The organism is Catenovulum agarivorans YM01 (assembly GCF_000281085.1).
GTDB lineage: Bacteria > Pseudomonadota > Gammaproteobacteria > Enterobacterales > Alteromonadaceae > Catenovulum > Catenovulum agarivorans.
In genome coordinates, this window is sequence record NZ_JH767536.1 from 1 (window position 1) to 57,671 (window position 57,671).

The window sequence follows — 57,671 nt, forward strand, 5'->3', positions numbered from 1 at the left end:
TGTGAGTTATTCTACTCACTTAATGAGGTGTCCAAAACTATTGGATCAGATCATAGATTAGCTAATGCCATCACCAAAGAAACTATGAATGAGGCATATCGACTTGGTAATGGAGAAAAATAATTGAATTATTTCGCATTTCTTGCGCTTTTGATTTTTGTATACACTAGCTTTTTCTTTTGCTTAAAGTATCCGTACACTTTAGAAAAGTTGTTTAGAAGCAAAGATAAAAGACTCGACAAAATTTTGTCTAAAATTTGGTATATCAACATTAATGGTCGAGCTGTAGCTATATATAAACTGATGAAAATCGGTCGAAATAGAGCCTATATTAAAAATGTTAACGACGATTTGTTGAACCGCTACCTGTATTGGAAAAAGCGTTGGTTTTGGAGCCTAGTCCCCATAGTTATGCTGATAGTTATCTCACAGATAAAACAAGGTTATGAAATAGTCTATCATCCACAACAATTTGAAGAAAAAGTTGAGAACTCGTGGTTCATTAAGCTTTTTAAATAGCAAGAACTTGAAACTTTGGTTAAGCTACATAGTCACAAATTTTGCCTCTTAACGAGCCGTTACAAATATCAGGGACAATTATGTTTAAATATTTATTAGTTCTAATCTTTATCGGTGTTTTAGCTTCTTGCAGTTCAACCGGTAAATCACCTATTTCGAAAGGCTTGGTTGAATCAACATCTACAGACCCTGAGTATGGTTACACTGAAAATAAACCAATTGAGCTGGGTGGTTTTCTACTAGGAACCAAATATGAAGGTGCACATATAGAATATTTTCAAAGCCTTATGGGCCCTAATGGTGAAACAGTTAAGGTTAAGCGCTTAGGTAGCTGCTGCGCATTTGAAGACCCATCAATGCCATTCGGTGGTGGTTTACTTGACCGTTACGAGCTGTCATACAAGGGCCAATCTAAACCTGTTATTATTTACGTAAACCTATACAAGTTTAACAAGCCAGTTGCTCCACAAGGATTCATTCTGCTGTAGAACATTCACAATAAAACATGTAAGAGAACAGGCTCTAATACTCCACACGCATACCAAGCGTTAAATAGCGCCCTTCGTCTCTTACATCTTGCGGAAATTTAATATTGTCACCAACGCGAGTGAAATTGCGTAATGGCTCGGCTAATAAATTACTAATGTGACTAAAAATAGATAAACGGTCGCTAAAATTATAACTAACCGCTAAGTCTAACCGACCGCGAGAATCTGTTTTATTAACCAATACCGCATCTATATCTTGTTGATAGCTAGCCCAGTTTGTCCAACCTGAACGATAGTTATACGAAACTCTTGCACTTACATCAGCATAGTCGTACAAAATAGCCATGTTATACGTCCAATTAGACAGTGCCCATATATAATCATTTTTAAAGTTGCCAATTGGCGCTCTGTCGGTTTGTCCTTCTTGGTAAGTTAAATTTGCACTTACTCCAAATCCGTTAAAGGGTTTATCTAGCCAATCAAAAAACGATTGCACATTAATCTCGCCACCCACAAGTTTGCTACTGCCAATATTCTCAGGCCGATAAATTGTTATTGGCCCATAGGCATAATCGTCGACAGTGCTTGTACTGCTCACTGGCATATCGTACAAACTACGCTTAAACAGTGCCGCGGCAATGTATCCTTTATCCGAAAAATAGTACTCTAAACTCATATCATAATTGTCGGATTGCCCGGGTTTCAACTTAGAATTACCACCACTGCCGTTATAGCTTTTTACTGTGCCATCTGACGTTTTTACATTTAATTCATTACCCGGATTGTATTGAACAAAATCACTACGAGTTAATGATTTACTAAAGGCAAGGCGCAACAGCACTTCATCAGTTACCGATAGGTTTAAGTTGATACTCGGCAATATATTTAAGTAGCTATTACGTTCATTTCGAGCGGTAATTGAAGTTTCGCCGTTATCTGCAATTACTGAGTTACCATTGATATCTAATCTTGTGTTAACTAAACGAATGCCAAAAATTCCATCTAAGTTCATAGATGATATTTGATTGTACGTTTTGGCTTGCAAGTATAACGCTTGAGTTTGTTCGCTCCCTTCTAGCCAATTAGCTGGATTGGGTAGTACGTCTGGACTTTGCCAATTTTCAGCTGCCGATTCAGCCCACTGCCATTGCTCCCCTTGCTGCGATAATGCAATTAACCCGTCCTGCGCGTACTCAGCTAACTCAAGATGATTAGCTTTTATGCTTTGGCGTGTTGGCGCTATATATTGGCTAAAACTTGAATTATCCTGCCGGTATGGATTTGGCGTTAAAGTAAAATCAACAAACGAAACATCCGATAAAGGCCGATGTAAATCGAGCAAATAAGCATAGCGGGTGCCACGTTCAATGCTCATATCCCTATCTGTTATTCTAAAACCTGATTGTAATGTATGGATAAAATCAAAATTTGTACTGTACTCTGCATCGAGTCGCCACTGCACAGCTTGGCTTTTGGCGTTAAAGTCTAACTCAAAATATCCACGCAATTGATAGTTATTGATATCGCTCGCGTCAAAGTCATTTATATAAATACTCGCGCCTTGTTGGGTTGAAAAACGAACGCCTGCACTTGCGGGTTGAGTAAAAGCCGAGTCTAAACTCCAGTGCTGATCACTATATTCGCTATCTGTATATGCTAAATCCGTCTTTATAACTAATTTATTCCCTCGCCAACTTGCGCCAACCGCATGTTGATATGTGTCTGTTTTACCACGAGAGGTGGAACGATAAGCATAAGGCGGGCGCCCTGATTGCTTATGCAAACTTACCACTTGCAGCGAATTATTAGTGTCGAACTCAATCTCACTAAAAATCGGCGCAGAAAAAGTAGAATCGGTTGCAGTTAAGTTATACATAAAGTGGTCAACATACTTTTCGCTGTCGAACCCTTGATAAATGCTATCAAAATAAAACTCAGTGGTTTCATTTGGTTGCCACTGCAAACTGACATTGACCGACGGACGTTTTCTGTAACCACCGTTGTTATACAAACCAACCGAATTGGGAATGATGCCCTGCCCGTCTATTTGGCTGAAGCTTGTCGCGTTGTATTTTACCCCGTTGTAATATTCAGCTGTCGATTGCGAGATATTGCCAAGAAAACCAAAGCGTCCATATTGAGTTTGCCAACTGTTGCTATATAACAAATGTCCACTCGGAGATGCTGTATCGATTTGGTCGTTATAGGTGGCTGACAATGCACCGGTAATTTTTTCACCGGAAAAATCTAACGGCTTGTGTGTGCGTATGTTAACTACACCCGTTAACCCTGGTTCAATAATGTCGGCTGATGCTGCTTTATGTACTTCGATTTCAGAAATAGATTGTGAGGAGAAATCTTGCAGGCGCGCTGTTCTCAACTCAGCGGTAAAAAATTCGCGTCCATTATAGGTAGTGGTGAAGTTAGGCAAACCGCGAACTAAAATGCGGTTCACTTCATCATTGTATCTTTCAACTTGAATGCCGGCTAAATGCGACACTGTATCGGCAGAAGTGATATCTGCCAATTTGCCAATTTCTTCCGAGGCAATGGCTTCAATAATTGTATTAGACGAGCGTTTTATATCTTGCGCTCGGTATAAACTTGCGCGCAAACCACCTACTTTTATAACCTCCACAGCTTGAACAAGCTCAGTGGATGATTGCATCAGCTCAGCAGGTGTTGTGATAACTTCAGCAGAAGCATTTACAACTTGGGTTTGCTCAGCAACGATAACTAGGTGGCCGTCTTTTTCCGCTACGGCTAAGCCAGTATCGTGTAATAAATGCTTTAGTGCATCTTTGACAGAAAAATAACCGTGCAAAGCGTTAGCTTCAACTTTTTGCGCCATTTCATATGAATAAACCAAAACTACGTTAGCTTGTTGCGCTAGCTGGTTAAGTGCATTCGCAGCATCTTTCCTAGCAATATTAAAATAGTGAACTTGTTGTTTTTGTTGGTTAACAACTATCTCAATACTATGTGCAGCTTCACAGAACAGCAAACTAAATAACAATGCACAATATTTAGGATTAGACATAGATTATGGGTAGTTTCAACAAAAATGACGACTAAAAATTATTCCGTATTGTAACAGTTGCAAGTCTAAAAAACATTTTGATTACAAGCTGAAAAGGGTTTATTAAACCGACAGATGTAAGACCACTTACCCCTTGTTTAGATAATAACCCTAGTTATAATCGATCGCGGCAAATGTAGGATTTTCAGGTCACACAACACCTTACAACCGTCTAAGGTGAGCCTGATATACCCAAGCTACTTGAAGATGCGAGATTTCAGCAAGAGATAAAAAGCATTTAGACCAGGCATTGATTGAAGATAATGGTAATCCCTTTTCAAAATCAATAACGCAGTATAAATGTTTTTTGGCCTTGCCCTTCGGGAGCTTCACAGCGTTTCTATTACTGCGTTATGTTAATTTGAAAGGTGCCCACATTCCTTCATTAACATGCCTTGTACTAAAAACGCTGTGATAGCTCTGAAACACGCATCCTCAAGTAGCTTGGGTATTTTGCCTTCAATTTAAATATGTTCAAAAGGAATCGTTATGAACTTAAATAAAAAGCTTACTCACACCCTGCACGCAAGTGCTGTTTTATCACTACTCACAGCAACCTCTAGTTTCGCTTTAGCCCCACCCGAGCCTGTTTATACCGAGTCAGAAAATTACTCGTTAACAGCAAGCTCAGATGGAAGCTCAAAAGCCAGTGGTACTAGTTATGGCAATGTGCGTGATGGCGACACATCAAGTTACTGGTCACCATCTGGCAGTACTGGGCGAATTTCCATTAAAAACCTAGATACCAATATCAACAAAATCCGTATTGTTGAAGCAACAGGTGCCGAAGGTGCTATTGAAAATTGGTCACTGGTTAATAATGACACTGGCGAAGTTCTAGCCACAGGTACAGGTATTCAAGGCGACATACTCTTTGCCGAAACAACTTTAGATAAAATAAACTTTGTTATTGAATCAGCTTCTGCTGAGGTCAAAATTGCTGAGTTCGAGACCTATTTTTTTCAAGAACACATTCCTATGGTCATCCCAGAATTAATGGGTCCGTGGGTAGAAAGAATTGAAACAGTCAGTAGCATCAGTTGGCGTCCTTATTACATTACCCCAAGTGTGCAAAACATCTATCGAGATACAGACACAGATCCGAATGGCCGACAGCTGATTGCCACTGACGATACCGATACACTGTTTAGGCCATTTACCAAACAAGACGGCTCTGGCCAATCGTTAAACCGCTATTTTACCGACTCCTTTAATACACCAGGCACATACTATTATTGGGTTGAAGTGATTAGCAGCACTGGCAATGTTTATCAACAAATATCAGAGCCGGTGACTATTGCTGCGTCAGCTCAAGTCGCATTGTCCACCTTTGCGCAAACTAATAATCAAGTAAAACTGGTATGGCAGAACGATAATATTGATGCCGTTAGTCAATATGTTTATCACGGAACAGATGCAAGCATGCAACCATCCAATCTAATTGCTGCGGATATTGCACCAAATATTAATACTTTCACTTCGGAGTCATTAGCAGACGGCACACATTATTTTTCTGTTGAAACAATTGCCATCGGTGGCAAAGCTTATAAGTAGCCGATAATGCCGATCCACCTTTATTCTGGACCAACTAACCTAAGTGTTGAAGAAAGCAATCAGTACAACACTCAAGGGTATTGTGGATTAGACGGTGTTATTGAAAGCGAGCATACAGGCTATGCAGGTTTGGGTTATAGCAACACAGTTAACAGCCAAGGTTCGAGTATTCAATACGCGATTAATTCGAGTGTTGCCGGTGAATATCAGCTCACAGCCAGATACGCCAATGGTGCTGCCAGTCGCCCTGCAAATATTCTGGTTAATGGCAATGTTGCTACAACAGTCGATTTTCCGGCAACCGCGTCGTGGAGCAGCTATAGCAATAGCCAAACTAAATTTGTTCGGCTAAGCGCTGGGTTAAATTTTATTACCCTTCAAGCGCAAAACGATCAAGGTTTAGCCAATATCGACAACCTTAGCTTTCAAGCACTACAAGCTATTTCGCCTGCCGTCTTTGTAATTGGTCAACCTGCTGCTGTACCTGTTTACCCAACTGTCGGTGATTGTGATGGTGAAATAGGTGAAGGTGCGTTGCAAATTGATGCACCACAAACTCAGCAACCAGTGTTACCAGCTGCTAACCAAGCTTCTGGTTTTGCAAGTCAAAACGGTGGCACATCGGGTGGTAGCCAAGGCGAGAATATTTTTGCAAATTCAGGTGAAGAAATTCATCAAGCTTTATGTGGTAGAGCTTCAAATGATACTCCACTAACTATTTACGTCGAAGGCGTGATTAATCATGCAAACACAGCAGAAGTTACTGGCAGTTGTACTACCAGTGCCAGCGCAATTGAACTAACGGACGTTAGCAACATTAGTTTAATTGGCGTAGGAGGTGGCGCGCTGTTCGACCAAATTGGTTTGCACATTAAAAATGCGTCAAACATCATAGTGCGCAATATTAAGATCAAAAATGTTAAAAAGTTCGGCGAGCCAGTTTCGAATGCGGGTGACGCTATTGGAATAGAAGATAATGTCAGTAACGTTTGGGTCGATCATGTCACTTTAAAAGCCAGTGGCAGCGAAGCCGACGGATTTGATTCGCTATTTGATATCAAAAACAATGTGCAGTACGTGACCTTGTCTTATAGTGTTTTAAGAAATTCAGGTCACGCCATGTTGGCGGGTTCAAGTAACAGCGATGTAAACAATGGCCCTATCACCTACCACAACAATGTATTTGAAAATATCGACTCGCGTGTTCCACTTGTCCGTGGTGCGACAGCGCATATCTACAATAACTATTTTAATAATATCGGTATGTCCGGTATCAATGCTCGACTTGGTGCACAAGTGAGAATTGAAAAAAATTATTTTAGTAACAGTAAAGATCCAATTGGTACTTTCTATACAAATGATATGGGCTTTTGGCAGTTAATTGAAAATGCCTTTGAGAATGTTCAATGGGGAGCTGACGCAGATAAGTACCACCCAGCCGGTGCAAATCTTAGCTCCACCACCACAGTAGAAATTCCTTATAGTTACGGCACTTATGAGGCCCACTGCATGTACCACCCATTGTTGACGGCAGCTGGCGCAGATACAGGTTTAGCAACCTTGAACCTGTACGATTGTTACGGCGTGAATTAATTATTTACAAATTATAAAGTCAATCGGGTCTATCCACTGGACAGACCCGATATTCACTAGCACCACAGGTTAATATCAACCTAAACTACCGGCTAACCACCTATCTAAATAATTAGCAAACTGTTGGCGGTCTGCCTGGCTTAAAGCCGCTGGGCCACCAGTTTGAATTCCGCTGGAGCGAAGCGTGTCCATAAAGTCACGAATATTTAGCCGTGATTTTATATTCTCTTTGGTAAAAAGCTCCCCTCTAGGGCTTAAAGCTAGTGCGCCTTTGCTAATAACTTCATCGGCAAGTGGGATATCAGCAGTGATCACAAGATCACCTACTTCAGCACGTTGAACAATCTCATTGTCTGCGATATCAAAACCCTTCTCTACTTGAATGGTTTTAATAAATCTCGACGGGGGTGTTTTAATGTATTGATTAGCCACTAAAGTAACGGTTTTTTGTGTACGGTTCGCCGCACGAAACAACACCTCTTTAATGACCACGGGGCACGCATCAGCATCAACCCAAATACTCGCCATAAACAACCTATCTGCTTTCATTAATTAATTGACGCAATTAAGCATGATCCACCAGCAAGATGCAAGTTGGCAATTCACCATTCAGCTTCTAGACTTAACTAATCTGCAAGTTTTGGGGTTATTTTGAGGTTAGCAATGGCACGATATTGGCTAAAGTGCGTAGTGTTAGTTGTGCTTTTATTGCACCCTAGCGTACACGCACTTGATGATATCCATTATCAACTCAACACTGAAATTCGTCCCGGTGAAAAACCTTTTTTACTAACAGCATTAGAGAAAGCGTTAGAATATACACAAGCAGATTATGGTAATTTTCAGCTCACGCCAATGTATACCACTGAAAACTTTCCCAAATCGAGACTGATTCGTTTAGTCCAGCAAGAAAAATTAAGCGTAATTTGGGGTGTCCCTAATAAAGCTTATGAAAAAGAGCTGCAGGCCATTTATATCCCATTGTATAAAGGCACCCAAGGTTATCGAATATTCCTAATACGTCAAAACGAACAGGCGCGTTTCAACAAAATAACTAATTTGTCTCAATTAAAGTCACTGATTGCTGGTCAAGGCTATGGCTGGAGTGATGTAACTATACTTGAGCATAATAACTTTAAGGTTTTACAAGGCAATTCAGATAATTTGGTCAGAATGTTGGAATCGAGACGCTTCGATTATTATCCCCGAGGTTTGCATGAACCGTGGAAAGAACTAAAACCTAATCGCCAAATTAAAGTAGAGTCGACCATAGCACTGCACTATCCATTACCCATTTATTTTTTTGTAAGTAAAGAAAACCGCAGGTTACAGCAACGACTGAATATTGGGTTAGACGCCTTATTTGATAATGGTGAATATGATCGTTTATTTTACAACCACCCTAGATATAAGGTGCTGTTAAAAAAAGCGAATTTAGCAAACCGCAAAATTTATCAATTAGATAACCCAACGTTATCCGCTGAAAGTAAAGCAATATTGCACAAGAAGAAATATTGGCTGGATACCAGCATAGAATATTAAAGGTATGGAGTTATAGAAACTATAAAAGTGGCTGAGTGGACGGGACTCGAACCCGCGCCCCCCGGTGTGACAGGCCGCTAAGTCTGAAACAGCCTAACCAACTGAACTACCACTGGGTAATAAAAGTAAAAAATGGTTTTAGGGTATTGGATAGAAATACAAACTAGAATGGGGACATAGAAACTATGAAAGTGGCGGAGTGGACGGGACTCGAACCCGCGACCCCCGGCGTGACAGGCCGGTATTCTAACCAACTGAACTACCACTCCGCAGTGGTATGATTTTTTGAAACTTCGCGAATTGAACAAGCATAATGAAGATGGCGGAGTGGACGGGACTCGAACCCGCGACCCCCGGCGTGACAGGCCGGTATTCTAACCAACTGAACTACCACTCCGCAGTATTATCAAATAAATCTAAGAAGAAAGTTGGCGGAGTGGACGGGACTCGAACCCGCGACCCCCGGCGTGACAGGCCGGTATTCTAACCAACTGAACTACCACTCCGCAGTATTATCAAATAAATCTAAGAAGAAAGTTGGCGGAGTGGACGGGACTCGAACCCGCGACCCCCGGCGTGACAGGCCGGTATTCTAACCAACTGAACTACCACTCCGCATTATCTTATCTTTCAAAGATTTACTCCCCTAACACAAGTTGCCCTGCGTCAGAAGCGGGCGCAATAATAAGGACTCAGCACCCATGAGTCAACAGCTTTTTTATAAAAAATTATAATTAAGTTTCATCTGGTAGGGTTAAGTCTATTATATCGTCAGGTTCTGATGATATTTTGTCCACAGCGTGCTGTTCGGGCAATTCCATCTCATTGGATGCCTTTTTATCACGTTGCCAAAATTTCCAATTAACTTTAAATTTGCCTTTAGATTTTCTCGCTGGTGTTTTATTACCTTTGCGAAATACAAACCAATAAATTGAAAATGCGATTAGCAATACAACTAAATTACCCAGTACCACAAACAAAATTAGCATGCTTGGCGACAAACCTTCTGGCTCTTTTGCTTTTTCAGCTTCTTCCGGTAGGCTTTCTGTCGCTTGTTCTAATGGAATTAATGCACTTTCATCTATTTCAACTGGCAGTGGCGCAACATTAAAGGTAAATTCAGGCACATCTATCATCATGTCGCGGCCATTTATGTTTTTACCAAAAGCAAACACTTTAATCTTGTATACACCGTCGGCGTAATTGAACAATGGAAAACTTTGTTTGCCATCAGCCGTTTCTGTCATGGCAAATTTTTCTGCTTCACCATTTGGATAAAAAATTTCACCACTAAAAGCAAAAGTGGAAAAATCAATTAACGTGCTTGCAGGCTCAATATGAAAAATATGTTTTTGGTCGGCTTCTATCGCTTTGTCGGCTGATAATATAAATGGCACTGGCTCAACAATAATAGGGTCAAGCACTAGTTCACGATTAAACAAAGCTAAATCGATAAACAAACTCGGTTGCCATTCTCCCGAAGTGATATTGAGTTTAAACTCTCCAGTAAATGTGCCATCTTTGCGCCTTTCATCAAACCCTTGACCATCGTCTTTAAAAGTCGCGACTTTTTCAGCATCCGCACCAAAATTATCATAGTTGGAATTATTGGTACTGGTAAAAGTAACATCTAACTTAACCACATCACTAAAATCTGCATAATCTATCGGCTTGCCGCCATTTAATAAGTGCGCGGTCAATTTAATGGTTTCACCTGAAAAAATTACTTGCGGCAAAGGCTCTGCTTTAAGTTTGACGTCTGACAGCACCATTATTTTACTGCCCGACTCTATCTTACCAACGGCTTGCCAAGGGCCCACCATAGGGTCTTTCAAGCGGATCATGTCAAAGTTGCTGTCGTCGAACCACTGCCCTTGCTCGGGGGTTATCATAGGTGCGTAAATTTTTGAACCATCAGGTCGAATGAGAATAACAGGCGGAGAACCTTTTTTACGAAACAACACCATAACAATTTCTTTGGTGTGTGCATCTATACGAAAGCGATTATCAATAAGCTGTATGCCACTTAGATGTTTTGGCAAATTTAAATTTTTAACTGCATCTAAAGCAACATTCCCAGGTGTTGGTATATCAATAGAAACCATAGCTTGCTCGTTACTGCTGACGTTAAACGCAAGCAGTAATGTCACAAATAAGATAAACCCAGAATGTCGCTTCAATTTTTTGTCCTCTATCCTCGCCAGATTGTTGATCCGGCACTTTTTTCAACAATATCAAGCCTTTCTTCGTGTGCAGTTATTTCATCGGCTGATGCGGCAATAACCTTTAATTTTTTTCGGTTAGCTGGCAAACGAATAATTTGATTAGATGGGCCAGATTCATTTGCATCTGATGATAAGTTCAGCGCAGTTTGCCCACCTGTCATTAATAAATAAACGTCGGCAAGAATTTCAGAATCCAGTAAAGCGCCATGCAGAGTACGGTGCGAATTGTCTATACCGTATCTATCACACAAAACGTCTAAGTTATTGCGTTTACCCGGAAAAATTTCCTTAGCCATAACTAAGGTATCTGTGATTTTACAAATATCAGCGGTTTTGACATTTTTACCGCATTTTTCGAATTCGTGATCCATAAAACCGACGTCGAACGGTGCGTTATGAATAACCAGCTCTGCGCCATCAATAAATTCTAAAAATTCGTCGACTACCTGCTCAAAAGGTGGTTTATCGGCCAAAAAGTCATCGGTAATACCATGAACTTCAATCGCTTCAGGATCAACTAAGCGGTCTGGTTTGATATAAACATGAAAATGGTTGCCGGTTAATCGGCGGTTGATAATTTCTACACAACCAATTTCAATAATTCTGTGTCCTATATACACAGGGCCGCCGCCCATGTTCATACCCGTTGTTTCCGTATCTAAAACGATTTGACGTGCCATTTTTTTACCTAAAATACCTAACTTACTAGTTCTGCTTTTAATATTAACTGATAGCGAACTATACCCCAAATGCATTTTCAACTAGTTTGGGTATAATCCACTACAACAAATAAAAGTATCTTTATTATAGATTATGAAAAAAATTCAATTATTTACCGATGGTTCTTGTTTAGGTAACCCTGGGCCGGGCGGATTTGGTGCTGTATTGCGCTATGGCAAACACGAAAAACATTTAAGCCAAGGCTTTAAACTAACCACTAATAACCGCATGGAGTTATTAGCTGCAATCGCTGGTTTAGAAGCATTAAACGAGCGCTGTGATGTGTCTCTTACAACTGACAGCCAGTATGTTAAAAACGGCATAAATCAATGGATTAAAAATTGGAAGAAAAAAGGTTGGATAACCTCAGATAAAAAACCAGTGAAAAATGTCGACCTGTGGAAACGATTAGACGCAGCCTGTGAAAAACATAAGGTTGAATGGCACTGGGTTAAAGGCCATGCTGGTCATGCTGAAAACGAATTGTGTGACGACTTAGCCCGTAACGCTGCACAAAGTGCTAACTTATTAGAAGATACAGGTTATCAAAGTTAAACCTGACTCTTAGGGTGAACCCCATTACGAATACGCACATTGCCCACTGTCGCTAAATTGGGTTTTACTTTCCATTTAGGTTTAATTGGTGTCACTGGTAATTCGCGTTTACGCGCAACTAACAAATAAACGGCACCAAATCTTTGTAAATATTGATGGGTTATCGCAGGTAACCACCTATTATGAAAGTGCCGAGGTTGATGACCCAAAGGCCCATAGATAAATCTTTGGTCGTTTACCACTTCACAACCTAATAAGTTTAGCCAGTCACCTATTCTATTGGTACTAAAAAATCGTGCTTGTTTGAGTGCACTGTGTTTACGCCCTGGCAAAATTTTAAATAATCCAGCTAGGCTCATAGGGTTAAAGCCAGTGATAAATAAATAGCCGTTAGCGACCAATACCCTATGCGCTTCACGTAATATTTGATGTGGATCATGGGTGTAATCCAAGGTATGCGACAGTAAAACCGCATCAACAGAGTTTTCTTTAAATGGCAAATGATGGATATCGGCAACAACGCCTTGTCTATCACCTAAAGTTGCAACATTCACTTGATGTTTAATTGGGCAAGCTAAACTATCTATTTCCGCGCTTAAACTGCCGACTTTTAATAAGTGATAGCCAAACACAGTTGGCCACCATTGGTTTAAATGCCGCTCAACTTGTTTTTTGACAAAACCGCCCTGTGGAATATCATTCCAACTAGTAGGAATATCCAGTAACAAATCTTGTAGTGCTGGTTTCATCAAAATATAAGTACCTTAAACACGTTTAAGCTGAAGTTATTATGTTATTAGTAGAACCGATTAAAGCCCTATCCGACAATTATATTTGGCATGTGCATAACCAGGAATACAGCCTTGTGGTTGATCCGGGTGACGCTACACCTGTAATGCAAGCCCTTGGTAATCAAAGCTTAGTCGCAATTTTAATAACCCACCATCATTGGGATCATACTAATGGTGTTGCACGGTTAAAACAACAGTATCCAGATATTACTATCTATGGCCCGAGCAGTTGCCCGTTTGATTTGATTGATGTAAGACTAAATGAAGGTGATACAGTTAAATTTCAACAGCTTGGTATCGAATTTAATGTAATTGAAATACCAGGACATACACTTGACCATATCGCCTATTTTAATGACGATTATGTTTTTTGTGGTGACACCTTGTTCAGTATAGGTTGTGGGCGCATGTTTGAAGGTACAGCAGCTATGTTTAATGGCAGTTTAAACAAACTCAAACAATTAAATGACGAGACTAAAGTCTGTTGTACCCACGAATACACTCAAAGCAACATCACATTTGCTCGGCACATTGACCCAAATAACCAACAGCTCGGCGAATATCAAAACCAAGTCACAAAAAAGCGTATTAATAACCAAGCCAGTTTGCCTTCAACTATCGGCCTAGAAAAACAGTTAAATCCGTTTCTCAATACCGACAAAACTTGGCTACAACAAAGGCTTAGCCAACTCACAAAGCAATCAATAAATGATCCAACTAGTGCTTTTGCTGCGCTTAGAAAGTTAAAAGATACCTTTTAAACATTGCGTAAACGAACGTGAATCAGTAACATTCTGACAGCAATTTTATACAGGTTAATTTATGTACAAACGCACCACCATTTCGGCAGCTCTTATGATGTTGGCTGGCTGCCAGTCAATTCCTGATTTAAAACAAACATTTACCACAACTAACCAAGAAATAGAGGTAAATGAACAGAGCAATTTTATTGCGGCTGTAGACGACACAACTGAAGTTTATCCAGATATCAGTCAAGTTGTGGCGCTAAACCAAGGAACTGAAGCAAACGAAGTTGTATATGGTGACGTTTGGAAACGCATTCAAAGCCAGCTCACTTTACCTGTTGCTGAAAACCGACGTTTGCAAATTCAACGCGCATGGTATGTTAATCATCCGGATTATTTAAACCGTGTTGCTAAACGTGCTGAACCATTTTTATATTACATAGTTGAAGAAATAGAAAAACGTGAGTTACCAATGGAACTGGCGTTATTACCTATTGTTGAAAGTGCGTTTGACCCATATGCCTACTCACCTTCTGCCGCTTCTGGTTTATGGCAATTTATGCCAACTACCGCAAAACGTTTTGGTTTAGCACAAAACTGGTGGTACGACGGCCGCCGCGACATAGTTGCATCCACTAAAGCTGCGCTTGATTATTTAGAAAAACTCCACCAGCAGTTTGATGGTAATTGGCTGCATGCACTTGCTGCCTATAACTCAGGCGAAGGCCGTGTTGCTCGCGCCATTCAAAAAAATTACCGTTCTGGTGAAAATATTGACTATTGGTCGCTGGAATTGCCACGTGAGACAGATGCTTATGTACCCAAATTATTAGCTTTAGCCGATATCGTAAAACGCCCGCATAAATATGGCATTGATATTTACACTATTCCAAATGTACAAGTGGTTGATGTAGTAGAAGTTGAATCGCAAATTGATTTAGCCATTGCCGCTGAATTAGCCGAAATGAATGTTAATGACTTAACTTCATATAACCCTGGGTATAACCGCTGGGCAACCTCGCCAGATGGCCCACATAAATTTTTATTACCTATAGATAAAGCTGAAACTTTTAGAGCCAAACTTGAAGGTAAATCAGCTGATACCTTGATTAGTTGGCGTCGTTATCAAATTCAATCAGGTGATACACTCAGTACAATTGCTCAGCGCCATCAAACGACAGTTGAGACCATTCGCACCGCCAACAAAATTAAAGGCCACCATATTCGCAAAGGCGACTATTTGATGATCCCAACCTCGGCGGCAAGTTCGAGTATTTATCCAGCGAATGATGATGGCTCTGCAGCCGTAGCTAATATCGGCCAAAATGAACAAAGCAGTATTCAATACACTGTTAAACGTGGTGATACTTTTTGGGATATTGGCAAAGCACACAAAGTAAATGTGCGTGACTTAGCTAAGTGGAACAATATGTCGCCAAGCGATCCTATATTCCCAGGGCAAAATTTAACCATACAACAACCTGATTCGTTTATGGGTAAATATGGGGATGTGCCGACTACACGCAAAGTGAAATACAAAGTGAGAAGTGGTGATTCACTCGCACGTATCGCGCAAAAATTTAAAGTCACGATTTCAGATATAGAAAACTGGAATAAAATTAGTCGCCGCAACTATTTGCAGCCGGAGCAACAACTGGTACTCCATGTTGATGTAACAGGCATTTAATGCCTTAGAGTAAATAACAGTCCAAATAAAAACGCCAGATTAACAGCTAATCTGGCGTTTTTTGTTAAGTTCTAAACAATACTGACTCACGTTTAAACCAGAAAGTCGCAAATGCAATGAGTGCCACAGCGGCAACAAGCTGACTCGACCAAACAGTAAATAACAATATTGTATCACCCTGCCCTTTAAGTATTTCTTTTATCGCTAATGCAACATTACTCACTGGCACAAATGCCCATTGCCAGTTCAATTCAATGCCCGGCATCATAGCTGCGATTAACGGCACAAAAATTAAAAAGCTTAGTGGCGCCATAAAGTTTTGTGCTTCTTTAAAGTTTTTCGCGTAAATTGAAATACACAACACCAATGCTGAAACACTCATCACTAGCGGCAGCATCATCATCAAAGCTAAGGTCAAATCAAATAAACCGAGTGTACCGACAATTTTTGCAATTATGTCTATGGCAAAACCTTGGGCAAAAACAAAACTCCAAAAAGCTAAGCTAAATAGCGCGCTAAAAGCTGAGATAAAAGAGGCAGTAAACACAGTTAAAAATTTCCCCATAACCAAGTCAAGCCTAGTAGACGGGGTAATCAGCAGTGATTCCAAAGTGCCACGTTCTTTTTCACCGGCGGCAATATCCACTGCAGGGTAAATAGCGCCTAATAAACACAGTGGCAACAAAATGTACGCTACCAACCCACCAAGCTTAGAACCCAAACTTTCTTTTTCTTCAGCTATATCTTTATTGATGAGTTTTATCGGTGTTAACACCCCAGAGATATTCTCTGCATCTAAACCAAGTGCAATCAGCTTAGTTTCCGTCAGTTGAGTATTGATATCGGCGACTATGCGCTCAACTCTGTATTTAGCCGAATTTACCCCACTGGCATTGTTGTAATAAAGCTGCCATTGGCTTTGTTGATTACCAGCCATTTCACCTGTGTATTCTTGTGATATATCTAACCAAAAATCGATTTTGCCGTGGCGAATTAAACTTGCGATATCATTCGGCATATCTCCTTGGTACAGCTTAAAGTCGGTTTGTTCAGCAAGTTTGCTGATAACTGGATTTTGCTCAGTCGCGCCTGTTACAACATAAGTTAAAGTACGCGTTTGCTCTTGCTTAATTGAGTGGCTAGCAAATACCGCCAAAGCGCCAAATAGAGCTGGAAAGATTAACAAAGGCAATAAAATCATAAACACCAATGTTTTTTTATCTCGGATAAGCTCTAACATTTCTTTTTTATAAATGACTGAAATCATGCTGACTGCTCCATGTAGCTTAAAACTGACTGGTATAAATTACCTGCACCTTGCTGAATAAGTTGCTGTAATTCACCGGCAAACTGCACTTGCCCTTGGTCAATTACAAATACTTGTTCACATAAACGCTCAACTTCAGATAAATCATGGGTTGAAAAAATCACCCCAACACCCTGTATTTTTAAGCCTTCAATAAAACTTAAGATCACTTCGCGCGCTTTAATGTCTAACCCTGTGGTTGGTTCATCTAAAATAACCCACTTAGGTTGGTGCAAAACGGCACGGGCAATCGCAACTTTTTGTTTCATGCCTGTTGAATAGTCGTCAAAACGGCGATGAATAAAATCTGTCATTTGTAACTGTTCAACCAATTCGTTAATACGCGTATCCAAAGCTTGAGCTTTTAAACCATAAAGCTCTCCGAAATAACGTAAATTCTCAAAACCAGTTAAGCGCGCGTATAAACCTGTGCTGCCAGATAAAAATCCAATAGATTTTCGATAATAAACTAAGTCTTTGGCTACGGCTTGACCATCTATGCAAATATCACCACTATCAGCTTGCAGCGCGGTTGATAGAACACGTAACAAAGTGGTTTTCCCCGCGCCATTTGCCCCAAGCAAAGCAACAACTTGACCTGCCGTACAATGAATATTGATGTCTTTTAATGCATAAAAAAAGCGGCCAGAGACCCTAGGGTCGGTCGCACACAAGGTGTTACTTTGTTTCGCATCTTTTAGCCGGAACCGCTTATTAATATTGTTGAGTTGTAACATGACACTTCCTAGTGAATTTGATTAGAGCTATGTTAAACTTATGTTTTACAAAAAAACAAATAAATTCAACATGAAACTGCAGCTAAGTTTATTTCAAGATATGGTCACTAGACCTAAACATGCCTTTACTGAAATTGCCGAAAAAAACATATCGAGCTGGCCTGCTTTTATCTTAATCATGTTAAGCATGCAGCTGTTTTATGCTTTATATTTTAATAATGTCGATATGGCTTGGTTAGTTGACTACACAGTTAATACATCGTTAGGTCAAGCAACACCTGCAGAAAAAGAACAACTTAGCCAACAGCTCACAGAAGAAACAATACGTTTATCTGCATCTATTGGTAGCGTGTTAATGCTGGTTTTTTATGGATTGATTACCAGTGTGTATTTGAACGTAATTACTAAATTAGATGAACAAAATACCGATGGTTTTAAAGATTGGTTTGGCTTTTATTGGTGGGTGCAAATCCCTGCGGTTTTACAACTCGCCTTATCAAGCTTAGTTATTCTTGTCGCTGACACTAGCCAAACACCATTAATGGATTTGCAAGTTACTTCACTCAACCAAATACTCGCGTTATCACCGACAGACAAATTTTATAATTTTGCCGCTAGTTTTGATTTATTTAGTATTTGGTCTATTGTGCTGTTGTTTTATGGTTTGTCAGTGCGAACTCAATTAAAAACCAGCACAATTGCAAATATTTGCATAATTCCGTTTATTTTTATGCTGGTTTTTAGCTTGGTATTTGGTTAAGCGACCCAATTATTCTGGGTTCTCACCTGAGCAGATAAAGGTTTCTGACGGGTCAACCAATACATTATCAGCCATACCTTCACGGCCAAACAACATTAAATAGGTCATATCTGAACGGTCGGTTAAAGTAATTTGAATCGGCCACTCTCTGTTACCAATTTGGAACAAAGTTTCAATTACATACCTTTGCTGACGTGTACCATTCGAGCTTTTGATCCAACGTACATCTTTTAATTTAGCTTCAGCAGTTACTACTTCATCTACATTGTACAAATTAGGATGAATATCAAATTTAACCCAAGGTTTACCGTTCTTTTTAATTGAGCGGATATTATCTACGTGCAATGAAGAAGTTTGTGCGCCCGTGTCGACTCTAATTTTTAAATCAGTGATGCCAAGCTCTGGCAAATTGACGTTTTCTAACGCGCCAATTAATAATTTATCGCGGATCATACATTCCCCTCCGGCTGAATAATCACAGCTTTTTGAAAGACCATGCTATTAGGATAGGTCGACAATTGATTGCCTTCACCAACTAAAATTACGTGAAATAAAGTAATTTCTTTAATCTTGCCTTCAATACTATTGTCGCCATCAACAATTTTCACTTTATCGCCAACTTTATACGGGAAGAAAAAGTACACAATAATGCTAGCCGTGACATTGCTGAGGATCGACCACTGTGCAAAAAACGCCACACCAATAACAGCAAAGGCTGACGAAAAGAAAATAGTTAAATGGCTATAATCTATGCCTAACGACAAGCTGACTAAGATAAAAGTGACCACTATCATGGCTAAGTTCAGCACTGTGCGCACATAATAGACACGCTTTTCGTCAATCTTTTTTTCTTGGCCTATTTTGTCGACAACTCGACCAACTGCTTGTTTAACCAACCAATAACCAGCAATAACTGCTAGCGCGAACAATAGTCCGATTAAATTCATTGTTTATCCTTTACCTCGGGTGCGAGTAGCATTTTTCTTAGCATTTTTTTCGAGAAACTCAACTATCATACCTGCAACATCTTTGTTGGTTGCAGTTTCTATACCCTCTAAACCAGGAGATGAATTTACTTCCATCACCACAGGGCCGCGGTTTGCACGTAAAATATCAACCCCACACATGTTAAGACCCATAGCTTTTGCCGCATTTACAGCTGTTGCACGCTCTTCTTTACTTAAGCGCACTAGTTCAGCACTGCCACCTCTGTGTAGGTTAGATCTAAACTCACCTTCCGCACCTTGACGTTTCATTGCTGCAACCACTTTATCACCAACAACAAAACAGCGAATATCTGCGCCGCCAGCTTCTTTAATAAATTCTTGAACTAATATGTTAGCTTTTAAACCCATAAAAGCTTCAATAATGCTCTCGGCGGCTTTGGTGGTATCAGCTAAAACCACACCTATACCTTGGGTGCCTTCTAACAGTTTAATCACCACAGGTGCGCCGCCCACACCGGCAATTAAATCACTAACATTGTCAGGATGATGAGCAAAACCGGTTTTTGGCAAACCAATACCTTTACGCGACAATAATTGTAAACTTCTTAATTTATCACGCGAGCGGCTGATAGCGACTGATTCATTAATAGAAAAAGTGCCCATCATTTCAAACTGACGAACAACTGCAGTGCCATAAAATGTAACAGATGCACCTATACGTGGAATAACCGCATCATATTCAGGTAAAGCCTCACCTTTGTATCTAACCATTGGGTTAGAGCTGGTAATATCCATATAACAATGCAATGTATCGATTATATCAACCTCATGCCCTCGCGCCTCACCAGCTTCTTTTAATCTGCGAGTCGAATACAATTTTGGGTTACGAGATAAAATAGCAATGCGCATGTTTATATCCTTGAATTAGAGTTAGTTAACAGTTTATAGGCTGCCCCGAAAAGGCGCGCTATCATTACATTAAATTTTTAAGAAACAAGTGTTTTGCAAAAATTATTTATTGTGAACTCACTTAGTTATAAATCTAAGCTATTTAGTTAATCCTTCAAGTGTAGTCGCTAAAATTTCAATCGCCTGTTCAATCACCTCATCACTTTGACAATACGACAAACGAATACACTGATGTTTATGTGGCCAATCATCTTTAACCGCAAAAAAGAATGGCTCACCATCCATCACCAACACGCCTTTTTCTTTTAACAACTGATAAAGTTCGGTTGAGCTAATTGGCAAATTTTCAAACCATAACCACAAAAAGAACGCCCCTTCTGGTTGATGAATTCGATATGTGTTTTTAGTTAAATTTTGACGAATACAACTAAGCATATGATTACGTTTATGCTGATAAAACGGCAAAATATGCTGGCTACATACTTGGTTTAATTGTTTGTTCGCTAACAAACGTGACATCAACTCAGGGCCTAAATTGCCATTGGCTAAGCTCATTATGGTATTTACTTTAACAAACTGACTAATCAGTTCGGGATGGCCTACAACTATCCCAGTGCGACAGGCTGGCAATCCTAACTTAGATAAACTAAACACATATAGCCTGTGTTCATCCCACTGACAGGTCACATCTTGATAAACGATATTTGGAAAAGGTGCACCATAAGCACAATCGATAATGAGTGGGATATTGTGATTTTTTGCCAAACGCGTTAGTTGTTCTAGTTCATCATCACTGACCACATTGCCAGTTGGATTAGTTGGACGCGACACACATAAAGCTGCGGTTTCATCACTAATATGTAAGTTAGCAAAATCTATATGGTATTTAAATAAATCATCACCTTGCTTTTCAATCAGCGGCTTGCAGGCTTTAAAATAATCATTTGCCAAAGCTTGGTCGCTATAACCTAAATATTCAGGCACTAACGGAAACAAAAAGTGTTTTTTGCTATCACCCGCTTGCCCTGCCAACATATTAATCAAAATAAAAAATGCTGATTGGCTGCCATTCGACAATGCAATGTTATCCGCACTGACAGGCCAACCCATTTCAGTTTGAAAATATTCGACTAAAGCATCAATGAGTTTTTCCGAGCCGCGCGGGGATTGATAAATACCGAGTAATTTATGCAACTCATCAGGATTTTGGCTAATATCCGCCAAATGTTCAGCCATCAGTTGCTCAAAAGCATCAACTTTAGCTGGGTTGCCACCACCTAAAAAGAGTAAGTTAGGGTTTACATTAAGTGCATCACCCAAATCTTCCATCAAACTCACTATGGCTGAATCTTGCGTGAGTTGTTTACCTAAATCTGAAAGTTTCATCTTGCCTCGAAAGGTTTTTGTAAAATCATAAACGGGTTTTATTAGCTTGTTGGGGCTAACACGTGTTATTATAGTCGCTTGCCAATCAACTTGCCGCGCACCCTCGCGGTTGCAAAGTGCAAACGGCTCCCAAGTTAATATTTATTTTATGTCACTGCAATTACTGCGGTGATTTTATTTATTGTATTGAACGATAATTTGATTCATCGCTAATTAGATGAAATAAAACGGTTTAAACATAACCTAAATAGGTTATTAGGAGTTTTTAGTGAAAGCAAAAGTAGCCATTATCATGGGTTCTAAGAGTGACTGGCCAACCATGAAAAATGCGGCCGATGTATTAGACTCACTGCAAGTGCCTTACGTTGTTGAAGTTGTATCTGCTCACAGAACACCAGATAAATTAATGAGCTTTTCAGCAAGCGCTGTAGAAAATGGCTTTGAAGTTATTATTGCAGGTGCAGGCGGCGCTGCTCATTTACCTGGTATGGTTGCCTCTAAAACCCGTTTACCTGTATTAGGTGTTCCAGTGCAAAGCCGCGCGTTAAGTGGTGTCGACAGCTTATATTCAATAGTGCAAATGCCAAAAGGTGTTGCAGTTGGTACTTTAGCCATTGGTGAAGCAGGTGCATACAACGCAGGTTTATTTGCCGCACAAATTTTAGCGACCACAAATCAAGAATTGGCTTTACGCATTGAAGCATTCAGAAATGAACAAACGGAAACTGTCCTAGCCAACCCTGATCCTCGCGAAGAACTTTAACCATTTGTAAGAGTTAATAAAATGACAGCTTATTTTGATCAAACTGTTTGGGTACTTGGTGCAGGCCAACTTGGTAACATGTTGCAACATGCAGCTTATCCATTAGGTGTAAAAGTAATACCTGTTGATATTGATGCAGATACAGCACCTGTATTAGGTGAAAATGATGTGGTAACCGCTGAGCGTGAACAATGGCCAGAAACGCCAGTGACCAACGTTTTGGCTGCACACAAAAATTTCGCCAACCAAAACTTTTTTGCCACTATTGCCGACCGTTTTAAACAAAAATCTTTATTAGATTCGTTAGGTCTAGCAACAGCACCTTGGCAATTGGTTGAAGCAAATACCACAGAAGCAGACTTACATAACAAACTAGGTGAGCGCGTATTGTTAAAACGCCGCACAGGTGGTTATGACGGTCGCGGCCAACATTGGTTAAAACAAGCTGAAAGTTCAACTATACCTGCAGACTGGCACAACAATGCAATTGCAGAACAAGCGATAAACTTTGATGAAGAAGTTTCCTTGGTGGGTATGCGGGATAAAAACGGCCAATGTTATTTTTATCCGCTGGCGTTAAACCTGCATCAAGATGGTATTTTAACCGCAACAGTTGCGCCACTCGCGCGTTTAGATAAATACCAAGCTGTAGCTGAAAAAATGCTGACCACTTTAATGGAAGCGGTTGAGTATGTAGGTGTAATGGCGATGGAGTGTTTCCGTGTTGGTGACGACATCCTCATTAACGAGATTGCCCCACGTGTACATAACAGCGGCCATTGGACGCAAGCAGGTTGTAATATCAGCCAATTCGAAAGCCATGTACGCTGTGTGACAGGTTTACCTATGATTGAGCCAAGCGTGCGCAATACTAACTTTATGATCAACCTAATTGGTTGTGACTTAGATGCGCAGTGGTTAGCAGTCGAAGGATCAGAACTCTTCTGGTATCAAAAATCTGTACGCCCAGGCAGAAAAGTTGGTCATATCAACTTTAGTAAAACAGGTAAAAAGAACATTGAAACTGCACTAGATCAAATGCAGCCGTTATTACCTGAGCCTTATGTTAAAACCATAGCTTGGTTGAAAAACGAGCTTTTATAAGCCGTTCACTCTGCTGAGGCTCACCTGAGGGCTAGATACACTTCTAGCCCTAAAATTTTTTTTCAGTTTCTACGCTAGATTCCATCATAATTCTTACCTCAAAGTAACTGACTTAACATTTGGTAACTACTTAATTTTATTGATTTAAATCGTTAGCATAGCCGCCGGTTAACACTCAATGGACCTTAAGGATATCAAATGAAAAAAATCAGTTTAATTGGCGCGGCAATGTTTGCTGCAATTTCAACTAATGTTGTTGCTGACAACAAATTCGCAATTGAAACCGACCCTTATACTTTTGTACAAAGTGGGGATTCACTCCATATTAAATTTAGCCCAGCTGCTGCACCAAATTGGCGATTGGGTTTAGGTGTTTATTCACTTGAACTACCTAGCTTTATGGTTGATTTAAACTCTGAAAATGACAACAAAGATTGGACTGTAGATTTAGAACGAGGTGTAGGTTTATTTGCCGATTATTACTTTAATACCAACCAAGAAGGTTGGTATGTAGGTGCACAAATATCCACTCAAGATTACGCTGTATCAGCAGAAAATAGTTATGCAGAATACACTAATGGTTTATTAATGTTCAGTCTTGGTTACCGCTACCCATTGTTTGACAGCAAACAATGGTATGTACAACCTTGGATGGGCCTAGGCTATACAAAAACCACAAGTGGTAAACAAGATAGGTTAGCCGCAGGATATGACGTAGATCCACTGGTTGGTTTTGCAACTTTGCATATAGGTTATCAGTTTTAACGCTGATAATTTGGCTGAATGAAATTCGCGAACCTCAGCTGAGGTTCGCTAGGTTAGGCCAACTAGGTCTAACCTGCATACCCTTATACCTAATAATTCTAGAACTCCATTTGCTACAAGCCATCACAGCTCCTACACTGAGATTAGAAAATAGTTTAATTAATCAACGAGGTGTACCGCTGCACTAAACTTTAGCTAGGGAGTCTTATGACAAACTGCACCACCACTTTATTTGAAAACGCCGTTGAAACTCGCAGATTTCTGCACGCGCACCCTGAGTTGTCATGGCAAGAATTCAACACAGCTGACTACATACGTCAGCAATTAGATCTATTAAATATCCCTTGGGAAAAATGCACTGAAACTGGCACAATCGCTAGGCTCGCACCACAATTAACAGCCAAACCTCATATCGCGTTACGCGCAGATATAGACGCTTTGCCAATCAAAGAAAACAATCAGTGCGATTGGAAATCTACCCAGCAAGGCACAATGCATGCCTGTGGACACGATGGCCACACTGCAACTTTATTGGCTGCCGCCAAATGGCTAAAACAAAACGAAGCAGAGTTACCTCAGCCTGTCAGTTTAATATTTCAACCTGCCGAAGAAGGTGGCCATGGCGCTAAAAAGATGATTGAAGCTGGCGCGCTCAAAGGTATTGATGTGATCTACGGTTGGCATAACTGGCCAACGCTCGAATTAGGTCAAATCGCCTGCCCTGACTCTGTGGTTATGTGCGGCAATGGTACTTTTACGATAAAAGTGCAAGGGCTAGGCGGCCACGCAAGCCAACCAGAAAATTGCCAAGACCCAATTCTAGCAGCTAGCGCAATTACACTTGCTTTACAGCAAATTGTCAGCAGACTAAATACGCCACAAAACCCATTAGTGCTGTCGGTCACAGGTATGCAATCGGATACAAACGCGCCGACTGTCACGCCAAATATAGTTGAATTAACCGGTAGTTTTCGTATTGCCAACGAAAATTATCGCAGCAAATTGGTTGAACAGATCCAACAAATTAGTCAACAAACGGCCCTAGCTTATCAAACCACTGCTGAGGTAAAAGTTTCACCGCGTTATCAAGCGACGCAAAATCATGCACAAGCTGCGCAAAAGGTACGTCAAACCTGGATCGGCGAATTTGGTGCAGAAAAAGCGCATGCGCAAATTAATTTACCCGTCATGGCTTCTGAAGATTTTAGCTATTATTTACAGCACATTCCTGGTGCTTTTGCGTTAATTGGTGGCAAAGAAAACCAACTTACACCAGTACCATTACACAACCCAAACTACGATTTTAATGACAAATTAATTCCTTTAGTTTGTCGCCTATTTGCACGCCTTACCGGTGTTGCAATTCCTTGAACCTAGTCAACGTCGGCTAGCAAAAAACACTACACACATTTGTTTGTAGTCCCTTCACAACCTTAAGGAGTACTTGTATGAGTATTTTTACCGAAAGAGAGTCTGATATTAGAGCTTATTGCCGTGTTTACGATACAGTGTTTGACACAGCAAAAAACGCCATTCAAATCGATGAAAATGGCAAAAGCTATATAGATTTTTTTGCTGGTGCTGGCGTACTAAATTTTGGCCACAACAACCGCAAAATGAAACAAGCCATCATAGATTATCTAAATCAAGATGGTGTCACTCATAGCCTAGATATGCACACCACGGCAAAACGTGACTTTATTCAAGCATTCAGTAAAACAATACTCGAACCAAGGAAAATGCCGCATAAATTGCAGTTTATGGGGCCTACAGGCACAAATGCGGTTGAAACCGCGTTAAAATTGGCGCGACGAGTAACCAACAGACACGAGGTTGTTGCTTTTAGTCATGGTTTTCATGGCATGACCTTAGGTGCTCTTGCTTGTACTGCTAACGACTATTTTCGCGGCGCGGCCGGTGTGCCTTTAACCCATGTTCATCACCATAGTTTTTCACCACCGCAAAATGGTGTAACCAGCGCAGATTTAGCCGAGTTACGCGCACAATATCAAGACAGCTCTAGCGGGGTAAAACCACCTGCAGCTTTTATTGTTGAAGTTATCCAAGCAGAAGGCGGTGTCAATGTAGGTAGCAAGTTATGGCTACAAGAACTCCAACAACTCGCGAAAGACTTTGGTGCGCTTTTTATCGTCGACGAAATTCAGGTCGGCTGCGGTCGAACAGGCAGTTATTTTAGCTTTGACCAACTTGGGTTAGATCCAGACATCATCTGTTTAGCCAAAGGCATAGGTGGTTTTGGTACACCACTGGCAATGAATTTAGTCAAACCTGAATACGACAAACATTGGAACCCAGGTGAACATACAGGCACATTTAGAGGCCAAGGTTTAAGTTTTATCGCCGGAAAAGTTGCGCTCGATTATTTCAAAGATGATGAATTAATGAGCCAAGTTAACCAGCATAGTCAAACCATTGAAGATGCACTCTCTCCTATTTGTGATCAACACTTAAACTGGCAACTGCGTGGTAAAGGCATGATTTGGGGCATAGATTTAGCAGATGGTGAATTCGCTAAACGTGTTGTTGCCAACGCATTCGCCCAAGGTTTACTTGTTTCCGCCTGTGGCAGTGGTGGCAGTGTCATCAAGGTGATACCGCCTCTAACCATTGAAGCTGACACCTTGCAACAAGGTTTAGATATTTTAGTTAAATGCCTACAACCAAATTCATAAGGACAGAATTATGCTAAATCGAGACGATATGACATTTCCGTTCAGTGAATATGAACGTCGAATTAACGAATTACGCGCGCGCATTTTAGAGCGCCACTTAGATGCAGTTGTGATCACAGATCCCGAAAATATTATGTATCTAACCGATTACCAAACAACAGGTTATTCTTTTTTTCAAGCTGTCGTTGTACCGCTTGAACAAGAGCCGTTTATGATCACTCGCGCTATGGAGGAATCAAATGTTATTGCCCGCTCTTGGGTTGAAGTAACACGCCCCTACCCTGACACAGGAGATGCAATTCAAATGTTAGTAGATGCACTGCGCGAATTTAATCTTGCCGATAAACGCATCGGCTATGAGCGCAATAGCTACTTTTTTCCGGCGTACCAACAAGACTTTATTCATACAACCCTAACAGATGGCAAGCTATTAGATTGTTTTGGCATAGTTGAGCAAGGCCGAGTGTGTAAATCAGCAGTTGAACTAGAAGTGATGCGCCAAGCTGCTAAAGCGACTCAAGCTGGCATGCAAGCTGGTATTGAAGCCTGCCAAGCTGGTGTAACCGAAAATGAAATTGGTGCAGCCATCAGCGCCGCTATGTTTAAAGCCGGTGGAGAACCTCCTGCTGTTATGCCCTATGTAACTTCTGGCCCCAGAACTATGATAGGCCATGCAACTTGGGAAGGCCGCAAAGTACAAAGTGGTGAACATGTATTTTTAGAAGTGGGCGGATGTTATCGGCGTTACCACACTGCAATGATGCGAACCGTGGTATTAGGTGAACTCTCCGACAACATGTACAAAGCGCAAGAATGCATGAAATTAGCTTTAACTACAATGCACGAGTATATCCAACCCGGCATGACAGTTTCAGATGTTGATAATTTAATTCGCAACATAATCACAGCCAACGATGTTGGCGCTAGATTAATAACTCGCTCAGGATATTCAATTGGCATTGCGTTTCCACCCAGTTGGGACGAAGGTTATATCATCAGCCTCAAACAGGGAGAGTCGACTGTGCTCAAAGAAGGCATGACCTTCCATGTGATCCCTTGGATGTGGGGCGTTGACGGTGACAAAACTTGTGGTATATCCGACACCATAGCCATTACCGAAAATGGTTGTGAATCATTTTTTGACTTTCCACTCGACTTTGCGGTTAAAAAATCTACGTCGGTGAAAAATAGCGAAGCAGAACCCGCTAAAAACGTAAAACAGCTTAAAGCTGCCGCTTCGGCTAATAAATGAATATAAGGAGAAATGTATGTTAGTAAGTACAAATCCGCACAATGGTGAGCATATCAACAGCTATGCAACCTTTAACAAAGCCGAGATATATACTGCGTTAAACGCCGCCAATCGGCAGTTTCAAAGCTGGCAACTAACAAGTTTTGAACAAAGAGCACAAACGTTAAAAGCGGTCGCTGCGGCCCTGCGTAACGACAAAGAAAACCTTGCCCATTTAATGGCAATAGAAATGGGCAAACCATTAAAAGAAGGTTTAGCCGAAGTTGAAAAAGCAGCATGGTGCGCCGAGCACTATGCAGATAACGCCAAAAGCTATTTAGCCAACGAAGAGATTGAATCAGACGCGGTGGAAAGTTATGTCTGTTATCAGCCACTTGGTAGCATACTCGGCATACTGCCGTGGAATGCGCCAGTGTGGTTAGCATTTCGCTTTTTGGCGCCGTCGTTAATGGCAGGCAATACCTGTATTATGAAACACGATCCAAGTGTGCAAGGTTGTGCGAACGCCATTATGAACGCATTTAAAAGTGCAATGGCACCAGACAATATTGTGGTTAATTTACCTATCGACAATACTGAAGTTGCCAACATTATTAAAGACAGACGGATAAAAGGGGTTTCTTTTACCGGCTCTAGTGCTACAGGCGCAAAAGTCGCATCGGTTGCTGGTTCAGTAATTATCCCGTCAGTGCTCGAATTAGGTGGCTCAGATCCTTGTGTGATATTAGCAGATGCTGAACTTGAAAAAGCGGCCGATATTGCATGTTTATCACGCATTATCAACGCCGGACAATCCTGTATTGCAGCAAAACGCATTATTGTTGAAGCGCCCGTATACGAGCAGTTTATCACTTTACTTGAAGATAGACTGGCAAGACTGGTTGTTGGTAATCCGCTGGAACAGAATAGCCAAATTGGTCCACTGGCGCGGCAAGATATACAACACAATCTGCATCGCCAAGTGTCACAAAGCCTAGAACAAGGTGCAAACTGTTTGTTAGGAGGCGAACTGCCAGTAGATAATCCAGGTTACTATTATCCAGTCACTTTATTAACTGACGTCACCCCAACCATGACAGTATTCAATGAAGAAACGTTTGGTCCGGTAATGTGCGTGTGTAAAGCCGAAGATGCGGACGCCGCGCTGGAACTGGCCAACCATACAGTTTATGGTTTAGGCGCCGCCATATGGAGTAAAGATTTGCGGCAACAACAAAAGTTTGTTGAACAGCTGCAAGCTGGGCAAGTCTCGGTAAATGGTATAGTTAAAACCGACCCGCGGTTACCCAGTGGTGGGATTAAAAATTCAGGTATAGGCCGCGAACTTGGCCCACATGGCATTCGACAGTTTGTTAATTGCAAACAAGTTTGGATAGGTTAACCAAAAAGGCTTAAGGTCATTTAACCTTAAGCCTTTTTATTATTAATTTTTATTACTCGTCTTTCTTAAATTTTAATACTTCGTTATCTAAATAATATTGGCTCATGGATAATCCATCGACCAAAGTTTTTAATGAACGTGATTTAAATTCACGTTGATACAAAATGCGCACAACAATAACCGCAAATAACAAAAACAACACAGGATGAATAAACCAACCGACCACAGACAAAGCAAAATAATACGCTCGCATACCATTGTTAAAGTTATGCCCTGCTTGATCTATTAATTTGCCAGCGTTAACTGAAAAGACTTTTTTCATTTCAGGTGTTGCACGTTCGTCGTCTGAATTAGGTGCCGCACCTATCATCACAGAAGCAAAACCATATTGGCGCAGTGCCCAAGTAAATTTAAAAAACGCATAGATCAGGATACAGATAATGGTAATGACCTTAATTTGTACCAAAGTAATGGTATGTGGCCATACCCAAGGAATTAAACTGGTTAATTCGTGAATAGACTGAGCATTAGTTAATGCGGTTAACGAACCCGCGATAATAAGCAGCGTAGTTGAAGCAAAAAAGCTCATGTTTTTTTCGATATTGCCCATTAGCGCTGCATCTAATATACGATTATCCCGCTCTAATAAATGGCGCATCCAATCAATACGTAAAATGATCAACACACTCGATAAGGATTCACGACATTTAGCCGCTTTACGGGCAAACATTGCGTAACCAATCCACAAAGCTAAAAATGGGATTAACACACCTAAATCGATAATCTCTGCCCAACTGAGCATATATCGTACTCCTTAGAAAAATCTAAAACCAAGCCACAAAATTTGTGACTATTGTCGCGCAAAAAAGCTTACGCCGCAAAAGTTTACTCTTTTGTCATTTAACTCTGATAGAATCAAATAAATGATTCATGTAAGTGTTGGAGAACAACATGAAAGTAAATATTTTAACAAGCGGTTTAATCGCGTTCACTTTGTCTTTTTTGGCTGCTGGCATTCAGGCGAATGAAAAAACATTGCCACCTTCACAACAATTAACCGATTCATCGTTATTTTTACAGCACAAAGAAAAATACACTAAATGTGTTTTAGAAAAAGCCGAGGCTTTCAGCCAAGTAACTGAATTAGACACAGCATTTAAATACGCGCCCATTGCCTGCCGACGTGATTTATTGCAAATTAAAAAAATGCTAATTGGTGGGCCATATAAAATAGAAGTCATAGATCAACTAGTTGAATCGGTACAAGAAGGTGTCGAAATTGATATGGTTAACCATATCTTTACTAACAAAATCAAGGCAGCACGCCATTAAGATTTAAGCTAATCTTTAACTTAGGCTTTCACACGGAATCTTTACCGTGTGAAAGTTTGGCGCAAAACGTCTGCAATCATTAGCTTTGCCAGTATACCATATACGGTCAACTATATTTGCCTACCAAATAGCCTTAAACCACAAAGACAAGCCAGACAAAATAGTTAACACCTCAAAGCAGCGTTTCACCAAACAATTGCCCTTAGCAATTACCAAATACGCACCTAAATAGCCACCCAGCAACGAGCCCAAAATCAACGCCGGTAACCAATCCCACTGAATTTGCGAAATTAACCCCAAAGTAATAGCACCAGTACCATTCCACAAAATACCCACCATCACCAAAGTATAAGAAACAGCACGCCCATAACCCATACCAAACCAATGGATCAGCCACATAGTCACAAACAACCCAGTACCAGAAGTTAACGAGCCATTTAAAAAACCGATAATAAACAAACCAACCGAGCCAATAATATAACCGCGCATATTCAAGTTTTTCAGCTCATCAGTTTTACCAAGATCAGGTTTAAAAATAGAATACAAACCCAAAGCTATGGTTAAACCACCTAACGCCCATAACGACACAACTGGTGGAATATTAACAATAACGTTTGCGCCTAAAATAACCCCAGGCAAAGCGCCAACAATCATAATCAGCACTAATGCAGGCGCAAACTGACCATGTTTTAAGTGTTTAATCGACGCGCCTACACCCAAAGCCACAGAGGCAACTTTATGTGTCGCCAGCGCCACTGAAAAAGGTAAACCTAAAAAGATGATAGCGGGTAATTGCAATAAGCCTGCACCACCGCCGGCAAGCGACGATAAAGTATTAGCAACTAGGCTTACGAAAAATAGTAGTATCTGATCAAATATCATCTTTATTCCTTGTAACAAAAAAGGCCAGCATTGCTGACCTCTCTTCAATTTCAAGCACCCGGGCTAAAACTAGCTAAAGTTATGAATATCCAAACTAGAGCTTTGGTTTTGGCTACTTGCATCTTTAGCTGAATCACGACGCAATTCATCTAAATGATCTAAATAAGCTTGGCTAACATCGTTAGTCACATAGTTGCCGTCAAATACCGAAGTTTCAAAACGTTCAACTTTAGGATTACCCTCACCCACAGCTGCAATTAAGTCAGGTAAGTCTTGGAAGATTAAACCATCAGCTTTAATTAAATCACAAATCTCTTGTACATCACGGCCATAGGCAATCAATTCATTTGCGCTTGGCATGTCGATACCATATACATTCGGGAAACGAATCTCAGGTGCAGCAGATGCAAAATAAACTTTTTTCGCGCCAGCTTCACGTGCCATTTCGATAATTTGTTCAGAGGTTGTACCACGTACAACTGAGTCATCAACTAACAAGACGTTTTTACCGCTGAATTCTTGTGAAATCGCGTTTAATTTACGACGAACAGAACGACGACGCTGTTGTTGCCCCGGCATAATAAAAGTACGGCCGATATAACGGTTTTTCACAAAACCTTGGCGATAGGGTAAATCTAAGGTGTTAGCAATTTCTAACGCGATATCACAGCTGGTTTCTGGAATTGGAATAACTACATCAATATCTAATTCAGCCCAATCACGTTTAATTTTTTCACCGAGTTTTTTACCCATGCGTACACGGCTCGCATACACAGAGATATCATCTAAGGTTGAATCAGGACGCGCAAAATAAACATATTCAAACAAACAAGGAACTAGTTCAGAGTTAGTTGCACATTGTTGGCTGAACAACTGGCCGTCTTGGGTAAGATAAACAGCTTCACCCGGTTGTACATCACGCATAAATTCAAAACCAACAGCATCAATTGCAACACTTTCAGATGCAACCATGTACTCAGTGCCTTGTGCAGTTTCACGCTTACCTAATACAAGTGGGCGAATGCCATACACATCACGGAATGCAACAATACCGAAACCGATAATAGAAGCAACAACCGCATAAGCGCCGCGAGCTTTAGTATGTAGCGCAGTAACAGCTGCAAAAACATCAGCAGGTTTTAAGTTCCAGTCGCCACCACTTTCACATAACTCATGCGCAAATTGGTTCATTAACAATTCAGAATCTGACGAAGTGTTTACGTGACGACGTGCTTCACTAATTAAATTCTTCTTTAAGTCTTCCGCGTTGGTTAAGTTGCCGTTGTGAACAAAAGCAATACCATAAGGAGAGTTAGTATAAAACGGCTGAGCTTCAGCTGAAGTTGAAGAACCTGCGGTTGGGTAACGCACATGGCCTATGCCCCAATTGCCCGCTAAACGCTCCATGTGTTTTTGTTCAAAAACGTCACGAACCAAGCCGTTCGCTTTTCTCAATTTAAACACGCCATTATTAATGGTCATGATCCCTGCAGCGTCTTGACCTCTATGCTGCAATACGGTTAACGCATCATACAAAGCCTGATTAACTGGGGAATGAGCTACAATGCCAACGACACCACACATGGATTTTACCTCTTATACAGGTTGAACATTTTTTAGAAAGCTCGAAGTGGTTTGAATATATTCAAAGAACCACTCTATCACTATCTTAAATTCTGGAATTAATACTGATTGCACCCACCAGTCAGATTTAGCCACTGGGGTGAATGCATCCATAAAGAATAGTATAGCTGAAACAATCAGCACACCTCTTAATGCACCAAACACTAGACCAAGTACTCTATCTGTACCTGACATACCGGTTTTTTGCACTAATTGAGAAATTAGGTAATTTACGATAGAACCAACAATTATGGTTGCTAAAAACAATATTGCGATAGCCGCCGCGTTGCGGAACATTTCATCTTCAATATTGGTTAAAAAGGTCGCAAAATCTAAATAAAATTGGCTCGCAACAAAAAACGCACCCGCCCAAACAACAAGCGATAAAGCCTCTTTCACAAATCCACGAACTAAACTAATTAGTGTGGAAATTGAGATAACAGCGAGTATTGCGTAATCAAACCAAACCATATCTATATTCATGAGGAAAATTGCCGGCGAATTCTAGCAGATCCCACCACCCAATTACCAACATTATTCTGTTGTTTGGTACGCAGAAATTTTGCCATTTAAATTTGTTAACCTTTTTAACGCTGGGATCATCTTTTCAAGTTTGTCTTTATCTAAATCAGGACCGACATAAACTTTGGTTAATTCGCCCGATTGAGTTTTAATTGGACGAGTAAAACTAACATAACCTTCTTGCTGTAATTTTTCGCGTAAGTTATTTACGTTGTTTTTATGACGAAAACTACCCAGTTGAATCACCCAAGCATTTTGTGCTGTTTCAACTTGTTTGTTTTCAGGCTTTTTAACAGGCTCAGCAGCTGTCTTATTGGCTTGCTTATTAGCTTGAGCTTTTTGCTCTGGCGATACTTCAGCAGTGACAGTTTCAGTTTTTGCTTGTTCAACTGACTTTTGCTCAACTTCTTCCGCCGTTTTTTCACCAAGATAAATTTCGTCTACTGCGGCTTCGTCTGACTCTTTTTGTTGATATTGCGCAAGCGAATCAACTATTTCGTCTTCTGGAAATGGAATTTTATCAGGGATTGGTTGAGCTATAGGTTTAGCAGGAATGGTTTGAAACTGATCACCATAATCTGTTTTTTTCCCGTCTAATAGGTCGGGTAAAAAAATGACAATTAATGCAACAAAAACTATGCTGCCGACGAGTCTATTTTGAAAAGTAGTCGCCATATTAATTCTCTAATAAATCCGTGATAACCCAAAAAGAACCAAATGCGATTACAACATCATCTGTTTGCACTTGTGATAACGCATTTTTATAAGCAGTCTGAATGTTTTCGCTAGTGCCTGTTACTTTTTCAGTTGGCAAACAAGTAGCTAAGTCAGATGCTTTTGCGCCACGTGGTTGATTGATGTCAGCCAGATAAAAACCATCAAAGATTGGTGCAACCAATGACAAACAGGTTTGGTAGTCTTTGTCTTTTAACATGCCAACAGCAGCGTATATTTTGCCGTTAGTTGTTTGTTTTAAACGTTTTACGTTTTCAACCAACTGAATAATAGCTTCTTCATTATGCGCAACATCAACAATCACTTTAGGTTGATTGTTAATTTGTTGCCAACGCCCAGCTATTTGAAAATCAGCTAATACATTGGTTAAAACTTGTGAGTCTAACTCAACACCCAGTTGCTCTAACATAGCTAAACAAGTACTGGCGTTTTGCAGTGGCATATTCGGCACAGGTAAGTATATATATTGCTGTTTGCTGACGTTAGAAGTCCAATTCCAACTTGCCGCTTGACCATTATCCGCTGGGTTTAACTCATATGTAAAATCTTGCTGTTGCCACAAAATATCTAAGTTGAGTTTTTCGGCTTGGTCTAACACTGTGCTCGGTGGATTTAAATCACCACAGACAGCTTTACCGTTATGGCGAAATATACCGGCTTTTTCAAAACCGATTTGTTCACGTGTATCACCTAACCAATCTTTATGGTCAAGCGCTACTGTTGTGATAACCGAAAGCTCTGGCGCAACTATATTGGTTGCGTCTAAACGCCCACCTAAACCAACTTCTAACAAAATAAAATCTGGCGCAGCTTGTGCCAACAAACACAGTGCAGCTAAGGTGCCAAATTCAAAATAAGTCAGCTCAATATCACCGCGCGCTTGTTCAATTTGAGCAAAAGCTTGGCAATGCTGGGCATCAGAAAACCATTGGTTGTCTAAGGTGACACGCTCTTTATAATCGTGAATATGCGGGGAGTTATAACAACCAACTGAATAACCTTGGGCAGTTAACAGTTTTTGCGTAAGCGCTGTGGTTGTGCCTTTGCCATTGGTGCCACCCACTAAAATAATGCGCGAGTGCTGCAAAGGTAAATTGAGGCGGTTGAATACACGTTCAACGCGATCCAACCCCATATCAATTTCTTTCGGATGAATTTGACCTAAATAATCAAGCCAACCATCTAAAGTATCAAAACAGGCATTAGCGGCCATTTAGGCTTAAACCTGCTCGATAGATGGCAATTTCATCATTTTTGCAATTTGGCGTGCAACTGAGTCACGCATATTGCGACGGTCAACAATCATATCGATTGCGCCTTTTTCCAACAAGAATTCACTGCGTTGGAAACCTTCTGGTAATTTTTCACGAACAGTTTGTTCGATAACACGTGGGCCTGCAAAACCAATTAAGGCTTTTGGCTCAGCGATATGAATGTCACCTAACATAGCAAAACTTGCTGATACACCACCCATAGTTGGGTCAGTTAATACAGAGATGTAAGGTAAACCTTTTTCGCTCATACGTGCTAACGCAGCACTGGTTTTAGCCATTTGCATCAACGACATTAATGCTTCCTGCATACGTGCACCACCAGAAGCAGAAAAACATACTAACGGCAAACCGTGTTTGATACATTCTTCAGCCGCTTTTACAAAACGTGCACCAACAACTGAGCCCATTGAACCACCCATAAAGGCAAATTCAAATGCAACTGCAATCACAGGTACACCTTTTACTGTGCCGCGCATTGCAACTAATGCGTCTTTTTCGTTAGTAGATTTTTGCGCTGCTACAATACGGTCTTTGTATTTTTTAGAGTCTTTAAACTTTAAAACGTCTTGTGGCTCTAATTCAGCACCAATTTCTACTCGGTTTTCAGCATCCAAAAATGATTCTAAACGACGGCGTGCGCCAATGCGCATATGGTGATTACATTTTGGACATACGTTTTGCTGCTGTTCTAAATCTGTGCGATATAAAACGGCACTACAGGAATTACACTTAACCCATAGACCCTCAGGTACATTACCCTTTTTTGTCGAATTCGTTTTCGGTAGTATTTTTTCTATCCAACTCATTGATATTCTCTGGATTTCTAATTCTAAAAAATTCTATACCCAGCCTGAAAACTTCTCAGGCCATCCAATTGCCGCACATTAAAGCACAATCTAAGTTAATTTTTAACTAAAACATTATGCCTTTGCACTGATATCGCTAATCAGGCAAAAATAATGGACCCAATGCTGCCTCTGGTATGCCAAATTGTTCAGGATAAAACACCTTAACTAAATACAAACCGTTTGGTTTTGCGGTTGCAGCGGCGAGTGTGCGATCTTTAATATGTAATAAATCTTCAATCCAACTGACTGGTTGCACACCTTTACCAATTTCAATTAAAGAGCCAGCTATATTGCGCACCATGTGATGTAAAAACGCATTGGCTTGAATGTCGATGACAATATATTGGCCGAATCTGCTTACAGAAACTGCATGAACGTTTCTGTATGGGGTATTTGACTGGCAATGTGAAGCGCGAAAAGAGGTAAAATCTTTTTCGCCAACCAAAGCTTGCGCTGCCTGATGCATTTTTTCTGCATCTAATGGTTCGTAAACCAGAGTTGTGCCTTCAGGTAAAATGGCACTGCGTAATCTTTGATTAAGAATGATATAGCGATAACGTCTGGCGGTGGCTGAATAACGTGCATCAAAATCAGCTGGTACTTGGGTCGCCCATTTTACTGATACGTCGTTAGCCATTTTAACATTCGCACCTAAAGTCCAAGCACTTAGTTTGCGTGGCACCTCTGTTTCAAAATGGACAATTTGACCTGTTGCGTGCACACCTGCATCTGTTCTACCGGCACAGGTGACGACTATTTCGCTATCGGCAACTGAGCTAAGCGCTTCTTCTAATGTTTGCTGTACAGTAACCACATGATTTTGCCGCTGCCAGCCTGAATAAGCGGCACCGTTATATTCAATACCTAAAGCAATTTTCATAGTTGGGAATTTAGCGCAATTAATTTAATTGCGCTATTATACACGGCTCAACCGATAAGAGTACACCTATAGCCAAGCGACTTATCAAGCTAATTTACCGCAAGATTTTATCTCAAAGTTTTGGCCCTGCTGACACCAGACTTTTGCCGTGATCATTATCCGTATACTGCTGAAAGTTTTTGACAAACATAGTCGCTAACGACTGAGCTTGGGTTTGCCAATTAGCCGAGTTTGCATGGCTTGTTCGTGGGTCTAAAATATTTGCGCCAACCTCTGTCAAACTTGTTGGCACTTGCAAATCAAATATAGGTAACGACTGACAAGGCGCTTGGTCAACTTCACCCGACAAAATAGCGTCAATAATCGCTCGAGTATCTTTTATTGATATGCGTTTGCCTGCCCCATTCCAACCTGTGTTAACCAAGTAGGCAGTTGCCCCTGCTTGTTGCATGCGGTAAGTTAATGCTTTGGCATATTGAGTAGGATGCAATAATAAAAATGCCGCGCCAAAACAAGCAGAAAATGTTGGCACAGGCTCCTTAATTCCGCGCTCAGTTCCTGCCAACTTTGCCGTAAAACCAGATAAAAAATAATACTCTGTTTGCTCTGGGGTTAATTTCGCCACTGGTGGCAATACACCAAAAGCATCAGCAGTTAAAAATATCACTTTTTGCGCATGTCCTGCTCTGGACACAGGTTTAACAATATTTTCAATGTGGTAAATAGGGTACGAAACACGACCATTTTGCGTTTTACTGCTATCGTCAAAGTCGATGCTACCATCCTCTCGCACCATTACGTTTTCTAGCAGTGCATCACGTTTAATCGCGTTATAGATGTCAGGCTCTGATTCTTTATTGAGGCTTTGAGTTTTGGCATAACAGCCGCCTTCATAATTAAACACGCCATCTTCATCCCAACCGTGTTCATCATCACCGATTAATTGACGATGTGGATCAGTTGAAAGTGTTGTTTTGCCCGTACCAGACAAACCAAAAAATATTGCTACATCACCATCTTTGCCAACATTGGCACTGCTATGCATGCTCGCGATATTTTTTTGCGGCAATAAATAATTCATTACTGAAAACATGCCTTTTTTCATTTCGCCACCGTACCATGTGCCACCAATTAACTGCACATGCTCTGTTAAATTAAAGGCAATAAAATTTTCTGAGTTAAGCCCTTGCTGTTGCCAATTCGGGTTCACCGCTTGTGCGGCATTAAGCACAACAAAGTCAGGCTGAAAATCAACTAATTCCTCTGCTGTTGGGCGAATAAACATGTTAGTGACAAAATGCGCTTGCCAAGCGACTTCCATAACAAAACGCACTTTTAATCGGGTATTTTCATTTGCTCCGCAAAAGGCATCTACTACATATAACTTTTTGCCGGTTAACTCTTCTGCAACTAATTGCTTTAGTGCCGACCAAGTTTGTTGCGACATTGGTTTGTTATCATTTTGCCCATGGGTATTCCACCACAAGGTATCGCGTGTGATCTCATCTTCAACTATGTATTTGTCTTTTGGAGAGCGTCCAGTAAAAATGCCAGTGTCTACCGCTACTGCACCAAGCTCTGTCAGTGTCCCACGTTCATAACCTTCTAAGTTATCCGCCAATTCTTCAGCATATAAAGAGTCGTAACTTGGGTTATGAAGAATTTGTTGTACTTGGGTAATTCCATAAGGAGTTAAATCAATTTTTGCAGTATCCATAATAAGCGCCCTTTCAATAGAAGTTTAGATCTGACTACGACTACTTAACGCAATCATATCAATCAAAAACAATCAGATATTTTTCAACAACTTACAATTTAAGCATACGCCTATTCATTTGATTATTGAAGTCACTAATCGCACTTTTTATGATCTAAATTAACAACGCCAAAAACTAATACTAAAAGCGGGTAAAGTTCCATCGAAACGCTTTTCTGGGAAGTCACTTAATTTAACTTTGCCTTTGTTAAATTTGGGTTTAATGCCGTTAATCAGGATTTTTTTTGCATCTATTGATTTGGCGGTAAGCACATAGCCAGTGGTAATAGATTCAAAGTTTTCCAAATCTATATTGACGGCAAAATTGCCCATGTTGATCAACATTAAAGTTTTAACTGAATTTTTGTCTTTGCCATGGCAATACGCCCTAACTCTAGGATGGTTCGACGACACTTTATAAACTTGAGTGCCCATTAGCTGCCCCCAAATCCAACTAAGCCAATAGTCAGGTCTAGGTTTCAACGTTAGTCGATTAATCAAGCCGTAGTCACCACCAATTAGGCTTTGGCGGATCATCACTTTGTGTCCGGAAACTGCGCCATTGCCTAACTGTTCAGCCCACCAAAAGCAAGATACAAATCTATCGGATAATTCAGGTTGGCCACCGCATTGAGCAGATCCCGTTTCACCAGTCCAGAATTGCGCCTGGGGTTGATGTAAATGCCGCCAAAAATTAAGTTTTTCTGTGTATTTGGCGAAGTAGTGATATGAGGTTGGCGACAACATATTTCGTAATGTGGCAGTACGTGTACGCACAGGCGAGCGTTTACTTTGAAACGGATAATAATGCCAACTGACAATATCCAGCTCAAAACTTAAATAGGCCAAAAACTTTTTAGTTAGGTTAAACATAGGCGCAAGCGATTCGCCCAGTTTAGGCCAATAAGCACTACCCGGCCCCATTATTTTGGTTTGCGGCAAATAACTCTTAACCACTTTGGCGAAAGTTGCGTAATCCTGCGCTAGGTTTTTACCACCGGGCTGAGCTTTTAAGCCATGAAAAGCCCAATAAGCATTGAGTTCATTGCCCAATTCACATACATGTATTTGGTAATTATGCTGCTGAGAATAGGCCAACAACTTTTGCACTTCGGAGCCTTGCCAACTGCCGTGCTGGCTGCGTTCAAACAAACCATACTTAAAAGTAAAAACTAATTTAAGTTGATTGCGTTGAATAAATTTATGCAAGTTATCCCACATAGTTTGGGTTAACACTATCGCATCAGGCTCTTGCTCTGGCTTATCAAAATAATGAATTTTATCTGCCTCTGAGCCGCCAATTCGCAAATAAGCAGGTGCTAACGCTTGCACTAGCCTATCTAGTTTTTTGGTATGTAAATCTATTGGTGGCACACGCAAAGTGCCCAAACCACGTTTAACGCCATTACTGCCTTCCCACCAAAAACCACCAACCAATACAGAAATATCAATTGAAAATGACAGGTACTCAGCTTCAACTTGAGTTACAGGGCTGAATCTTTCAAGTTTTACCTTTACTTGTTTAGCTGCAACTCGACGAGCTTTAAAATGAACAAAACGGTAAATACGCGAGTAAAAAGTCGAAGCTAAGCTGTTGAACATATCCTGCCAAAATTTTAAATACGCTTAGCTTAAGTATTTGACTAAATCATGGCAGCTTTATGACATTGTTTTAAATTCACTTAAATTGGCAATTGGACTGTAAAGCAAATGTAAAGTGAATTGAATTGGCTAAATAACCGGTCAATAATAAATTATATCCAAGCTAGTTGAAAAAGCATCTTCAAGTAGCTTAGGTACAGTTATGCTCTTAGGGAACAACTATGCATTCAACACTCAAAACTATCCTGTGTTTAACCCTTTGGTTTGTCCTTGGGAATATAAATTTAGCGCAAGCAGAGCAAAGCTCAGCGACTGGCCCACATATCCAAGTACAACTTGTTAGCGAATATAACCAGCTAAACCCAGCACAAAACAACTGGATTGGGATTTTGTTAAAGCCCGAAGATCATTGGCATACCTATTGGCAAAACCCAGGTGATTCAGGTGAAGCGCCTAAGATGGATTGGCAGTTGCCCGCTGGTTTATCTATAGGTGATGTAATATGGCCAATACCACAACAAATTAAAGTCGCTCACTTAGTTAATTATGGTTACGAAGGGCAAAACTTGTTGATGTTGCCGATTAGTTTTGATGCATCTAGCCAATATCAAACAGGTGATACTGTTGAGATTAAAGTAGATTTATCTTGGTTGGTTTGCCAAGAAGACTGCATTCCGGGCTGGGCAAGTCTAAGCAAAACCTTTGAAATTTCAAATAAACAGCAACCAAGCGAATTTAAACAATTATTTGCAGATACCCGCCAACAACATCCACAACAGCAACAACTAACTGGCCGCTACGAAATAACTGACAAGCACATTGTAGTTTCAGTTAAGCCACCCAATGCAGCCAACTGGCAGCTGTTGCCGTTAAAAAGCAGTGTTATTCAACACAATCAACAACAGCAAATAATTCAAACTAATGCAGAGCATGCAAGCTTTACCTTATTAAAATCGGATTATTTTGTTAGTGATCAGCAAGCAATTGAATTTTTATTATCTAGTGGCGACTCTGCATATTATCTAACGACCAAGCTCAATTCAGCGCTCAGCAACACAAGTTCAAACACTCACAACCTGGCTTTATTGTTATTAATGGCATTGGCCGGTGGCATTATTTTAAATTTAATGCCATGTGTATTGCCTGTGTTATCAATAAAAGCATTGAGTTTACAGCAACAGAATTTACCTATATTCACCAAATTAGCTTACCTGCTGGGTGTATTGGTTAGCTTTAACCTATTTGCCTTAGCCATAGTTATTTTCAGGCAAAGCGGTGAAAGTTTAGGCTGGGGTTTTCAAATGCAAAGCCCGTGGTTTGTTGCCCTAATGGCATTTTTATTTTTGGCGATAGCGCTTATGTTGTTAGATCAAATAAAAATTGGCAATGGATTAAGTGGCATAGGTCAGTCTTGGGTTTCTGGTCAAGGTTTTAGCAGCCAGTTTGCCACCGGCGTTTTAGCCGTGTTGGTCGCATCTCCTTGTACAGCCCCCTTTATGGCTGCGTCTATTGGTGTTGCTATGGTCAGCCCACCTTTGGAAACTTTTTTAATTTTTAGCAGTTTAGCCCTAGGTTTTGCCCTACCGCTTACCGTTATATTCTGTTTACCACAAGTGGCTAAATTACTGCCAAAACCGGGCGCTTGGATGGAAAGCTTTCGACAATTTTTAGCTTTCCCTATGTTAGCGACAGTTGTTTGGCTGGTATGGATTTACCTCAATCAAACCAACAGCACTGCACAATTAATTTTGTTGGTTGCGCTATTAACTTTTGCACTCTTGTGTTGGTTAATGCAACACGCAAAAAGTTGGTTTAAGGTTTTGTGCACAATCGCAATTTTTGCCAGTGCCTACGCTCCTATTTATTTAAATCAGTCGAGTGTGGCTGCAGCCAAACCGACACAAGTGAATCACAACTATCTAAATTATGATCAAAACAAACTTGCCGAACTAAAAGCCAACAACCAAGTGGTGTTAGTGAATATGACAGCCGATTGGTGTATTACCTGCAAAGTTAATGAACAAGTTGCCTTTAATGCAACCGAGGTGCAACAAGCACTAGCAGCAGACGGCATTCATTATATGGTTGGAGACTGGACCAACAAAAACAACGAGATTTTAAGTTTTTTACAGCAATACCAAAGAGCCGGCGTGCCTTTATATGTTGTATACGCTGGCAATGGCTCTGAACAAGTATTACCTCAATTATTAACCCCAAATATGGTAATTGAGGCCATTAATCACGCAAAAAAGGAGTTAAACCATGAAAGTTAAACAATTTATTAGCTTAGCGGCACTGGCTTTTGTTAGCTGTTTTGCCCATGCCGAGATAAACATTGACGCGAGTGCGCCAAACTTTAGCTTAACCAATGAACAAGGCCAAACCGTATCTTTGTCAGACTACCAAGGCAAATATGTTGTATTAGAATGGACTAATCATAAATGCCCTTATGTAGTGAAACATTACGATAGTGGCAATATGCAAAGTTTACAGAAAAAGTACACAGCGCAAGACGTCGTTTGGTTATCTATAGTGTCATCTGCGCCGGGTAAACAAGGTTATGTAGATGCAGCCGAAGCTCAAGAGCTAACCAAATCACGTTCGGCAGCACCAACTCACGTGCTGTTTGACCCATCAGGTGAAGTTGGCAAATTATATGGTGCGAAAACCACACCACATATGTATATCATAGATAAACAAGGTAAGCTTAGATACGCTGGTGGCATCGACAGTATAAAATCGGCTAACCCTGCAGATATTAAAAAAGCTGATAATTACGTAGAACAAGGTTTGTCAGCATTAATGTCTGGGCAAACAATCGCCAATAAACTTACACCACCTTATGGCTGTTCAGTTAAGTACAAATCGTAATCGTTGGTATTAGATAACAGAGTTAGCTCACCAACTTAACCAAGGCGATTTCTTCTATTAGCTTAGAAATATGATTCGGTTTGTGCAGGTAATAACCCTGCACATAATCGACTTCTAAGCGCTGTAGAGTTTGGTAAATTTGTTCGGTTGAAACATACTCAACCACAGTTTTTAAGTCCATCGAATGGGCAATTTTATTAATTGCATCGACCATAGCTTGGTCGAACTTGTTGCTATCAATATCTTTTACAAATGCACCATCAATTTTAATAAAATCAATCGGTAGGTTCTTCAAATAACCAAACGAAGACAAACCACTGCCAAAATCATCGAGCGCAAAACGCACACCCGACTTTTTCAAGTTGTTAATAACATCAGATGCTTTGTTTAAATTGGCTATCGCAACAGTTTCGGTGATCTCAAACACTATGTGTTTACCATCAATTTTGTATTGTTTGAGCATTTGCTGAATATATTCTTGCAAATCAGCTTTATTGATTGAGTCACCGGATAAATTAATGGAACAACTTATATCCGCTGGCAATCTAAACTTATTGTCGTCTAACCACTTGAAAGTATTTTTTATAACCCAGCGGTCAATTGCGTAAATCAAATTATAACGCTCAGCCGTTGGAATAAATGCACCGGGTGGGATGATTTCACCCGACCAATTCATCCGGAGCAAGATTTCAAATTTTAAGCTGTTATCGTTCGAACTTGCCGCTGAAATTTGTTGAAAATACAACTCAAATAAGTCTAGTTGTAATGCCTGTTTAATTCGGCTCACCCACTCGACTTGATTTTGCCTTGCGTTGAGTTCTTTGTCGTCAGGTTGATAAACATAAACATGGTTGCGCCCCATATCTTTAGATGCGTAACAAGCAGCGTCAGCTAAATGCAGAACATCGGCGACACTATTTGAATATTGGTCGATAGGGATCACCCCTATGCTTGTGGTTACACTAAATTCTTTTCCATCCCAACTAAAGCGGAAAGATTCAACTTGGTCGCGGATGCTCTCGGCTATTTTTTGTCCTCGCTCAAGATTGCAGTTAAATAAAATAGCGGCAAATTCATCGCCGCCTAAGCGCGCTAGAATATCATTTGAACGAATGCGTTTTTGCATAACACGAGAGACTTGACGTAATAACTCGTCACCCGCTTGATGACCACATAAATCGTTGACGATTTTGAATTTGTCTAAGTCAATGTAAATTAAAATATGTTGCTCATCTGACTGAATGCTTTGTTCAACCACAGAGGTTAAATTACGGTCGAACTCACTGCGATTAATTAAGCCAGTTAAACCATCATGTTTAGCTTGATGGTTAAGCTCACGTTGAATAATTTGCGATTGGGTGACATCTTGAAACACCACCACAGTGCCAGTTACATTTTGCTCTTGGTCGAATACAGGAGACACAGTATGACGAATGGCTCTAACTGTACCATCGCGACAAAATAACAAACGAGATTTATTGGAAACATGTGTTTGTTTATTGGCTATCGCGCTACGGACAATGATATCTGCTGGTCTATGTTCCGGCGAATCAACCACAGCCATCACTTGGCTAATTTTTTTATGTTTAGCTTTTGCCAAAGTCCAGCCAGTTAATGCTTCTGCAACCGGGTTCATATATACAATGGTCGCGTTGTTCGAGGTTGTTATTACACCGTCCCCAATAGATTGAAGTGTTGCCAACATCTGCTCTTTTTCTGCGTATAACGCAGCTTCAATTGCTTTGTATTCAGTCATATCGTTTATTAAACAAGTGAGTTCAACCACTGAATGACTGCTCTGAGTGATAACAATATCTAAATAACGTGTTTTATCACTATTGATACAGTGACCTTGTAAACGTAAATTACTCGGCTTACTGAATAAAGTTTCCCTCGCCGCGAGTAAATCAACTTCAGCTGCGTGCTCTATTTGAAATACTTTATTAATTTTGAAAATTTGCTGAATGCTTTTGCCAAACGCATAACCCTGCGAAATAGAAAATATCTGCTCGGCTGCAGGATTTATTCCAGTAATTTTTTGTTGCGAGTCAAGTGTCACCACGCCAGCTTGAATGTCTTTTACTATGCTTTCGGTTTTAGCTGTGGTGTCTTCAATCACATCCATTAATTTATTATAGCGTTCGGCAATTAAACCCACTTCAGTGTAAGGTTCAACAGGTATACGTAACGACAAATCATCTTGTTGTTTATCCAGATTAACCAAAAAGTCATGTAAATCGGTGCGAGCGTTATGTTCAGTAATATTTAAACCATTATGTTCATCATTGGCACTAACTCTAAGTGGGAAAAAATGATTTATGATACGCAACAAGATATAACTGCACGCAAACGCCCATAAACCACAAACCACCACACCATTTAATTGTGCGTAAAATTGTTCAGTACGGCTTAAACCAGTGGCCAATACGTCTAAGTCGGCAAACAAGGCAACAGCTAAAGTCCCCCAAATACCGGCGAATAAATGCACAGGTATAGCTGATATTGCATCATCTAATTTGAGTTTGCCGAGTAAAGCACAAGCCAATAACATCACAAAGGCACTGCCGACACCTATGATAAAAGCATCTAACTGACCAACCGCATGGCAAGATGCGGTTATTGCTACGAGCCCAGCTAAAATGCCATTCAGCATAACCACACTGTCTTCTATATATCTTGTTGGCCAAATTTTGTTAAAGGCAAATGCCGCCATACCACCAGCGGCGGCAGACAATAGAGTGTTAATGATGATAAGCGGAATATTGCTAGAAAAAGCGAGCGTACTACCGGCGTTAAAACCAATCCAACCAACTAAAAATAGCACCACACCCAACATGGCTGCGGGTAAGTTGCTATATGGTATAGCATTAATTTTGTTTCCGTCAAAACGGCCAATACGTGGGCCAATAATTATTACAGCAGCAAGAGCAACCCAGCCACCAACACTGTGGACAACTGTTGAACCTGCAAAATCGACAAAGCCAGTTTCGAGCAAACGTCCCATTTGCCCGTCAGCTGAAAACCACGCCCAATGGCCAAATACAGGGTAAATAATCACAACCACTAACACAGTAATAATTTTATATGCTAGGTATTTAGTTCGCTCAGCAATTGCACCAGAGACTATAGTGGCAGCTGTGGCGCAAAACATGGCTTGGAAAATAAAGAAAGTTGCTTCGGCGGGTTTACTATGTTCAACTGAAAAAATGAATTTTTCGCTGCCTATCCACCCAAGGTAACTCTGGCCAAACATAATGGCATAACTGACTGCCCACCAGAGCAAAAAAGTTAAGGCGAAGTCGGTGGCATTTTTGAGCGCGACATTAATTGCATTCTTTTTACGAGTTAGACCTGATTCTAAAAATAAAAAGCCGCCCTGCATTACCAGAACCAATACAGCACAAAACAACACCCACAGAATGTCTATACTCACGCTTTACTCCTTATTTTGCTTACCCGAATCAGGGTCACTCAAAGGTCTAAGCAATATTTCTGCCAGTAATCTAGATTACACAAGTTTAAAGCTGAGAGGCGTTAGCAGCTAGGGCGAGCAGGTTAGCAACAAGTGAATATAAGTCGAGAAGGATGGGAAAATAATATCAGCTTAGGGAAAATTACTGACGGCATGCACCAAAATAATGAATTTACCTACGAGTTTCATAGGCTGCTTCTATGACTTTTTTGTTATGCCACTTAACGGTAAAAAAACCAACAACACTCGATAAAATCCAAATGGCAAATTTTGCGAACTCAATTCTTGAAGTGGCAGCCATGATAATTACCAATGCTGCACTGGCACCAAAGCTGCTGTAGATTAAACCAAGCGGTCCAAATATCAGAGTAAGTATAAACCCCGTACGATAACTTTTTGTATGTGCTTTTATATACGCTTCTATTGCATCAAACATAACTTTATTCCTTTAATAAGTTGCATGAGGGGTCTAAATAAGACCCCTTTAATTAAACAACTTTATGCATCTGGATCATAATCCAAGTTAGGCATTAACCACTTTTCAGCTTCAGTCACTGTCATGCCGGTACGCTCTGCGTAACTTTCCACTTGATCTTTTTGGATTTTACCAACAGCAAAATATTTACAGTCTGGGTGAGCAAAATACCAACCACTTACAGAGGCGCCTGGCCACATGGCACAGCTTTCAGTTAATGTCATGCCAATGCGGTTTTCAACGTCTAATAAATCCCATAAACGTTTTTTCTCAGTATGCTCAGGGCAAGCAGCGTAACCTGGTGCTGGGCGTATGCCTTGGTATTTTTCGCGAATTAATTCTTCGTTAGATAACTCTTCATCCGCTGCATATCCCCAATAATCTTTACGGATACGCTCGTGTAAATACTCGGCAAACGCTTCAGCTAAACGATCAGCAACTGCTTTAACCATAATGCTGTTGTAATCGTCGTGATCAGCTAGGAAAGTTTCAGCCCATTCATCCGCACCAAAACCAGCAGTTACCGCAAATGCACCGATATAATCGTTAATACCTGTGTCTTTACCTGCAACATAATCACTTAAACAACGGTTGTAGTTACCTTGTTTTTTCTTCGATTGCTGACGCAAATGATGTAAACGGGTTAATTCTTCACTGCGGCTATCGTCTGTGTACACAACTAAATCATCGTCTTCACGCGCAGCAGCAAATAAACCAAATACACCTTTAGCGGTAATTTTTTGCTCTTTTTCGATAATATCTAAAATCGCATTGGCATCATTAAATAACTTAGTTGCTTCTTCACCCACCACTTCGTGTTTTAAGATAAGTGGATATTTACCTGTTAGCTGCCATGTTAAGAAAAATGGCGTCCAGTCAATGTAATTTCTAAGTTCAGCAATTGACACATCTTGCAACTCAGTTACACCTAATTGTTTAGGTTTAACTGGCGTATAGTTGTCAAAACTCAGTGGGAATGGGTTTTGACGCGCTTGATCAAAACTGACTAATTCACTGCGTGGGCCACGATTTGCGTGTTGTTCACGTACACGCACGTATTCTTCTTGCAATCGGGCAACAAACTTAGGACGTAATTCATCGCTTAATAAACTTGAAGCTACAGATACACTGCGTGATGCATTAGGTACATAAACAACAGGGTTTTCATATTGTTGCTCAATTTTCACCGCAGTATGTGCTTTTGAAGTTGTCGCACCACCAATTAATAATGGAATTTTAAAACCACGACGCTGCATTTCTTTAGCAACATGCACCATTTCATCAAGAGATGGCGTAATCAAACCAGACAATCCGATAATGTCACATTTTTCATCAATCGCGGTTTGTAAAATTTTATCTGCAGGCACCATAACGCCAAGGTCAACAATTTCATAGTTATTACATTGCAGTACCACACCGACAATGTTTTTACCTATGTCATGTACGTCACCTTTAACTGTCGCCAACAAAATTTTGCCGTTCGACGAACCTGCGGCTTTTTCTTGTTCGATATAAGGTTCTAAATAGGCTACCGCACGTTTCATAACACGCGCTGATTTAACCACTTGAGGTAAAAACATTTTACCTTCACCGAACAAGTCACCTACTACATTCATACCGTCCATTAATGGACCTTCAATTACATGTAATGGGCGTTCAGCTTCTTGGCGTGCTGCTTCTGTATCTTCTTCAATAAAATCCGTAATACCTTTAACAAGCGCATATTCTAAACGCTTTTTAACCGGCCAAGAGCGCCATTCTTGCGCTGCAGGATCGGCTGCTTTTTCACCGCTACCACGGAATTTTTCAGCCAGTTCTAATAATGCTTCAGTGGCATTGTCGTTACGGTTGAGTACTACATCTTCAACTGCATCTTTTAATTCTGTAGGGATATCATCATAAATGGCTAACTGACCAGCATTTACAATACCCATAGTCATGCCGTTTTTAATTGCGTAATACAAGAACACAGCATGAATAGCTTCACGTACCGGATCGTTACCACGGAACGAGAAAGAAACGTTCGACACACCACCTGAGATCATTGCATGTGGTAAGTTGTCTTTAATGTCTTTACAAGCTTCAATAAAATCAACAGCATAGTTGTTATGCTCGTCGATACCTGTCGCAACGGCAAAGATATTTGGGTCGAAAATAATATCTTCTGGTGGGAAGCCGACTTTATCTACCAAAACTTCGTACGAGCGTTTACAAATTTCATATTTGCGCTCGCGCGTATCTGCCTGACCCACTTCGTCAAACGCCATTACAATTACAGCCGCGCCATAATCACGGATCAGCTGAGCTTGTTTGATAAAGTTCTCTTCACCTTCTTTTAAGCTGATAGAGTTAACTATGCCTTTACCTTGAATACATTTTAAACCCGCTTCTAAAATTTCCCATTTAGACGAGTCAATCATAATAGGTACACGGGCGATATCTGGCTCAGAGGCAATTAGGTTCAAAAAGCGCACCATAGCCGCCTGTGAATCCAACATACCTTCGTCCATATTGATATCGATAATTTGCGCGCCGTTTTCAACTTGTTGGCGGGCAACTTCTAATGCTTCGTCGAATTTATCCTCTTTAATTAAACGTTTAAAACGCGCAGAACCTGTTACGTTAGTACGCTCACCAACATTGACAAATAATGAAGCTTTGTCAATTGTTAGCGGCTCCAAGCCAGATAAACGACAAGCAATTTCACGTGGTTTAATTTCACGTGGAGCTATGCTTGCAACCACTTCTGCCATAGCGGCAATATGGCCAGGTGTTGTACCACAACAACCACCAACAATATTAAAGAAGCCAGATTCAGCCCACTCTTTAATATGCACAGCCATATCTTCTGGCTCTAAATCGTATTCACCGAAGGCATTTGGCAAACCCGCATTTGGATGCACAGACACAGCAAAATCAGATACACGCGCTAATTCTTCAACATATTGGCGCAATTCTGCTGGACCCAAAGCACAGTTCAAACCAATAGACATAGGGTTTAAATGGCGCAGCGAGTTGTAAAAACCTTCTGTTGTTTGACCGGATAAAGTACGACCAGACGCATCAGTAATGGTGCCTGAGATCATAATTGGCAAACGATAACCTTTGTTTTCAAACGCACGTAATACCGCAAAACCAGCGGCTTTTGCATTAAGCGTATCGAATATGGTTTCAATTAAGATGAAGTCTGCGCCGCCTTCCATTAAAGCTTCAGTTGATTCAACATAAGCTTCAACTAATTGGTCGAAAGAGATATTACGAAAACCCGGGTCGTTTACATCAGGCGAAATAGAAGCAGTTTTACTAGTCGGGCCTAAAACACCGGCAACAAATCTTGGTTTTTCTGGGTTTTTAGCGGTAAATTCGTCAGCCACTTTTTTCGCAAGTTTTGCTGATTCATAGTTAATTTCACGCGCTAATGACTGCATATCATAATCGGCCATTGAATGGGTAGTCGCATTAAAGGTGTTGGTTTCAATAATGTCTGCACCAGCGGCTAAATACTCGGCGTGAATTTCAGCAATTAACTCAGGTTGAGTTAATGACAATAAGTCATTATTGCCTTTTAAATCGCTTGGCCAATCAGCAAAACGCTCACCACGGTAGTCTTCTTCAGTTAGTTTACGGTTTTGGATCATAGTCCCCATACCGCCGTCTAACACTAAAATACGCTGTTTGAGTAAAGTTTGAATTGTTTGTTCGACTTCACTTTGCTTAATCATTGAAAAACCTTCTAAATACGACAAAAGCGCTGCAACTAAATTGTCAGCGCTGTTGTTTAATTAAATTGTGCTATTACACAGATAATTGCGACAAATCGAATGGGGTCGCTTGGTACACATAATGGTTTAACCAATTGCAATACAACAAGTTACCATGGCTGCGCCACATATTCGCCGGCAAGTTATCTGGATTATCATCCGGAAAATAATGCTCAGGAACGGCAGGATCTAAACCATTGTTTACATCACGCCAATATTCGTCCGCTAAAGTGGTGGCATTATACTCTGCATGGCCGGTAATAAACACACTTCGTCTGTCTTTACTGGCAATTAAAAATGCACCGCCCTCTTCACAAGTTGCGAGCACATTTAAATCAGGATGCGCCTCTAATTCGGTCAAAGGCACTTCAGCGTAACGTGAATGTGGCATTAAAAAGAAATCATCAAAACCTTGGGTTAACGGCTCAAGCGGGTCAATTGTTTTGTGTTTATATACACCCGACAATTTCTGCTCGCGCAAACCTCTGTCTAAACCATGTTGATGATAAAGTGCCGCATGTGCTGCCCAACATAAATAAATGGTTGATTGCACGTGTTTTTTCGCCCAGTCCATGATTTCTGTCATCTTGTCCCAGTACTTAACGTCTGTGTATTCAATCAGACCCAATGGCGCACCAGTTACAATTAAACCATCATAGTTTTTGCTATGTTTCACATCATCAAACAAATGATAGAAGTTTGACATGTGTGACTCTGGGGTATTTTTTGATACATGCATATCAATACGCAGTAAATCAATATTCACTTGCAATGGCGTATTGGCCAACAACCGCATTAACTGAACTTCAGTTTCAATTTTGTTCGGCATTAAATTCAGGATCGCAATTTCAAGCGGGCGAATATCTTGACTCATAGCCCGGCTATCCGACATTACAAAGATGTTTTCTTCAGTTAACACCTTAAGCGCGGGTAACAGATCTGGAATTTTGATCGGCATGTCACAGCTCCTGAATAACATAAATAAGGGACAAATTGTTGCTGGAAAATGGCAAATTGTCAAATTATTTACGTCTAGACGTCTAAACGGCCAAAATAAATAACCATTACTCATATAGTGGCTTGACCATAACTAGCAGATTGGTTTTACTATCCGTTTCAGGCAATTTACTTGCCCCTTATCGCTTAGCAGTAACTTGCGGAAGTTTTATTAGATGTCAGAAAAATACGCTCACCTGCCACATATAAAAACACTAGAAGAATTAAAACTATATGAATTAATACCCGACGTTGTATGGATTTTTGACATAGACAAACACGGCTGGTGGTGGGGTAACCAAGCTGCACTCAAGTTTTGGGGATTAGAATCGTTAGAACAGCTTATCAATAAAGATTTATCCGGTGATACCCAAGGTGCACGCGACCGTACAGTGCAAACTTTTGAACTTGCCAATGTGCAAGGGTTAACGATTGATCCTTGGACCACCTACCCGAATGGCAAACCAAAAACTTTATATATGCGCCATCGTGCTTGTTTAGTTGGCCCAAATAAACACAGAGCCATAATTGCCTATATAAATGAAACAGTAGATTTAGGTGAATCACCAGAAAATTTGTTATTAGTAGAAGCCACCCGCTATACCAAGGTTTTAGTAACAAGTTTTCAATTTGATGGCACAGTTGTTACCGAAAACCCCGCAGCAACCGAAGCTTACCCGCACGAATTAACTGCAAGTGATAAATATAATGTGTTCGAAAAACGCTTTGTTGATATACAAGCCGGAGCTGAGTGTTTACAACTTGCGATAGAGCAAAATGGTGGTCGCTGGACACATGAAATGAACACAGCCTTGGGTGTGCGCAAACATACATTAGATATCCGTAAAACCCGCCATCCATTAACCGGTGATTTTTTATTATTGGTTGCCGAATATGACGTAACAGATTTACATGCGGCAATTGATGAAGCAGACAAAGCTAAAGCGCAATTGCAAAAAATGGCGCATTATGATGCTTTAACGCAACTGCCCAACTTGCGCTTATTTGAAGAAAAAGGTGCTGCATTGTTGGCACAAGCAAAACGCAACAATAGCCAACTCGCAATTATATTTGCCGACTTAGATGGCTTTAAAAGCATCAATGACAATTATGGTCATGCAATTGGTGACAAGGTATTGCGCGAAGTCGCAGATAGACTATCGAATGAACTTCGAGAATCCGACTTAATTGCCCGTATCGGTGGTGATGAATTTGTTATATTGCAAGCTAATCTGCACAACCAACAAGAAGCTGAAAATCTAGCTTCAAAGATAATTGCAATTGTTTCACGTCCCTATCAATTAACTGAGTCACAGGCACAGTTAGGCGTTAGCTTAGGTATTGCCTTCTATCCCCATCATGGTGATAACTTAAGTACTTTGCTTGTCCAGGCAGATCAAGCTATGTATCGAGTAAAACATCAAGGCAAAAATAATTATGTATTTGTTGATGGTTAGATAAATAACAAATTTTATACCTTTTACACTATATTTTTACATAGACAGTTTGAGCAAATTAAATAAAAATGCCACCGGTAGCAGTTAAAAATAGTAACAAAGCTCATAGTCAATTAAGCACTTAACCAGAACTCTGGATAACAAAGGTCAAAAATATGATGAATAAAATTCTAAAATTAGCTGGAACCAGCCTAATGGTTTGCACTATTGCCGCCTGTAGTAAAGGGACTCCTGTTGGCAACCCACTCAACTTTGGTGGTGATATCCGCACCGCAGATCCATCAGCCCACGTGTGGCAAGATGGCAAAATGTATGTTTACACCTCGCATGATCTTGAATGCCAAGAAGATTTTTGGATGAAAGACTGGTATGCATTCTCTTCAACAGATTTAGTTAATTGGCAAAAACATGGCCCACTACTAACAGTGGACGATTTAACTTGGGCAGATAACTACGCTTGGGCGCCAGATGCAGCTTATAAAAATGGCAAATATTATTTAGTCTTCCCTGCTGGCAATGGCCATAAAGACAGAGTAAACCCAGAAAAAAGTACTAAATGGATGGGTATAGGTATTGCCGAAAGCGACTCTCCAACAGGTCCTTTTAAAGATATGATAGGTGGGCCACTTTGGAAAAGCCCCTATGCCAACGACCCAAGTTTATTTATAGATGACGACGGCCAAGCCTATTTATATGTGCACGCGACCAAGCATGATTATTACGTGATAAAAATGGCCGACGATATGCGTAGCACCCAAGGTGATTTTATAAAAATGGATATGGGTGGTTATGAACCTAAAATGGAAGGCCCTTGGGTATTTAAACGTGGTGAATATTATTATTACACCATGCCAGAAAATAACCGAGTATTAACTTATTACATGGCAAAATCGCCTATTGGCCCTTGGGAGTACAAAGGCGAATTTATGCAGCAGGAGCACCAAAGTAATAATCACCACTCTATTGTTGAATACCAAGGTCAATGGATTTTGTTTTACCACAGATGGTTAGATATAAACTCTGAATGTGGTCGACAAAGACACAGCGCAGCTGAATACTTGTACTTCAACGATGACGGTACAATCAAACCAGTTGAACGCACTGACAAAGGTGTCAGTGATTTTGCCGACAAAGTAAAATAAAGAGCAAACTGGGCGGTTCAATCCGCCCATTCCGCTTAAATTTAGCGCTAACTTTACATCACAGCTGGCATACCAGCCAAAGCTCTAAATACATCTATATTTGCTTGTAGCATATCTCGTTTAGCGCTAGCAAAAGTCAGCTTGGCATTAAACCAACTGCGCTGGGCATTGAGTAAATTGATAAAATCAGTATCACCTGAGTCGAAACGAATTTGCGCCAAATTATATAACTGCTGATTGTTGTCTAACTCCTGTAACCTCAATTGATACAAGTTCTTTTGATACTCCAACTCGGTCAAACTATCGAGTGTTTCTTTAACCGCTTGCACAACTGTGTCACGATAATCAACTAATGCAATTTGCACATCCGTTTTCGCCGCTTCAATTTGTTGGTCAATTTTACCCGCATTAAAAATAGGCATGCTCAAACCAGCAGATAAAGCACCTGACCAAGCATTGCCTAAGGCTAACAGATCACTCGCAGACAAATCAGCGCTAATAGATAAACTCGGCCATTTTCTTTGTTCAGTTTGATACAAATTGGCATCTTGTAACTGCAATTGTGTTTGTGCGATACGAATATCCGGTCTTTGCATCAAAAGCTGTGCCGATTGTACCAATGCCACCTGAGGTACAGTTAAAGTATCTATATTCTCGTTGGCTAAGTTAATTTGCATATCACTCTGCCCAAGCAAGACAGCAATGGCTCGGTGGCTCACAGTAATATCACGTTCAACACTCATCAACTGATTTTGCGCGGATAACAGTGAATTTGTCTGCTGATTTACCTCAATACCAGAAACACTACCTGCTTCAAACTGTGCTTTAATCAGCTTTAATAACGACTCACCAGCTTGCAAATTTTGTTTGCTAACATCGAACCGACGCAGCAATGACAAGTGGTAAAAATATTGACCAGCTAATTGAGTTTGCAACTGCAATTGCACACTCGCTAGTTGTTGCTGACTGGCTAATACAGATAATTCAGCGCTCGCATTGGCAGCGTCACGCGCGCCCCACAAATCAACTTCGTAACCTGCAGACACGCCAAATCCAGAGCTAGACGATGTACTAGAATCTTCAAATGAGTGACTGCTTCTATGGCTTGCTCGACCACTGACACTTGGCCAAAAATCAGCTTGTTGTTGCGCCAATAAAGACTTGCTTTTGTTCAAGCGTAATTGCGCAGCTTCAATGGTTAAATTGGTTGAATTTAGTTCAGCCATTAATTGGTTCAGTTGTGCTGAATTAAACTGCAACCACCAAGTTAATTCAGCATCAGAGACTAAAGGTGCTGTCTGCTCGGCGGACAATTGCTGCGGCAATACCATAGTTACATCATAATTATTCGGCTGATACGCACAGCCAGTTGCCAGCAAAATCACACTAGCCAAAGTTATTTTTTTCATTTAATCCTCTGCCAAGGCTTCAATTGGATTTAATTTTGCAGCTTTATGCGCAGGTGCATAACCAAAAATCACGCCAACTAACAAGGAAGTGACAAATGCCAACAATGGTGGCGTCATTGAATAAGCAATAGGTATATTAAAGTTGGCGATCAACAAAGTAACAGCAAAGCCGATAACAATACCGACCAAACCACCTAAAATGCAGACAACCCAAGCTTCAATATTAAATTGCTTCAGAATGTCAGTTGGTTTGGCACCAGTGGCAATACGCAAACCAATTTCTCGGCGGCGCTCTGACACATTTACCAGCATAATATTCATAACACCTATGCCACCAACAAATAACGAAATGCCGGCAACCGAAGCAAGTAAATAGGTTAAGGTATCTTGTGTTTCTGTCACAGTTTCAACCAGCGAGTCAGTGGTAAATACCATAAAATCTTCTTTGCCATGGCGGGCAACTAACTTACTTTTTATCGCTTCTGTGACTTGGGCCACTTGCTCGGTTGATTCAGCTTTAACTGTTATTGAACTCAAATGTTTGCGGCCAAATACTTTTAACATACCAGTTGTTACAGGGATCAGCACTTCATCATCCATGTCGTTACCACCGGCACTTGCACCTTTGGCTTGTAACACGCCAATCACTTGATAAAAGGCATTTTTCATCAACACATATTGACCAATGGGATTTTCGCCATGCTGAAACAGTTGTTTAACCACAGTGTCGCCAAGAATAATGACCGGCGCAAAAGACTTAATGTCCGCCTCAGTGAAAAAGACCCCTTGAGCCAACTGCCAATCTTTAGCAAATTGATAATCTGGATTCGTTCCTTTTATCCGACCTGAAAAGTCGTATTGGCCAAACCGTATGGTAGCTCGAGTTGAACGCTCTGGTGCAACGTAACTAGCGCCGTCAATAGCCACTAGCGCATTTGCATCTTCCAAAGATAAACTTGCGTTGTCACCAGAGCTGCGAATATTTGCCCCACCCGGCCGAATTAAAATTAAATTAGTGCCTATTGCTTCTATGCGTTCAAGTACTTGTTTTTTGCCACCTTCACCAATTGCCATCATAGTCACAACTGCTGCAACACCAATAATGATGCCAAGCAAAGTTAATAAGGTTCTG

At 40.6% G+C, this 57,671-nt stretch carries 47 protein-coding genes and 4 tRNA genes (1 of these 51 running past the window's edge); 20 read left to right on the forward strand and 31 right to left on the reverse strand.

Annotated elements, in window-relative coordinates; translation table 11 throughout:
- Positions 1–599: 599 nt before the first annotated feature.
- Entirely contained in the window at positions 600–1,007 is a 408-nt protein-coding gene (locus WSC_RS0117680; RefSeq protein ID WP_016957287.1) for a hypothetical protein, read from the forward strand.
- 34 nt (positions 1,008–1,041) lie between these two features.
- Here WSC_RS0117680 and WSC_RS23270 read toward each other — a convergent pair whose 3' ends face one another.
- Complete coding sequence (locus WSC_RS23270; protein ID WP_016957288.1) at positions 1,042–4,047, reverse strand: TonB-dependent receptor; 3,006 nt, start codon at positions 4,045–4,047, stop codon at positions 1,042–1,044.
- A gap of 528 nt (positions 4,048–4,575) precedes the next feature.
- On the opposite strand from WSC_RS23270, the gene WSC_RS0117690 reads away from it, so the two are divergent.
- Positions 4,576–5,640: a hypothetical protein gene (locus WSC_RS0117690; RefSeq protein ID WP_016957289.1), complete on the forward strand. Its 1,065-nt coding sequence runs from the start codon at positions 4,576–4,578 to the stop codon at positions 5,638–5,640.
- Between the two features lie 6 nt (positions 5,641–5,646).
- Positions 5,647–7,233, forward strand: a complete 1,587-nt coding sequence (locus WSC_RS24375) for a pectate lyase family protein (RefSeq protein ID WP_016957290.1) — start codon at positions 5,647–5,649, stop codon at positions 7,231–7,233.
- A gap of 75 nt (positions 7,234–7,308) precedes the next feature.
- Here WSC_RS24375 and WSC_RS0117700 read toward each other — a convergent pair whose 3' ends face one another.
- Positions 7,309–7,761, reverse strand: a complete 453-nt coding sequence (locus tag WSC_RS0117700; protein ID WP_026016929.1) for a YaiI/YqxD family protein — start codon at positions 7,759–7,761, stop codon at positions 7,309–7,311.
- A gap of 135 nt (positions 7,762–7,896) precedes the next feature.
- On the opposite strand from WSC_RS0117700, the gene WSC_RS23280 reads away from it, so the two are divergent.
- Positions 7,897–8,775 (forward strand): substrate-binding periplasmic protein, encoded by an 879-nt coding sequence (locus WSC_RS23280; protein ID WP_016957292.1) that lies wholly within the window; start codon positions 7,897–7,899, stop codon positions 8,773–8,775.
- 192 nt (positions 8,776–8,967) lie between these two features.
- Here WSC_RS23280 and WSC_RS0117710 read toward each other — a convergent pair.
- From WSC_RS0117710 to dnaQ, 6 genes are all read right to left on the reverse strand, one after another.
- Positions 8,968–9,044: transfer RNA gene (locus tag WSC_RS0117710), tRNA-Asp, on the reverse strand.
- A gap of 51 nt (positions 9,045–9,095) precedes the next feature.
- Positions 9,096–9,172, reverse strand: a tRNA-Asp gene (locus tag WSC_RS0117715).
- A gap of 32 nt (positions 9,173–9,204) precedes the next feature.
- Positions 9,205–9,281: transfer RNA gene (locus tag WSC_RS0117720), tRNA-Asp, on the reverse strand.
- A gap of 32 nt (positions 9,282–9,313) precedes the next feature.
- Positions 9,314–9,390 (reverse strand) — tRNA-Asp (locus WSC_RS0117725).
- 119 nt (positions 9,391–9,509) lie between these two features.
- On the reverse strand, positions 9,510–10,955 hold the full coding sequence (locus tag WSC_RS23285; protein ID WP_016957293.1) for a TIGR03503 family protein: 1,446 nt from the start codon (positions 10,953–10,955) through the stop codon (positions 9,510–9,512).
- An 11-nt stretch (positions 10,956–10,966) separates the two neighbouring features.
- Positions 10,967–11,680 (reverse strand): DNA polymerase III subunit epsilon, encoded by a 714-nt coding sequence (gene dnaQ / locus WSC_RS0117735; RefSeq protein ID WP_026016930.1) that lies wholly within the window; start codon positions 11,678–11,680, stop codon positions 10,967–10,969.
- Between the two features lie 133 nt (positions 11,681–11,813).
- Here dnaQ and rnhA point away from each other — a divergent pair, with 133 nt between their 5' ends.
- Positions 11,814–12,275: a ribonuclease HI gene (gene rnhA / locus WSC_RS0117740; RefSeq protein WP_016957295.1), complete on the forward strand. Its 462-nt coding sequence runs from the start codon at positions 11,814–11,816 to the stop codon at positions 12,273–12,275.
- Here the strand turns inward: rnhA and WSC_RS0117745 are convergent.
- Positions 12,272–13,024 (reverse strand): class I SAM-dependent methyltransferase, encoded by a 753-nt coding sequence (locus tag WSC_RS0117745; protein WP_016957296.1) that lies wholly within the window; start codon positions 13,022–13,024, stop codon positions 12,272–12,274. The genes rnhA and WSC_RS0117745 overlap by 4 nt on opposite strands.
- Before the next feature lie 41 nt (positions 13,025–13,065).
- On the opposite strand from WSC_RS0117745, the gene gloB reads away from it, so the two are divergent.
- Both gloB and WSC_RS0117755 read left to right on the forward strand, forming a co-directional pair.
- Positions 13,066–13,827, forward strand: coding sequence for a hydroxyacylglutathione hydrolase (gene gloB, locus WSC_RS0117750; RefSeq protein WP_016957297.1), 762 nt, complete (start codon positions 13,066–13,068; stop codon positions 13,825–13,827).
- A gap of 61 nt (positions 13,828–13,888) precedes the next feature.
- On the forward strand, positions 13,889–15,499 hold the full coding sequence (locus WSC_RS0117755; RefSeq protein ID WP_016957298.1) for a lytic transglycosylase: 1,611 nt from the start codon (positions 13,889–13,891) through the stop codon (positions 15,497–15,499).
- Between the two features lie 64 nt (positions 15,500–15,563).
- Here the strand turns inward: WSC_RS0117755 and WSC_RS0117760 are convergent, their stop codons facing one another.
- Together WSC_RS0117760 and WSC_RS0117765 are read right to left on the reverse strand one after the other, a co-directional pair.
- Entirely contained in the window at positions 15,564–16,766 is a 1,203-nt protein-coding gene (locus tag WSC_RS0117760; protein ID WP_016957299.1) for an ABC transporter permease subunit, read from the reverse strand.
- Complete coding sequence (locus tag WSC_RS0117765; RefSeq protein WP_016957300.1) at positions 16,763–17,542, reverse strand: ABC transporter ATP-binding protein; 780 nt, start codon at positions 17,540–17,542, stop codon at positions 16,763–16,765. The genes WSC_RS0117760 and WSC_RS0117765 overlap by 4 nt, the downstream gene beginning before the upstream one ends.
- A 70-nt stretch (positions 17,543–17,612) precedes the next feature.
- Between WSC_RS0117765 and WSC_RS0117770 the strand changes: the two genes are divergently transcribed.
- On the forward strand, positions 17,613–18,302 hold the full coding sequence (locus WSC_RS0117770; RefSeq protein ID WP_157447341.1) for a YIP1 family protein: 690 nt from the start codon (positions 17,613–17,615) through the stop codon (positions 18,300–18,302).
- A 9-nt stretch (positions 18,303–18,311) separates the two neighbouring features.
- Here WSC_RS0117770 and WSC_RS0117775 read toward each other — a convergent pair whose 3' ends face one another.
- The 4 genes from WSC_RS0117775 to WSC_RS0117790 form a co-directional block, all read right to left on the reverse strand.
- On the reverse strand, positions 18,312–18,755 hold the full coding sequence (locus WSC_RS0117775; RefSeq protein ID WP_016957302.1) for an ATP-dependent zinc protease family protein: 444 nt from the start codon (positions 18,753–18,755) through the stop codon (positions 18,312–18,314).
- On the reverse strand, positions 18,752–19,249 hold the full coding sequence (locus tag WSC_RS0117780; protein ID WP_016957303.1) for a mechanosensitive ion channel domain-containing protein: 498 nt from the start codon (positions 19,247–19,249) through the stop codon (positions 18,752–18,754). Before WSC_RS0117780 ends, WSC_RS0117775 begins: the two co-directional genes overlap by 4 nt.
- 3 nt (positions 19,250–19,252) lie before the next feature.
- Positions 19,253–20,158, reverse strand: a complete 906-nt coding sequence (gene rimK, locus WSC_RS0117785; RefSeq protein WP_016957304.1) for a 30S ribosomal protein S6--L-glutamate ligase — start codon at positions 20,156–20,158, stop codon at positions 19,253–19,255.
- 138 nt (positions 20,159–20,296) lie between these two features.
- Entirely contained in the window at positions 20,297–21,544 is a 1,248-nt protein-coding gene (locus tag WSC_RS0117790; RefSeq protein WP_016957305.1) for a valine--pyruvate transaminase, read from the reverse strand.
- A gap of 268 nt (positions 21,545–21,812) precedes the next feature.
- Between WSC_RS0117790 and purE the strand changes: the two genes are divergently transcribed.
- From purE to WSC_RS0117825, 7 genes are all read left to right on the forward strand, one after another.
- Positions 21,813–22,307 carry a 5-(carboxyamino)imidazole ribonucleotide mutase gene (gene purE, locus WSC_RS0117795; protein WP_016957306.1) on the forward strand — a complete coding sequence of 165 codons (495 nt, stop codon included), beginning with the start codon at positions 21,813–21,815 and terminating at the stop codon, positions 22,305–22,307.
- A gap of 21 nt (positions 22,308–22,328) precedes the next feature.
- Entirely contained in the window at positions 22,329–23,411 is a 1,083-nt protein-coding gene (gene purK / locus WSC_RS0117800) for a 5-(carboxyamino)imidazole ribonucleotide synthase (RefSeq protein ID WP_016957307.1), read from the forward strand.
- Between the two features lie 198 nt (positions 23,412–23,609).
- On the forward strand, positions 23,610–24,176 hold the full coding sequence (locus WSC_RS0117805; protein ID WP_016957308.1) for an outer membrane beta-barrel protein: 567 nt from the start codon (positions 23,610–23,612) through the stop codon (positions 24,174–24,176).
- A 207-nt stretch (positions 24,177–24,383) separates the two neighbouring features.
- Entirely contained in the window at positions 24,384–25,547 is a 1,164-nt protein-coding gene (doeB2, locus tag WSC_RS0117810; RefSeq protein WP_016957309.1) for a N(2)-acetyl-L-2,4-diaminobutanoate deacetylase DoeB2, read from the forward strand.
- A gap of 77 nt (positions 25,548–25,624) precedes the next feature.
- Positions 25,625–26,869, forward strand: a complete 1,245-nt coding sequence (locus WSC_RS0117815) for an aspartate aminotransferase family protein (RefSeq protein ID WP_016957310.1) — start codon at positions 25,625–25,627, stop codon at positions 26,867–26,869.
- Between the two features lie 10 nt (positions 26,870–26,879).
- Positions 26,880–28,121 carry an ectoine hydrolase gene (gene doeA, locus WSC_RS0117820; RefSeq protein WP_016957311.1) on the forward strand — a complete coding sequence of 414 codons (1,242 nt, stop codon included), beginning with the start codon at positions 26,880–26,882 and terminating at the stop codon, positions 28,119–28,121.
- Positions 28,122–28,137: 16 nt separating this feature from the next.
- A complete protein-coding gene (locus WSC_RS0117825) occupies positions 28,138–29,502 on the forward strand; it encodes an NAD-dependent succinate-semialdehyde dehydrogenase (RefSeq protein WP_016957312.1) in 1,365 nt (454 codons plus the stop codon).
- A 52-nt stretch (positions 29,503–29,554) separates the two neighbouring features.
- Here the strand turns inward: WSC_RS0117825 and WSC_RS0117830 are convergent, their stop codons facing one another.
- Entirely contained in the window at positions 29,555–30,304 is a 750-nt protein-coding gene (locus tag WSC_RS0117830) for a DUF599 domain-containing protein (RefSeq protein ID WP_016957313.1), read from the reverse strand.
- Between the two features lie 149 nt (positions 30,305–30,453).
- On the opposite strand from WSC_RS0117830, the gene WSC_RS0117835 reads away from it, so the two are divergent.
- On the forward strand, positions 30,454–30,834 hold the full coding sequence (locus WSC_RS0117835; RefSeq protein ID WP_016957314.1) for a hypothetical protein: 381 nt from the start codon (positions 30,454–30,456) through the stop codon (positions 30,832–30,834).
- Between the two features lie 120 nt (positions 30,835–30,954).
- Here the strand turns inward: WSC_RS0117835 and WSC_RS0117840 are convergent, their stop codons facing one another.
- The 9 genes from WSC_RS0117840 to WSC_RS0117880 all read right to left on the reverse strand — a co-directional run bounded on the left by WSC_RS0117840 (position 30,955) and on the right by WSC_RS0117880 (position 40,956).
- Positions 30,955–31,716 carry a sulfite exporter TauE/SafE family protein gene (locus WSC_RS0117840; protein ID WP_016957315.1) on the reverse strand — a complete coding sequence of 254 codons (762 nt, stop codon included), beginning with the start codon at positions 31,714–31,716 and terminating at the stop codon, positions 30,955–30,957.
- 69 nt (positions 31,717–31,785) lie between these two features.
- A complete protein-coding gene (purF, locus tag WSC_RS0117845; protein ID WP_016957316.1) occupies positions 31,786–33,300 on the reverse strand; it encodes an amidophosphoribosyltransferase in 1,515 nt (504 codons plus the stop codon).
- 12 nt (positions 33,301–33,312) lie between these two features.
- Entirely contained in the window at positions 33,313–33,810 is a 498-nt protein-coding gene (locus WSC_RS0117850) for a CvpA family protein (protein ID WP_026016932.1), read from the reverse strand.
- A gap of 63 nt (positions 33,811–33,873) precedes the next feature.
- Positions 33,874–34,536, reverse strand: a complete 663-nt coding sequence (locus WSC_RS0117855) for an SPOR domain-containing protein (RefSeq protein ID WP_016957318.1) — start codon at positions 34,534–34,536, stop codon at positions 33,874–33,876.
- A 1-nt stretch (position 34,537) separates the two neighbouring features.
- A complete protein-coding gene (gene folC / locus WSC_RS0117860; protein WP_016957319.1) occupies positions 34,538–35,809 on the reverse strand; it encodes a bifunctional tetrahydrofolate synthase/dihydrofolate synthase in 1,272 nt (423 codons plus the stop codon).
- Between the two features lie 6 nt (positions 35,810–35,815).
- Positions 35,816–36,676 carry an acetyl-CoA carboxylase, carboxyltransferase subunit beta gene (gene accD, locus WSC_RS0117865; protein ID WP_026016933.1) on the reverse strand — a complete coding sequence of 287 codons (861 nt, stop codon included), beginning with the start codon at positions 36,674–36,676 and terminating at the stop codon, positions 35,816–35,818.
- Positions 36,677–36,812: 136 nt separating this feature from the next.
- On the reverse strand, positions 36,813–37,598 hold the full coding sequence (gene truA / locus WSC_RS0117870; RefSeq protein WP_016957321.1) for a tRNA pseudouridine(38-40) synthase TruA: 786 nt from the start codon (positions 37,596–37,598) through the stop codon (positions 36,813–36,815).
- Positions 37,599–37,710: 112 nt separating this feature from the next.
- The gene (gene pckA / locus WSC_RS0117875) at positions 37,711–39,315 is read right to left on the reverse strand and encodes a phosphoenolpyruvate carboxykinase (ATP) (protein ID WP_016957322.1); all 1,605 of its coding nucleotides are present in this window, start codon (positions 39,313–39,315) and stop codon (positions 37,711–37,713) included.
- Between the two features lie 159 nt (positions 39,316–39,474).
- Entirely contained in the window at positions 39,475–40,956 is a 1,482-nt protein-coding gene (locus WSC_RS0117880; protein WP_016957323.1) for a glycosyl hydrolase family 79 N-terminal domain-containing protein, read from the reverse strand.
- A 221-nt stretch (positions 40,957–41,177) separates the two neighbouring features.
- Between WSC_RS0117880 and WSC_RS0117885 the strand changes: the two genes are divergently transcribed.
- Positions 41,178–43,229, forward strand: coding sequence for a protein-disulfide reductase DsbD family protein (locus WSC_RS0117885; RefSeq protein ID WP_016957324.1), 2,052 nt, complete (start codon positions 41,178–41,180; stop codon positions 43,227–43,229).
- Positions 43,219–43,827: a thioredoxin family protein gene (locus WSC_RS0117890; protein ID WP_016957325.1), complete on the forward strand. Its 609-nt coding sequence runs from the start codon at positions 43,219–43,221 to the stop codon at positions 43,825–43,827. The genes WSC_RS0117885 and WSC_RS0117890 overlap by 11 nt, the downstream gene beginning before the upstream one ends.
- 22 nt (positions 43,828–43,849) lie before the next feature.
- Here the strand turns inward: WSC_RS0117890 and amt are convergent, their stop codons facing one another.
- The 4 genes from amt to WSC_RS0117910 form a co-directional block, all read right to left on the reverse strand.
- Positions 43,850–47,260, reverse strand: a complete 3,411-nt coding sequence (gene amt, locus WSC_RS0117895) for an ammonium transporter (RefSeq protein WP_016957326.1) — start codon at positions 47,258–47,260, stop codon at positions 43,850–43,852.
- Positions 47,261–47,471: 211 nt separating this feature from the next.
- Positions 47,472–47,735: a hypothetical protein gene (locus tag WSC_RS23290; RefSeq protein WP_016957327.1), complete on the reverse strand. Its 264-nt coding sequence runs from the start codon at positions 47,733–47,735 to the stop codon at positions 47,472–47,474.
- A gap of 62 nt (positions 47,736–47,797) precedes the next feature.
- Positions 47,798–51,496, reverse strand: a complete 3,699-nt coding sequence (metH, locus tag WSC_RS0117905) for a methionine synthase (RefSeq protein WP_016957328.1) — start codon at positions 51,494–51,496, stop codon at positions 47,798–47,800.
- 73 nt (positions 51,497–51,569) lie between these two features.
- Complete coding sequence (locus WSC_RS0117910; protein ID WP_016957329.1) at positions 51,570–52,493, reverse strand: homoserine O-succinyltransferase; 924 nt, start codon at positions 52,491–52,493, stop codon at positions 51,570–51,572.
- A gap of 214 nt (positions 52,494–52,707) precedes the next feature.
- Between WSC_RS0117910 and WSC_RS0117915 the strand changes: the two genes are divergently transcribed.
- Together WSC_RS0117915 and WSC_RS0117920 are read left to right on the forward strand one after the other, a co-directional pair.
- The gene (locus WSC_RS0117915; protein ID WP_016957330.1) at positions 52,708–53,988 is read left to right on the forward strand and encodes a GGDEF domain-containing protein; all 1,281 of its coding nucleotides are present in this window, start codon (positions 52,708–52,710) and stop codon (positions 53,986–53,988) included.
- Between the two features lie 155 nt (positions 53,989–54,143).
- Positions 54,144–55,130 (forward strand): family 43 glycosylhydrolase, encoded by a 987-nt coding sequence (locus WSC_RS0117920; protein WP_016957331.1) that lies wholly within the window; start codon positions 54,144–54,146, stop codon positions 55,128–55,130.
- A 53-nt stretch (positions 55,131–55,183) separates the two neighbouring features.
- Here the strand turns inward: WSC_RS0117920 and WSC_RS0117925 are convergent, their stop codons facing one another.
- Both WSC_RS0117925 and WSC_RS0117930 read right to left on the reverse strand, forming a co-directional pair.
- Positions 55,184–56,539 (reverse strand): efflux transporter outer membrane subunit, encoded by a 1,356-nt coding sequence (locus WSC_RS0117925; RefSeq protein WP_016957332.1) that lies wholly within the window; start codon positions 56,537–56,539, stop codon positions 55,184–55,186.
- On the reverse strand, positions 56,540–57,671 hold the 3' portion of the coding sequence (locus tag WSC_RS0117930; protein ID WP_016957333.1) for a MacB family efflux pump subunit. 815 nt of this gene lie beyond the right edge of the window; only the last 1,132 of its 1,947 coding nucleotides appear in the window; its start codon lies beyond the right edge, outside the window — the gene reads right to left on this strand; it ends in the stop codon at positions 56,540–56,542.

Excerpts from the sequence above, each read along its gene's own strand:
- WSC_RS0117690 (WP_016957289.1), top strand. The coding sequence starts at position 4,576 with ATGAACTTAAATAAAAAGCTTACTCACACCCTGCACGCAAGTGCTGTT.
- WSC_RS0117765 (WP_016957300.1), bottom strand. The coding sequence starts at position 17,542 with ATGTTACAACTCAACAATATTAATAAGCGGTTCCGGCTAAAAGATGCG.
- purK (WP_016957307.1), top strand. The coding sequence starts at position 22,329 with ATGACAGCTTATTTTGATCAAACTGTTTGGGTACTTGGTGCAGGCCAA.
- WSC_RS0117825 (WP_016957312.1), top strand. The coding sequence starts at position 28,138 with ATGTTAGTAAGTACAAATCCGCACAATGGTGAGCATATCAACAGCTAT.
- WSC_RS0117910 (WP_016957329.1), bottom strand. The coding sequence starts at position 52,493 with ATGCCGATCAAAATTCCAGATCTGTTACCCGCGCTTAAGGTGTTAACT.
- folC (WP_016957319.1), bottom strand. The coding sequence starts at position 35,809 with ATGGCCGCTAATGCCTGTTTTGATACTTTAGATGGTTGGCTTGATTAT.
- WSC_RS23270 (WP_016957288.1), bottom strand. The coding sequence starts at position 4,047 with ATGTCTAATCCTAAATATTGTGCATTGTTATTTAGTTTGCTGTTCTGT.
- dnaQ (WP_026016930.1), bottom strand. The coding sequence starts at position 11,680 with ATGGCACGTCAAATCGTTTTAGATACGGAAACAACGGGTATGAACATG.
- WSC_RS0117850 (WP_026016932.1), bottom strand. The coding sequence starts at position 33,810 with ATGGTTTGGTTTGATTACGCAATACTCGCTGTTATCTCAATTTCCACA.
- WSC_RS23280 (WP_016957292.1), top strand. The coding sequence starts at position 7,897 with ATGGCACGATATTGGCTAAAGTGCGTAGTGTTAGTTGTGCTTTTATTG.
- WSC_RS23290 (WP_016957327.1), bottom strand. The coding sequence starts at position 47,735 with ATGTTTGATGCAATAGAAGCGTATATAAAAGCACATACAAAAAGTTAT.
- WSC_RS0117920 (WP_016957331.1), top strand. The coding sequence starts at position 54,144 with ATGATGAATAAAATTCTAAAATTAGCTGGAACCAGCCTAATGGTTTGC.
- WSC_RS0117760 (WP_016957299.1), bottom strand. The coding sequence starts at position 16,766 with ATGATTTCAGTCATTTATAAAAAAGAAATGTTAGAGCTTATCCGAGAT.
- rimK (WP_016957304.1), bottom strand. The coding sequence starts at position 20,158 with ATGCGCATTGCTATTTTATCTCGTAACCCAAAATTGTATTCGACTCGC.
- WSC_RS0117790 (WP_016957305.1), bottom strand. The coding sequence starts at position 21,544 with ATGAAACTTTCAGATTTAGGTAAACAACTCACGCAAGATTCAGCCATA.
- WSC_RS0117880 (WP_016957323.1), bottom strand. The coding sequence starts at position 40,956 with ATGTTCAACAGCTTAGCTTCGACTTTTTACTCGCGTATTTACCGTTTT.
- accD (WP_026016933.1), bottom strand. The coding sequence starts at position 36,676 with ATGAGTTGGATAGAAAAAATACTACCGAAAACGAATTCGACAAAAAAG.
- WSC_RS0117770 (WP_157447341.1), top strand. The coding sequence starts at position 17,613 with ATGAAACTGCAGCTAAGTTTATTTCAAGATATGGTCACTAGACCTAAA.
- doeA (WP_016957311.1), top strand. The coding sequence starts at position 26,880 with ATGCTAAATCGAGACGATATGACATTTCCGTTCAGTGAATATGAACGT.
- WSC_RS0117855 (WP_016957318.1), bottom strand. The coding sequence starts at position 34,536 with ATGGCGACTACTTTTCAAAATAGACTCGTCGGCAGCATAGTTTTTGTT.
- WSC_RS0117890 (WP_016957325.1), top strand. The coding sequence starts at position 43,219 with ATGAAAGTTAAACAATTTATTAGCTTAGCGGCACTGGCTTTTGTTAGC.
- WSC_RS0117815 (WP_016957310.1), top strand. The coding sequence starts at position 25,625 with ATGAGTATTTTTACCGAAAGAGAGTCTGATATTAGAGCTTATTGCCGT.
- rnhA (WP_016957295.1), top strand. The coding sequence starts at position 11,814 with ATGAAAAAAATTCAATTATTTACCGATGGTTCTTGTTTAGGTAACCCT.
- WSC_RS0117755 (WP_016957298.1), top strand. The coding sequence starts at position 13,889 with ATGTACAAACGCACCACCATTTCGGCAGCTCTTATGATGTTGGCTGGC.
- WSC_RS0117885 (WP_016957324.1), top strand. The coding sequence starts at position 41,178 with ATGCATTCAACACTCAAAACTATCCTGTGTTTAACCCTTTGGTTTGTC.
- WSC_RS0117840 (WP_016957315.1), bottom strand. The coding sequence starts at position 31,716 with ATGATATTTGATCAGATACTACTATTTTTCGTAAGCCTAGTTGCTAAT.
- pckA (WP_016957322.1), bottom strand. The coding sequence starts at position 39,315 with ATGGATACTGCAAAAATTGATTTAACTCCTTATGGAATTACCCAAGTA.
- WSC_RS0117745 (WP_016957296.1), bottom strand. The coding sequence starts at position 13,024 with ATGAAACCAGCACTACAAGATTTGTTACTGGATATTCCTACTAGTTGG.
- metH (WP_016957328.1), bottom strand. The coding sequence starts at position 51,496 with ATGATTAAGCAAAGTGAAGTCGAACAAACAATTCAAACTTTACTCAAA.
- WSC_RS0117680 (WP_016957287.1), top strand. The coding sequence starts at position 600 with ATGTTTAAATATTTATTAGTTCTAATCTTTATCGGTGTTTTAGCTTCT.
- doeB2 (WP_016957309.1), top strand. The coding sequence starts at position 24,384 with ATGACAAACTGCACCACCACTTTATTTGAAAACGCCGTTGAAACTCGC.
- truA (WP_016957321.1), bottom strand. The coding sequence starts at position 37,598 with ATGAAAATTGCTTTAGGTATTGAATATAACGGTGCCGCTTATTCAGGC.
- WSC_RS0117700 (WP_026016929.1), bottom strand. The coding sequence starts at position 7,761 with ATGGCGAGTATTTGGGTTGATGCTGATGCGTGCCCCGTGGTCATTAAA.
- WSC_RS0117830 (WP_016957313.1), bottom strand. The coding sequence starts at position 30,304 with ATGCTCAGTTGGGCAGAGATTATCGATTTAGGTGTGTTAATCCCATTT.
- WSC_RS0117805 (WP_016957308.1), top strand. The coding sequence starts at position 23,610 with ATGAAAAAAATCAGTTTAATTGGCGCGGCAATGTTTGCTGCAATTTCA.
- WSC_RS0117835 (WP_016957314.1), top strand. The coding sequence starts at position 30,454 with ATGAAAGTAAATATTTTAACAAGCGGTTTAATCGCGTTCACTTTGTCT.
- WSC_RS0117925 (WP_016957332.1), bottom strand. The coding sequence starts at position 56,539 with ATGAAAAAAATAACTTTGGCTAGTGTGATTTTGCTGGCAACTGGCTGT.
- purF (WP_016957316.1), bottom strand. The coding sequence starts at position 33,300 with ATGTGTGGTGTCGTTGGCATTGTAGCTCATTCCCCAGTTAATCAGGCT.
- gloB (WP_016957297.1), top strand. The coding sequence starts at position 13,066 with ATGTTATTAGTAGAACCGATTAAAGCCCTATCCGACAATTATATTTGG.
- WSC_RS0117780 (WP_016957303.1), bottom strand. The coding sequence starts at position 19,249 with ATGAATTTAATCGGACTATTGTTCGCGCTAGCAGTTATTGCTGGTTAT.
- WSC_RS0117775 (WP_016957302.1), bottom strand. The coding sequence starts at position 18,755 with ATGATCCGCGATAAATTATTAATTGGCGCGTTAGAAAACGTCAATTTG.
- WSC_RS24375 (WP_016957290.1), top strand. The coding sequence starts at position 5,647 with ATGCCGATCCACCTTTATTCTGGACCAACTAACCTAAGTGTTGAAGAA.
- WSC_RS0117915 (WP_016957330.1), top strand. The coding sequence starts at position 52,708 with ATGTCAGAAAAATACGCTCACCTGCCACATATAAAAACACTAGAAGAA.